The organism is Enterobacter sp. K510, from assembly GCF_055804875.1.
On the sequence record NZ_JBNRLQ010000009.1, the window covers coordinates 57672 to 115197 of the forward strand.

Here is a 57526-nt window from a genome sequence, read left to right on the forward strand (position 1 = left end):
CGTGATCTCTGCCACCGGCATCCGTAGCTGGATCCTGCGCAATCTGCCGCAGGGCGTGGCGCATGGCACCGGCATCGGTATCGGTCTGTTCCTGCTGCTCATTGCCGCGAACGGCGTGGGTCTGGTGGTGAAAAACCCCATCGACGGGTTGCCGGTAGCGCTGGGCCATTTCGCCAGCTTCCCGGTGATCATGTCGCTGATTGGCCTCGCTGTGATTATCGGTCTGGAAAAACTGAAAGTGCCGGGCGGGATTCTGCTGACCATTATCGGCGTGTCTGTTGTCGGGCTGATTTTTGATCCGGCGGTGCACTTCTCCGGCATTTTTGCCATGCCGTCCCTGAGCGATGAACACGGCAATTCACTGATCGGCAGCCTGGATATTATGGGCGCGCTGAACCCGATCGTGCTGCCGAGCGTACTGGCGCTGGTGATGACCGCCGTGTTTGATGCGACAGGCACCATTCGTGCGGTGGCCGGTCAGGCTAACCTGCTGGATAACGACGGTCAGATTATCGATGGCGGCAAAGCGCTGACCACCGACTCCCTGAGCAGCGTCTTCTCAGGCCTGGTGGGCGCAGCACCGGCGGCGGTGTATATCGAATCGGCGGCGGGTACGGCAGCAGGCGGTAAAACCGGTCTGACGGCGATCACCGTTGGCGTGCTGTTCCTGCTGATCCTGTTCCTCTCTCCGCTCTCCTATCTGGTTCCGGCCTACGCCACCGCCCCTGCGCTGATGTACGTTGGCCTGCTGATGCTGAGCAACGTGTCGAAAATCGATTTTGCCGATTTCGTGGATGCGATGGCGGGCCTTATCACCGCCGTATTCATCGTGCTGACCTGCAACATCGTTACCGGCATCATGATCGGCTTCGCCTCGCTGGTGATTGGCCGTGTAGTCTCGGGTGAATGGCGTCGTCTGAACATCGGTACCGTGGTGATCGCGGTGGCGCTGGTGGCCTTCTACGCGGGCGGCTGGGCGATTTAATTTTCCGATCCGGCTCGAAAAAAGGGTGGCGATTGCCGCCCTTTTTACTTTTTAAGGCACATCCTGTTTCCATTGCGTTAAGCTGCATGTTCTATTATGAAAGGCATGATGCCTCGTCATCGATTATAAAAAATCATCGCAAACAGGGAACGCATGGAAATTTTCTTCACCATACTCATCATGACCCTTGTGGTCTCACTCTCGGGTGTCGTCACCCGTGTCCTGCCCTTCCAGATCCCCCTGCCGCTGATGCAGATTGCCATCGGCGCTATGCTGGCCTTACCCACTTTTGGTCTGCATGTGGAGTTCGATCCGGAACTCTTTCTGGTGCTGTTTATCCCGCCGCTGCTGTTCGCGGATGGCTGGAAAACCCCAACGCGCGAGTTTCTGGAGCACGGGCGTGAAATATTTGGCCTTGCGCTGGCGCTGGTGCTGGTCACCGTGGTCGGCATCGGCTATCTGATTTACTGGGTGGTGCCCGGTATTCCGCTGATCCCGGCGTTCGCGCTGGCGGCGGTGCTGTCGCCGACCGATGCCGTGGCGCTGTCCGGCATTGTTGGCGAAGGGCGCATCCCGAAAAAAATTATGGGCATCCTGCAGGGCGAGGCGCTGATGAACGACGCCTCAGGCCTGGTGGCCCTGAAGTTTGCCGTCGCGGTGGCGATGGGCACCATGGTCTTCACTGTCGGCGGCGCGACCGTGGAATTCCTCAAGGTGGCGATTGGCGGTCTGCTCGCCGGATTCGTGGTCAGCTGGCTGTATGGCCGCTCGCTGCGTTTTCTCAGCCGCTGGGGCGGGGATGAACCTGCCACGCAAATCGTGCTGCTGTTCCTGCTGCCGTTCGCCTCTTATCTGATCGCGGAACACATCGGCGTGTCCGGCATTCTGGCGGCGGTGGCGGCGGGGATGACCATCACCCGTTCCGGCGTGATGCGATCTGCGCCTCTGGCGATGCGTCTGCGCGCCAACAGTACCTGGTCGATGCTGGAATTCGTCTTTAACGGCATGGTGTTCCTGCTGCTGGGTTTGCAACTGCCGGGCATTCTGGAAACCTCGCTGGTGGCGGCGGAAGCCGATCCTAACGTCGAAACCTGGATGCTGTTTACCGACATCATTCTGATTTATGCCGCGCTGATGCTGATGCGTTTCGGCTGGCTGTGGACGATGCAGAAATTCAGCCAGCGCTTCCTCACCAAAAGCCCGATGGAATTTGGGATGTGGAGCACGCGCGAACTGCTGATCTCCACTTTTGCGGGCGTGCGCGGGGCGATCACCCTCGCCGGTGTACTCTCTATTCCATTGTTGTTACCGGGCGGGGAACACTTCCCGGCGCGTTATGAACTGGTCTTCCTGGCTGCCGGGGTGATCCTCTTCTCGCTGTTTGTCGCCGTGGTGGTTTTACCTATGCTGCTGCAACATATGGAGATCGCCGACCACGCTCAACAGGCGAAAGAAGAGCGGCTGGCGCGGGCGAAAACCGCTGACGTGGCCATTGTCGCCATTCAGAAAATGGAAGAGCGCCTGGCGGCCAACGCCGAGGAGAACATTGACGATCAGCTGCTGACAGAAGTCAGTTCGCGGGTGATCGGTAATCTGCGTCGCCGCGCTGACGGGCGTAATAACGTCGAAAGCTCCATGCAGGAAGAAAATCTCGAACGCCGCTTCCGCCTTGCGGCGCTGCGTTCCGAGCGGGCAGAGCTGTATCATCTGCGCGCCACGCGGCAGATCAGCAACGAAACGCTGCAAAAACTGCTGCACGATCTGGACCTGCTGGAAGCGCTGCTGATTGAGAATAAGTAGCGTATGTCCCCTCATCCTGTGGGTGAGGGGGCTAAAGCACTACTTTTTCAGGCGTGACACCAGTTCAAACTCTTTAAAATTCACCGGGCGTTGTTGCTGCATGGAGATATTCCCGGCGATACCGGTGAGGATCGACATCGCCCCGGCGCGGTGATCGGCGGCGCGCTGCAGCGGATCGTGCGTGGCAGGCCCGAACAAATCCGCCAGCATGGCGTTATCTCCGCCGCCGTGTCCGCCTTCACCGATGGCGAATTCAGCTTTCCAGGGTGCGGCAAACATCGGGAACACCGTGATGTCGCAGCCTTCGAGGCTCCCTTCGCTGGCGCGATCGCCACCGGCGTTGACGTAAGATTTCTCCACCAGCTTCATTTCCAGACGGCCTTCACTGCCGTTAAAGACTACGTTCAGTCCTTCCCATGGCAGATAGGCGTTCAGCGAATAGGTCAGCTGCACCTGGTTCTGGTATTTCACCAGCACTGACATGGTGTCTTCAATGGTGATGCCGTCGCTGAACACGCTCTGATCGCGGAAATAGTTATCTTCGTGCTCGGCATCCAGATACAGCGCTTTCAGCTGGGGATTGTCCTCCATGTGCAGGGCAAAGGGATCCTCTTTAGCGGCGGCGTAGCCGTGGGCGCGGGGATAAAACTGCGTGATGCCGCGTCGCTCGGCGTTCTCTTTACCGTAAAAGCGCAGGCTGCCTTCGGCATAGACACGCTGCGGATAGCTACCCAGCCAGAAGTTCATCAGGTCAAAATGGTGGGTGGATTTGTGCACCAGCAGGCCGCCGCTGTTGCGCTTTTCCCGGTGCCAGCGACGAAAATAATCCGCGCCATGTTCGGTGTTCAGCAGCCATTCAAAGTGTACCGAGTTCACCTCGCCAATGGTGCCGTTCATCAGCAGTTCGCGCACTTTGCTGTGATGCGGCGCATAGCGGTAGTTAAAGGTCACGCGAACCTGGCGGCCCGTCTCTTCAATGGCGTCGAGGATGCGCAGCGCCCGCTGTTCGTCGATGGTCATCGGTTTTTCGGTGATCACATCGCACCCGGCGTACAGGGCGCGCACAATATAATCATCATGAGTGCGATCCACGGTGGTGACGATAATCACGTCCGGGCGCGTCTCGCGGATCATCTCCTCAAACTGTGACGCGTGCCAGGTGGACGCTGGGGCAGCCCCTTCGTTTTTCAGCAACTGATTGGCGTAGTGCATACGCGTGTGGTTGGTATCGCAGAAGGCGACCAGGGTGGCCGTCTCTTTCCACTGACCGCCGATGGCCGCAATGTACATCCCGGCACGCCCGCCCGTGCCGACAAGGGCATATTTTTTCATACCATCCTCGATTAATTACTTAATGAAATTATTGGCTTAACGCGTAAGCCAGGGCTTCCATCAGCATAAAAAGCGGGAAGGGCATTGTCGTGACGGCGCAGAGTACAAAACAGGATCAGGGGCATGGAGTCGCGCAAAGTGTGACGGGAGTTACAAAACGCGCCGGGATACTGTGACGCGGATCGACTTTTGTCGCACGCAGGACGTGATGTTGCTCACGATGAAACACAACCCCGGCCCGCAGGCCGGGGATAAAACAGATTAATGCGCGCGGCCCTGATCGATGCCGATACCGGTTTGCGAACGGATAAACTGGGCGCGGAACTTCTCGCGTTCCAGTTTCCCTTCCGCGGTATTGTCGGTTGCCGAGAACACCCAGATACCGATAAAGGCCACCGCAATGGAGAACAGCGCCGGGTACTCATACGGGAAGATGGCGCTGGCGTGGCCGAGGATCTGCACCCAGATAGTCGGGCCAAGCACCATCAGCACCACGGCGGTAATCAGCCCCAGCCAGCCGCCGATCATCGCGCCACGGGTGGTCAGCTTCGACCAGTACATCGACAGCAGAATAATCGGGAAGTTACAGCTTGCCGCAATCGAGAACGCCAGGCCCACCATGAAGGCAATATTCTGATTCTCAAACAGAATGCCCAGCAGGATGGCGATCACGCCCAGTACCAGCACGGTGATTTTTGACACCCGCAGCTCGTCGCGCTCGGTGGCTCCTTTACGGAACACGTTGGCGTACAGATCGTGCGATACCGCCGATGCGCCCGCCAGGGTTAAGCCCGCCACCACCGCGAGGATGGTTGCGAAGGCCACCGCCGAGATAAAGCCGAGGAACAGGTTGCCGCCCACCGCGTTGGCAAGATGCACCGCCGCCATGTTATTGCCGCCAATCAGCGCGCCGGTGGCATCTTTAAACGCCGGATTTGCGCCCACCAGCATGATCGCGCCGAAGCCGATAATAAAGGTCAGGATGTAAAAGTAACCCATAAAGCCGGTGGCGTAGAACACGCTTTTCCGCGCTTCACGGGCATCGCTGACAGTAAAGAAGCGCATCAGAATATGCGGCAGACCGGCGGTACCAAACATCAGCCCCAGCCCCAGCGACAGCGCAGAGATTGGATCTTTCACCAGCCCGCCCGGACTCATGATCGCTGTGCCTTTCGGGTGCACCGCCATGGCTTCGGTAAACAGGTTATTGAAGCTGAAACCGACGTGACGCATCACCATAAAGGCCATAAAGCTGGCGCCGAACAGCAGCAGCACGGCTTTGATGATCTGCACCCAGGTGGTGGCCAGCATGCCGCCGAACAGCACGTACATCACCATCAGCACGCCCACCAGCACCACGGCGATGTGATAGTTCAGGCCAAACAGCAGCTGGATCAGTTTGCCCGCGCCCACCATCTGCGCGATCAGATAGAGCGCCACCACCACCAGCGAGCCGCAGGCGGAGAGAATACGGATCGGACCCTGTTTCAGACGATACGACGCCACATCGGCAAAGGTGTAGCGCCCGAGGTTACGCAGACGCTCGGCGATCAAAAACAGAATGATCGGCCAGCCCACCAGGAAGCCCAGCGAGTAAATCAGGCCATCGTAGCCGGAGGTGAACACCAGCGCGGAAATCCCCAGAAAGGACGCCGCCGACATGTAATCCCCGGCGATCGCCAGGCCGTTTTGCAGACCGGTAATATTACCGCCCGCCGTGTAGTAATCGCTGCGGGTGCGGGTACGTTTTGACGCCCAGTACGTGATGCCAAGCGTAAAGGCCACGAACACCACGAACATGATGATCGCCTGCCAGTTGGTCGGCTGGCGCTGCACCGCACCGGTCAGGGCATCTGCCGCGTTCGCGGAGAAAGGGAGTATGGCGGCAGCCGCCGTCAGTAATCTCTTCATGGTGCGTTTACCTCGCGGATCACGGCATTGTTCAGACGGTCAAACTCACCGTTCGCCCGCCAGACGTAAACGCCGGTTAACACGAACGAAACCAGGATCACGCCGACGCCAACAGGAATGCCGCGCGTGACGCTGGTGCCGGGATAGAGCGGCGTACCCAGCCAGCCAGGCGCGAAGGCGATAAGCAGAATAAAGCAGACATAAATCGCCAGCACGATCAGCGACAAAATGATGGCAAACCGTTGCCTTTTTTCGACCAGCTCCCTGAAATGCGCGTTATGTTCTATCCGTTGATAAATGAGTTCATTCATCACGAAATCTCCAGAGGGTAGGGTAAGGGTTATTGTTGTAGGTTTTTCCCTCTCCCTAAGGGAGAGGGCGGGGTGAGGGGATTATGACGGCATCGTAATGCCTTGTTTTTCTTCCAGCAGTTTTTCCACTACGCCAGGATCGGCGAGGGTTGAGGTATCTCCCAGGTTACTGGTGTCACCGGCGGCGATTTTGCGCAGAATGCGGCGCATAATTTTGCCGGATCGGGTTTTGGGCAGCGAATCGGTCCAGTGCAGAATATCCGGCGTCGCCAGCGGGCCGATCTCTTTCCGCACCCAGTTGCGCACCTCGGTATACAGCTCCGGCGACGGCTCTTCGCCGTGGTTCAGCGTGACATAGGCATAAATCGCCTGGCCTTTAATATTGTGCGGAATGCCCACCACCGCCGCTTCGGCGATTTTCGGGTGCGACACCAGCGCCGATTCGATTTCTGCCGTGCCCAGACGGTGGCCGGAGACGTTCAGCACATCGTCCACGCGCCCGGTGATCCAGTAGTAACCGTCTTCGTCACGACGCGCGCCGTCGCCGCTGAAATACATATTTTTGAAGGTGGAGAAGTAGGTCTGCTCGAAGCGCTCATGATCGCCAAACAGCGTGCGCGCCTGGCCTGGCCATGAATCAACAATCGCCAGATTGCCCTCGGTGGCTCCCTCCAGCGGATTGCCTTCGTTATCCACCAGCGCAGGCTGTACGCCGAAGAACGGCAGGCTGGCGGAACCGGCTTTCAGTTCGATAGCGCCAGGCATCGGGGTGATCATAAAACCGCCGGTTTCCGTCTGCCACCAGGTGTCCATCACCGGGCAGTTTTCGTTGCCGATTTTTTTCCAGTACCACTCCCAGGCTTCCGGGTTAATGGGTTCGCCCACCGATCCCAGAATCCGCAGCGAGGCGCGGCTGGTGCCGTCAATCGCCTTATCGCCTTCCGCCATCAGGGCGCGGATCGCCGTCGGCGCGGTATAGAGAATATTGACCTGATGCTTGTCCACCACCTGCGCCATACGCGCTGGCGTCGGCCAGTTCGGTACGCCTTCAAACATCAGGGTGGTCGCGCCGCAGGCCAGCGGGCCGTACAGCAGATAGCTGTGGCCAGTCACCCAGCCCACGTCGGCGGTACACCAGTAGATGTCGCCGGGATGGTAATCGAAGACGTATTTGAAGGTGGTCGCGGCATAGACCAGATAACCGCCAGTGGTGTGCAGCACGCCTTTCGGTTTACCGGTGGAGCCGGAGGTATAAAGGATAAACAGCGGATCTTCGGCATTCATCGCTTCCGGCTGGTGGTCGCTGCTGGCGGTCGCCATCACATCGTGCCACCACAGATCGCGGCCTTCCTGCCAGTCGATAGTGCCGCCGGTGCGTTTAAACACCACGACGTTTTCAATCGTTGTCACCGCCGGATTTTTTAACGCGTCGTCGACGTTCTTCTTCAGCGGAATACTGCGCCCGGCACGTACGCCTTCGTCGGCAGTGATCACCAGCCGTGAGCTGGAGTCCACAATACGCCCGGCGACCGCTTCCGGCGAGAAACCGCCAAAAATAACCGAATGCACCGCGCCAATGCGCGCGCAGGCCAGCATCGCCACCGCCGCTTCCGGCACCATCGGCATATAGATAGCTACCACGTCGCCTTTCTTAATGCCCAGCGTCAGCAGGACATTGGCAAAGCGGCACACTTCGCCGTGCAGATCGCGGTAAGAGATATGTTTGCTCTGGCTGGCGTCGTCGCCTTCCCAGATGATTGCCGTTTGATCGCCACACTCAGCCAGGTGCCTGTCCAGGCAGTTAGCCGCCAGGTTGAGCTGTCCATCTTCATACCATTTAATCGAAACATTACCAGGCGCAAAGGAGGTGTTTTTCACCTTCTGATAAGGCGTGATCCAGTCGAGAATTTTGCCTTCCTCACCCCAGAAAGCGTCAGGATCGGTGATAGATTGCTGGTATTTCGCCTGGTACTGTTCGGCATTAATCAGGCATTTTTCCGCGATCTGGGCGGGAATAGGGTGTTTGTGGATTTGGCTCATGGCTTTTGTTCTCCTTGTAGGATGTTAATAATATGTCACACAAACGTTAATTGTAGGGGCTTTGGTAGCTTTGTTTACTTTTTGGGCGACAGATCACGCAATGCTTGAGTGTATGAAAATGCAGCAGATGATGCTTAGAAGGAAAATAATTTACGCTAACAACTATTGCTTTTATGGCAATTAAAAATTCATCTATAACAAATAGTTATGCATGGTAAATGCTATAAAATGCGCTTTTTAAGGAAGAAATCAGTGAAAGTCCCTGAACTTAAAGGGTTGCACGGGATACCACGCAAATGGTACTGATAATGCGCGTTAAAAACCCCCGCTTTTGTAAGAAACGCTAACCATCCCCCTTGCTGGCAGTCTTCATGCACAGCAGGGAATAGCGCTTCACTAAGGATGTCACTCGTTATGAAAAATGTGAAAGTCAGCCTGGCCTGGCAAATTTTGCTGGCTCTGGTGCTGGGTATTCTTCTGGGTAGTTACCTGCATTACCAAAGCGACAGCCGCGAATGGCTGATTGCGAATCTCCTGTCTCCGGCAGGCGATATCTTTATTCATCTGATCAAAATGATCGTTGTCCCTATTGTAATTTCCACCCTGATTGTGGGAATTGCCGGCGTTGGCGATGCGAAACAGCTGGGCCGCATCGGCGCGAAAACCATTCTTTATTTCGAAGTGATCACTACAGTGGCCATTATTCTTGGCATCACACTGGCGAATGTATTCCAGCCGGGCGCGGGCATTGATATGTCGCAGCTGGCAACGGTGGATATTTCGAAATACCAGAGTACAACGGCAGAAGTGCAGAGCCATGCCCATGGCCTGATGGGTACCATACTGTCGCTGGTGCCGACCAATATCGTGTCGTCGATGGCGAAGGGCGATATGCTGCCGATCATCTTCTTCTCTGTGCTGTTTGGCCTTGGGCTGTCATCGCTGCCTTCCGCGCACCGTGAGCCGCTGGTGACGGTCTTCCGCTCCATTTCCGAAACCATGTTTAAAGTCACCCATATGGTGATGCGTTATGCGCCGGTGGGCGTGTTCGCGCTGATCTCGGTAACGGTGGCGAACTTTGGTTTTGCCTCCCTGTGGCCGCTCGCCAAGCTGGTGATCCTGGTGTATGCCGCGATTGTCTTCTTTGCGCTGGTGGTGCTGGGCGCGGTGGCGCGTCTGTGCAAGCTGAGCATCTGGACGCTGATCCGCATCCTGAAAGAGGAATTGATCCTCGCCTATTCCACCGCCAGCTCCGAAAGCGTGCTGCCGCGCATTATCGAGAAGATGGAGGCCTATGGCGCACCGGCATCGATCACCAGCTTCGTCGTGCCGACCGGTTACTCCTTCAATCTTGATGGTTCGACGCTATATCAGAGCATTGCGGCGATTTTCATCGCACAGCTGTACGGCATTGAGCTGTCGCTGGGGCAGGAGATCATTCTGGTGCTGACGCTGATGGTCACCTCCAAAGGTATCGCTGGCGTGCCGGGCGTCTCCTTTGTGGTGCTGCTGGCGACGCTGGGCAGCGTGGGGATCCCGCTGGAAGGTCTGGCGTTTATCGCCGGTGTTGACCGTATCCTCGACATGGCGCGTACGGCGCTGAACGTGGTGGGAAATGCGCTGGCGGTGCTGGTGATCGCCAAGTGGGAACACAAATTTGACCGTAAAAAAGCGCTGGCTTACGAGCGCGAGGTGCTGGGCAAATTTGATAAAACTGCAAATTCATAAGCGGCATTAAAAAATGCCCGGTGGCGCTTCGCTTACCGGGCCTACAGATTACGCCGTAGGCCCGGCAAGCTTGCGCCGCCGGGCATTCTTACCCTAAACTCCACTCAACCCATCGCGCTTTCGCGCAGATTGGCTTTTAACTTATCGTACTCGGCGATCACATACTGTTCCGCGGCACGCTGGTCGGCAATCCGCTCAACGTTGACGGCGCAGTACTTGTACTCCGGCGTTTTGGTTATCGGGCTTAAGTTCTCCGTCACCAGCTCGTTACAGGCGCCAATCCACCACTGGTAGGTCATATAAATCGCCCCTTTGTTCGGGCGATCGCTGACCTGCGCGCGGGTGATGATGCGGCCTTTGCGGGAGTTCACCCAGATCAGCGCTTCATCTTCAATGCCCAGACGCGCCGCGTCAGCGGTGTTGATCTGCGCATAGCCCGGCTCATCCGCCAGCGCCGCCAGCGCCGCACAGTTACCGGTCATCGAACGACAGGAGTAGTGGCCCACTTCCCGCACCGTCGACAGCACCAGCGGGTACTCGTCGGTCAGTTTGTCGATGGGCGGCACCCAGTCGCAGGTGTAGAACTTCGCCAGCCCGGTATCGGTTTCAAACTTCTCTTTGAACAGGTATGAGGTCCCCTGATCCGCGTCCGACGTATCGCGGCATGGCCACTGGATATAACCCAGCTCGCCCATTTTTTCATAGGTGGCGCCATAGAAGTCCGGGCACAGATGACGCAGCTCATCCCAGATCTCCTGGGTGTTGTTGTAGTGCATCGGATAACCCATGCGGGTGGCGATCTCACTGATGATCTGCCAGTCCGTTTTCAGGTCCCACTGCGGCTCCACGGCTTTGAAGAAGCGCTGGAAGCCACGGTCAGCCGCGGAATACACCCCTTCATGTTCCCCCCACGACGTTGACGGCAGAATGACATCTGCCGCCGCTGCGGTTTTGGTCATAAAGATGTCCTGGACGATCACCAGCTCCAGATCTTCAAAGCCTTTACGCACCGCCGACAGCTCGGCGTCGGTTTGCAGCGGATCTTCCCCCATGATGTAGGCCGCGCGCACTTCGCCATGAGCCGCCCGGTGCGGCAGCTCGCTGATGCGATAGCCAGTGTGCGCCGGCAGACTGGCCACGCCCCAGGCTTTGGCAAATTTCTCGCGGTTTTCCGGCACGTGCACATATTGATAGCCAGGATACGTGTCCGGCAGCGCGCCCATATCGCACGCGCCCTGCACGTTATTCTGCCCGCGCACCGGGTTAACGCCCGCGTGTGGCTTGCCGAGGTTACCGGTCAGCATCGCCAGGCTGGTCAGGGAGCGCACGGTTTCCACGCCCTGATAGAACTGGGTGACGCCCATGCCCCACAGGATCGCCGCGCTTTTCGCCCCCGCATACAGACGCGCGCAGGTGCGGATCTCTTCGGCGCTGACGCCGGTGATCGCTTCCACTGACTCCGGCGGATAGCCTGCAACAATCTTTTTATACTCGTCAAAATCCTGCGTACGCGCGGCCACAAAGGCATGGTCGTAGAGATCTTCGCTGATAATGACGTGCCCGATGGCGTTAAGCAGCGCGATATTCGAGCCGTTTTTCAGTGCAATATGCATATCCGCAATGCGCGCGGTTTCAATTTTGCGCGGATCGCAGACGATAATTTTCGCCCCGTTCTTTTTCGCGCGGATCACATGATTGGCGACGATAGGGTGGGAATCCGCCGGGTTATAGCCAAAAATAAAGACCAAATCCGTGTTATCAATTTCTGTGATGGCATTGCTCATTGCGCCATTACCGACCGACTGGTGCAGACCTGCAACCGATGGGCCGTGTCAGACACGTGCGCAGCAATCAACGTTATTGGTGCCAATAACGGCGCGCGCGAATTTTTGCATCACATAGTTGGTTTCATTGCCGGTGCCGCGTGACGAACCTGTGGTCTGGATGGCATCCGGGCCGTACTTCTCTTTGATGGCGGAAAGTCGGCTGGCGACGTAGTCCAGCGCTTCACTCCAGGATACCGCTTCCAGTTTGCCGCCGCGCTGGCGACGGATCATCGGGGTTTTCAGGCGCGGGGTCAGGATCCGGGTATCGTTGATAAAATCCCAGCCGTAATAGCCTTTAAGACACAGGGTTCCCTGATTGGTTTTCCCCTGTGCCGCTTCCGCCCGGACGATTTTCCCGTTATCAACCACCAGGTTGATTTTGCAACCCGAGGCGCAATAGGGGCATACCGTGACGACTTTTTTCATCGGTCTCACTCCAGTTTTCAATTCGCGCATACGCGCACTTGCCCCCGTTATGCAGATTGCATGCCATATTCTTTATGCGGGTATTTCTGCGGGATGCGGAGCAGGAAGGGAGTGAAAACCCTGACGAAAAGCGCGCTGTCGTCAGATTTGACGTGTCGAACGTCGGGGAAGAGCTGTAGGCCGGGTAAGCGCAGCGCCACCCGGCGCAATCGCCCCTCACTTGCGCCACATCAACATTTCAGTGTGATCAATTCTTATAATCATCATACTTTTCCTGCACAGGTTCCCTGTCGTGTTCACACTCCGCTCGATCATCACTGGCGTACTGCTCTGTTTTTCCGCTGTCGCCTTCTCTCAGACTGACCCGACGACGCTCACCACCGCCTGGCCGGTCAACGTTGGCCCGCTCAACCCGCATCTTTACACCCCCAACCAGATGTTTGCGCAGAGCATGGTGTATGAACCGCTGGTGAAATACGCGGCGGGCGGCAGGGTGGAGCCGTGGCTGGCTACCGGCTGGACGCACTCCGCCGACGGGAAAACCTGGGTCTTCACCCTGCGCGAAAAGGTCACTTTTTCCAATGGCGAACCTTTCAACGCCGACGCCGCCGTCGCGAATTTCCGCGCCGTGCTGGCTAACCGCGCCCGCCACAGCTGGCTGGAACTGGTGAACCAAATCACCGATGTCAAAGCGCTCGGTCCGCAAAAGCTGCAAATTACGCTGAAAAGCGCCTACTACCCGTTTTTACAGGAGCTGGCGCTGCCGCGACCGTTCCGCTTTATCGCCCCGTCGCAGTTTGTCGATGGCGGCACGAAAAACGGCATTAAAGCGCCGGTCGGCACCGGGCCGTGGATGCTGCACTCGTCGCGGCTGAATCAGGATGATGTCTTCGTGCGCAACCCGCATTACTGGGGAAAACAACCGGCGATCGGCAGGGTGAGGGTTAATGTGATCCCCGATCCCACCAGCCGCGCCATTGCCTTTGAAACCGGGGAGGTGGATCTGCTGTACGGCAGCGAAGGGCTGCTACCCCTCGATACCTTCGCGCGCTTTAGCCAGAACCCGGCGTACCACACGCAACTTTCCGCGCCGGTGGAAACGGTGATGCTGGCGCTCAATACCCGGCTTGCCCCCACGAATGATCTGGCGGTGCGCGAAGCCCTTAATTATGCGGTGGATAAAAAAACCATGATCGCCACTGCGCTCTACGGCACACAGCAGGCGGCGGACACGCTGTTCGCCCCGTCGGTGCCCTATGCGAATATCGGGCTTAAACCGCGCGGCTACGATCCGGCGCAGGCCCGCGCCCTGCTTGAAAAAGCTGGCTGGACGCTGCCTGCCGGTAACGCTATCCGCGAGAAAAACGGCCAGCCGCTGCGCATTGAACTGGCCTTTACCGGTACCGATGCCGAAAGCAAGGCGATGGCGGAGATTATTCAGGCAGATTTGCGCAAAATCGGCGTCGATATTCAGCTTATCGGCGAAGAAGAGAGCAGTATCTACGCCCGCCAGCGGGACGGTCGCTTCGGCATGATTTTCAACCGCACCTGGGGCGCGCCTTACGATCCCCATGCGTTTATCAGTTCCATGCGCGTGCCATCCCATGCGGATTACCAGGCGCAGCTGGGGTTGCCTGATAAGGCGCTCATCGACCAGGAAATCGGCCAGGTGCTGACGCAGCAGGATGAAACCGCCCGCCAGGCCTTATATAAAGACATCCTCACCCGGCTGCATCAGGAAGCGGTCTATCTGCCGCTCAGCTATGTCTCGGTGATGGCGGTATCGCGGCCTGAACTGGGAGCCATCCCCTTCGCGCCGATGGCGTCAGAGATCCCCTTCGAACAGCTCAGTCCGGTGGCGCAGCCATGATGCTGAACTGGGCGCTACGTCGTTTGCTGCTGCTGATCCCGATCCTGCTCGCCGCCTCGCTGCTGGTGTTTCTGATGCTGCATCTGGGCGTCGGCGATCCGGCGATGGACTATTTACGCCTTTCCGGCGTGCCGCCGACGGCGGAGGTGCTGGCCGCCACGCGGGAGATGCTCGGGCTTAACGCGCCGCTGCCGGTGCAGTACTGGCACTGGCTGATGCGCGCCGCGCGGCTGGATTTCGGCGTCTCTTATGCCACAGGGCGTCCGGTGCTCGACGATCTGCTGCATTTTCTGCCCGCCACCCTGCAACTGGCGGGACTGGCGCTGGTGCTGATCCTGGCGATCTCCGTGCCGCTCGGCGTCTGGGCGGCGCGTTATCCCAACCGCCTGCCGGATCATATCGTGCGCGTGATCGCTTTCCTCGGCGTCTCAATGCCTAATTTCTGGCTGGCGTTTCTGCTGGTGATGCTCTTTTCCGTGAAGCTGAACTGGCTGCCGGCGATGGGCTACGGCGGCTGGCGCTACGTGATCCTGCCGGCGGTTTCCATTGCCTTTATGTCCCTTTCGATCAACGCCCGTCTGCTGCGCACCAGTATGCTGGAAGTGGCAGGGCAGCGGCATGTGACCTGGGCGCGGCTGCGGGGCTTAACGGCGGCGCAAACCGAGCGCCACCATGTGCTGAAAAACGCCGCCGTTCCGCTGGTCACCGCGCTGGGAATGCACATCGGCGAGCTGATCGGCGGCACGCTGATCGTCGAAAGTATTTTTGCCTGGCCAGGCGTCGGCCGTTACGCCGTCTCCGCCATTTTTAACCGCGACTATCCGGTGATCCAGTGCTTTACCCTGCTGATGGTGACCGTCTTTGTGATCGGCAATCTGCTGGTGGATATGATCAACGCCGCGCTGGATCCGCGCGTGCGCAGCCACGAGGGACAGCACGCATGAACACGGTTTTTCTTGCCCGCTGGCCGGTGCGCATGGCGCTTTTGATCATCGCTCTGCTGTTTATGGTGGCGCTGACCAGCCAGTGGTGGCTGCCATTCGATCCGCTGGCCATTAACCTGCCGGAGCGCCTGTCAGCGCCGGACAGCCAGCACTGGCTGGGCACCGATCACCTGGGACGCGATATCTTCAGCCGTCTGCTGGCGGCCACGCGTATCTCCCTTGGCGCAGTGCTGCTCTGCCTGCTGCTGGTGCTGACGATCGGCATGATCGCGGGCGGCGCGGCGGGGTTGCTCGGCGGGCGCACCGATCAGCTGGTCATGCGCGTCGCCGATCTCTTTATGACCTTTCCCACCTCGATCCTGTCATTTTTCCTCGTGGCGATCCTCGGCACCGGCATCACCAACGTGATCATCGCCATCGCCCTGTCGCACTGGGCCTGGTACGCGCGCATGGTGCGCAGCATGGTGCTGTCGCTGCGCCAGCGGGAGTTTGTGCTGGCCGCGCGTCTCGCCGGGGCCAGCCGGGTGCGGATTTTTATTGAGCACATCAGCGGCGCGGTGCTGCCGTCGCTGCTGATCCTCGCCACGCTGGATACCGGCCACATGATGCTGCACATCGCAGGGATGTCTTTTCTCGGGCTGGGCGTCACCGCCCCGACGCCGGAGTGGGGGATCATGATCAACGACGCGCGACAGTATATCTGGACGCAGCCGCTGCAAATGTTCTGGCCGGGGCTGGCGCTGTTTATCAGCGTGATGAGTTTTAACCTGGTGGGCGACGCGCTGCGCGACCACCTCGATCCCGGCAGGGCTTTGCAGGAGAGCCATTCATGAACACGCTGACCCTCGACGGGTTTTCCTTTTATGCCGCCGGTACGTGCCTGGTGGATAACGTCTCGCTGACCCTGCGCCGGGGGCGCGTACTGGCGCTGGTGGGTAACAGCGGCTGCGGCAAATCGCTGACCTGCAACGGCGCGCTGGGCGAACTGCCCCCGGGCGTACGGCGCACCGGCGGGCAGGTGCTGCTCGACGGCAGAGTGGCGGCGGCCCATGAACTGCGCGGCAGGCGGGTGTCCTGCGTGATGCAAAACCCGCGCAGCGCCTTTAATCCGCTGCGCACCATCCGCGATCACGCCAGGGAAACCTGTCAGGCGCTGGGTAAAAACGGCAGCGATGCCCTGCTGCTGGCACGGCTGGCGGATGTCGGGCTGGAGCAGGCCGCGCGCGTACTGTCACTTTATCCCTTTGAGATGAGCGGCGGCATGTTGCAGCGGGTGATGATTGCGCTGGCGCTGCTCGGCGATGCGCCCTTTATGTTTGCCGATGAGCCGACCACCGATCTCGATGCGGTGGCGCAGGCGCGTATCCTTGATGTGCTGGCGGATGTCATGAAAACCCGCGCGCCGGGGATGCTGCTGGTGACGCACGATATGGGCGTGGTGGCGCGGCTGGCCGATGAGGTGGCGGTGATGGAACAGGGGCGGATTGTGGAGCAGGGCACGGTGGACGATCTCTTTTATCGCCCGCAGCATCCGCTTTCACGGCGGCTGGTGAGCGCGCATCTGGCGCTGTATGGTGAGGCGTTGCCGCAATGACGCTGATCGCCATCCACCAGGTTTCCCACGGCTACACCTCGTCAGGGTTGTTCCGGCGCGGGCAGCAAAAAGCCGTGCTGGAAGACATTTCTTTTGACATCCGCGCGGGCGAAACCCTGGCGCTGCTCGGACGCAGCGGCTGCGGTAAAAGCACGCTGGCGCGGCTGATCGCCGGGCTGGAAAAACCGCAGCGCGGCGAGGTGCGCTATCAGGGGCAGAATATTCACCGCCTGGCGCGCGCCGAGGCCCGGCGCTTTCGCCAGGATGTGCAGATGGTGTTCCAGGACGCGCTGAGCGCGGTGAATCCACGTAAAACCGTGGCGGAAATTATTGCCGAACCGCTGCGCCACCTGACCAGCCTGTCGGCAGCGGAACAGCAGGAGCGTATTCTGAGTACGCTCGCCAGCGTGGAACTGGACGATACGTTCATGAGCAAACTACCGTCGCAGCTCAGCGGCGGACAATTACAGCGCGTATGCCTGGCGCGCGCGCTGGCGGTACGGCCGAAATTACTGGTGCTGGACGAGGCGGTGTCCAACCTCGATCTGGTACTCCAGGCGCACATCGTGGCGCTGCTGAAGCAGCTCCAGGCGCAGCTGAATATCGGCTTTCTGTTTATTACCCACGATCTGCGGCTGGTGAAGCGCTTCTGTCAGCGGGTGATGGTGATGGACAACGGCCACATTATCGAAACCCGCCCGGTGGATGCGCAGCTGTGCTTTGCAACGCCTGCCGGGATCGCCTTACAGCAGGCGGTATTGCCCGCTTTTCCGGTACGCTAACAGAAGGGAATTGTATGCAGCGCATCACCATCACCATTGATGATGATTTACTGGCAACGCTCGATCGTCTGAGCGATAAACGCGGCTACCAGAGCCGTTCAGAAGCCCTGCGGGATATTGTGCGGCAATCGCTGGCGGAAGAGGCGGCGACAGAGGCCGATCAGCACGGCTATGCGGTGCTGAGCTATGTCTATGAGCATGAAACCCGCGAGCTGTCATCGCGGCTGGTGGCGGCCCAGCATCAGCACCACGATCTGTCGGTGTCGACGCTGCACGTTCACGTCAGCCATGACGACTGTCTGGAAGTGGCGATCCTCAAAGGCAATCTGCACGATATTCAGCACTACGCCGACGAAATCATCTCCCAGCGCGGCGTGCATCACGGCCATTTGCAGTGCATTCCTGACTGATCAATACATCTCAATATGCGTATCACGCGGCAGCGCCAGCAGACGTTCGCCGTGGGTGAGCAGCAGATCAATGCCCAGCGGGAAGGCGTGCAGGCGGTCGGCAAGAGCATGAACGATGCAGTGCGGCAGTTGCGGCGCGATCATGCGCTCCTCATGAATGCCAGGCCCGGTCAGGCGCAGCATACGACCGCCGCTTAAGCCGGAAACCTGCACGATCAGCGTGACAGGGTCGGGCTGCGCGGCGGCGGCAGCGAAAAGGGCGTCCAGTTCGGCGGCGCTGAGCGTATCATCGGCCAGCGCAAGGGTGGCGAAATGTGGCTCATTCACCAGCGCCGCGCGGGTGTGCAGGCGCAGATTCTGGATCACAAAATCGTTATGCAGCGGATTCGACAGCCACACCGGCATGTCTTTATCGGCCAGTGTCAGCAGTACGCTGGAGGTCGCCAGATTGAGTGGCTGCCAGCCGTGTTTTAACTGGTGCAGGGCAACAATTACCCCCGGCTCGCTCATGGCTTTTAACAGACGACGAAAACTGTGCTGCGCGTCCTGCACGTTATTATTCATGGTGGTCATGGAATGCATGGAGGGCTCCATAGTGAAGATGAGAGCCAGAGTGGCAAGGAAGTATGACGTTTGCGTTAAGCAGAGATGACGGAATAGTGAAGCTGGCAGGGGAAAGGCAGGGGCGGGAACGTTATCTGCCCGCCCGAACGATCAGTTCTTTTTCACAAATTCGGATTTCAGCTTCATCGGGCCAAAGCCGTCGATTTTGCAGTCGATATTATGATCGCCTTCCACCAGGCGGATATTCTTCACTTTGGTGCCGATTTTCAGCATTGAAGAGCTGCCTTTCACTTTCAGATCTTTAACGACCGTCACGCTGTCGCCGTCGGCCAGCAGATTGCCATTGGCATCTTTGACGATCAGCGTGTCGCTGTCGTCCGACGCGCTGGCGTCGTTCCACTCGTTCGCGCATTCCGGGCAGATATACATGCCGTTGTCTTCGTAAGTGTATTCAGAATTGCATTTCGGGCAGTGGGGGAGTTGCATAATCATTCCTCAATAAAAGGCTAATGGGGGTGGAAGTCCGTCCACCGAAAAATGGCAGGCTGCCAAAAAGGTCGAAGATTGTACACCAAATCCTTACTGTTGTCGGTGCTATTCTTTTTTCACTAAAAGTGATCGACGTGACACACCCTGTCAGGCAGTTAAGCCATGCTTAACAGGTGAGGTATTCTGATGCATGAATGAGCGCTAATTTTCAATATTTTTCGGTGGAAATTGCCACTCTGAACCAATTCATATATGGTGAGATCACGCATCCAGTGTTATTAAAAAGCAGCTCTCGGCACCAGCTCTGTCTCCTGCCGAAGTCGGCGACTTACCTCTCAATTTGGGTGGGTAAATAAATGAAGATATATCCTGGTAACTCTTAAAATTAGTCTACGCGCCGTTGCTTTTGTTTCTGACATGAGCAAAGTAACTCGCTGAACTGCATCATAATTTAGAATTTTTTATTGAGTCACGTCAGGTAGTTATCTTTTTTCAGATATTTTTCCACGCGTAATTAAAAAAGCCGACACTACATTAAACAAACCGCTCGGCTAAATAAAAGTTATAAAAATTTGCGTTAAGGAAAGACTTTTATCATGCACACACAGACAATATTTGAATTGAGCCAGGAAGCCGAAAGGTTGTTGCAGCTTTCCCTGCATAATCTTCATTCATTACAAACGATGCCGGTAGCAAAGCTTGATGATGCGTTGATTACCGATATAAACAACGCCTCCAATGTTCATCCTTTGCATTTCAGCGCGCGTGGAATTGACGCTCAGCAGGCGACGCTGAGTAACGAACTGCGCAAAATTACCCGTCTGGAGATGGTGCTCGCTATCGTCGGTACCATGAAGGCGGGGAAATCCACCACCATTAACGCCATCGTCGGCACGGAAGTGCTGCCTAACCGCAACCGTCCGATGACCGCGCTGCCAACCCTGATCCGCCATACGCCGGGGCAAAAAGAGCCGGTGCTGCATTTTTCCCACGTCGGGCCTATTGATACCCTGACCCAACAGTTGCAGATGCGACTGTTTGGCTTCGATCGCGAGAAACTGGCGCAGAAGCTGGAAATTGATAAGGACATGCAGACGCTGCTGGATCGTATTCGTCAGGGCGATGCTTTTGATAAGCACTATCTGGGCGCGCAGCCGATCTTTCACTGCCTGAAAAGCCTCAACGATCTGGTGCGCCTGTCGAAAGCGCTGGACGTCGATTTCCCGTTTTCTTCCTATACGGCGCTGGAGCATATTCCGGTTATTGAGGTGGAGTTTGTGCATCTCGCCGGGCTGGAAAAAAACATGGGGCAGTTGACGCTGCTTGATACCCCCGGGCCGAATGAAGCCGGTCAGCCGCATTTGCAGCAGATGCTGAAAGAGCAGCTGGCGCGCGCCTCGGCGGTACTGGCAGTGATGGATTACACCCAACTCAAGTCGATTTCCGATGAAGAAGTCCGCGAGGCGATTGCCGCCGTCGGCAAGTCGGTGCCGCTGTTTGCGCTGGTGAATAAGTTCGACCAGAAGGATCGCAACAGTGACGATGCCGATCAGGTGCGCACGCTGATCGCCGGTACTTTAATGAAAGGGCATATCACGCCGACGCAGATTTTCCCGGTCTCCTCCATGTGGGGTTATCTGGCAAACCGTGCCCGGCACGAGCTGCTGCGTAGCGGTAAACTGCCCGATCCTGAAGAACAGCGCTGGGTGCAGGACTTTGCCGAAGCCGCCCTGGGCCGCCGCTGGCGGCTGACCGATCTGGATGACAGCGCGCATATTCAGCATGCCGCCGAATTGCTGTGGGAAGACTCGCTGTTTGAGCAGCCGATCCAGAAACTGCTGCACGCCGCCCATGCCAATGCCTCGCTGTATGCGCTGCGATCTGCTTCGCACAAATTGCTCAATTATGCCCAGAGCGCCCGCGAGTATCTGGATTTTCGCTATCAGGGGCTGACGGTGGCGCTGGAAAATCTGGAGCAGAATATCGCCCGGCTGGAAGAGGATACCCGTCTGCTGCACGCCTGCCAGGAGCGGGTCAGCGACGAAGTGAATCATGAAGTGGAAGATGCGCTGGCTGCCGCCGATCGCTTTATCAATGGCGAGCAGGCGACCATTATCAGCGAGATCGACCACTATTTTACCCACAGCGAGCGACCGGAAGAGGCCACGCTTATCAACGCTGACGAGGAGTTTGGCGTCGGTAAACTGGTGCTGGAGGATGAAAGCCAGGCGCAGGTGGCGCTGAGTAAAATCCGCTCCGCCTGCGAGGTGATTTTGCTGGGCGCGCAGGATCGCATCAGCCGTGAACTGGCGCAGCGTTTTGATCAGCTGGAGTACACCCTGACCCGTTCGTTACAGGACGCGATGCGCCCGATTGAAACCCGTATAAAGGAAGAGCTGAGCCACGCCGGTTTTCGCGCGCGCATCAGCTTACCGGCGTTTCAGGCCAGCACGCTGAACTTCAATACGCGGCAACTGTTTGTGGATGCCATCGCCGCCGAAGATATCCCTGCCGGGCAGTCGCGCGTCAGCGGCGTGCGGGACAGCATGTCGCGCTGGCTGAACAATCCGGGCTGGGGCTGGAATGATTATGTCGTCACCCGTACCCGTTACGTTATCGACGTGACCTCGCTGCACCAGAACCTGATTAATCACGTTGCGCATTTTTGCGCGCAGATCCGCAAGGCGCTGGCGGCGCAGGTGGATGTGTCCGTAACGGCGGGGATGGCGACCTTTTTCGCCGAGTTTTCGCACAGTTTGTCGGGGTTACAGGAAAGCCTGCGTGACAGCCTGGCGATTCGTCAGCAGAATGAATCGACGGCGGCGGCGCTGCGTCAGCATCTCCGGCAATGCATCACCACTGCCAACTGGATCCACGAAGATGCCCGGTTGCTGCGCGATGATATTCAAACCCTGTTTGCGGCAGATCAACCATGAAAAACCGACTTCTCGACGGACCCGGGCAGACGCTGGAGTGCATCCAGCCAAAATTTATTGTCGATCTGGTGCAGGGCATCGATGCCCCCCGGCAGACGCAAATCGTGCCCCAGCAACAGGCGTTTCGCGAACGGCTGACGCAGGAGATCATGACCCAGACGCAGCTGCGTCCGTGGGCGATGTCCGGCATGTATCATGAAAATGATGCGCTGCGTCTCGGGCTGGTGGAAAAACTCGCCAGCATGTTCGATCCGGGTCAGCTGGCGCTGGCGCGTATCACGCAGCGCCTGACGATGTTGCAGCAGAACAGTGAACGTCGCCCCGGGCTGTCTGCCGCGCTGCAAAAACAGTATGACGATATGCTGGCGCATTTCAGTCTGCGCGCCGCCTCAAAAGAGAAAGCCCTGACCCAGCGCGGGCTGATGGTGCAGGCCGGACTGCACAGTGAGCAGATTTTTACCCGCTGGCGCGCCGGGAAATACGATGGCTGGTCGCTGGCCGGACGCTGTTTTATCGCGCTGGAAGAGCTGCGCTGGGGCGCGTTTGGCGATGCCTGCCGCTTAACCCGGCCGGAAGTGTCCAGCCTGTTGAAAGACAATCTGCGCATTATGGCCGCCGATTTTATGGCGCAGGGGATAGGGGCGTCACCGGCCACCCGCCATTTCTATCATCAATGGTTAACCACACCCGCCACGCCGGGCCTGATGGATAATAAAGATCTGCTGGGCTGGTTGGGGGACTGGTGCGATGTCGATCGTCATCCGGTGTGCTGGTCAGTGACGCAAAGCTGGCAAACGGTGGCACTGGGTATGCCGCGGCTCTGTTCTGCGACGCGTCTGGCGACGGCGCTGGTGGAGGAAGTCTTTAGCGAGGGCGTGTAATTCCCCTCCCGCCAGGCGAGAGGGGAAATAGTCTGTCAGTGATGCAGCGACTCTGTCGCTTTCTCTTGTTCAACCGCCGCAGGCGATTGTTGCGGGTTGCCATAGCGCTTCGCATAAAGCGCGGTAATGATGGGCACCAGAATCGCCGTCACAATCACACTGGCTGCCACCAGCGCCGTAGCTGATGCGGCTACCGGTTCGAAGGCCGGGTTAATCTGCGCGATAATCACCGGGTTTGCCACTGCCGCGCCTGCCGCCGATGACGCTGCCACGCCCGCCGTACCGTTACCACCGCCAATCCAGCGGTCCGCCAGGATCAGCGGGATACCGGTAATGATGATGACCGCCACGCCCAGGAAGATCCCCAGCAGACCGGTATTCATGATCACATTCAGGTTGATGGTATTCCCCAGCGCGAAACCGAAGAACGGGATCAGCACCGGCGTCGCTTTGCTGAAGAATGCGCGGAAATCGTGATCCAGGTTGCCCAGCGCAAAACCAATCAGGAACGGCAGGACCGCGCCGATAAAGTGATGCGGTTCGAAGGAGGCCAGACCGGCGGATCCAAGGATCACCATGGTCATCAGCGGGCCGGATTCCAGCGACATCAGAACGAAGGCGCCGGACTCTTCTTTGGTGCCGTACTGGTTCATCAGGCTGGCGTACAGGCCGCCGTTAGTCATATCCATGGCAGAGACAATAGCCAGCACCGACAGCCCGGCAAAGAAGCCCGCCTGAATTCCGGTTTCCGGAATAAAGGTGGCGGCAATCATTGCCACTATCCATGCCACGGCAATTTTAGTGATCACCAGCGTACCGGATTTACGCAGTACCGTGCCGGTAGCGCGTAAATCAATGGAGGCGCCAATACAAAAGAACCACACTGCCAGAATAGGCACCGTACCGGTGATCATCCCTTTCGTGAAGGAACCAAAATAAGCGCCGGTATCCGGTGCCAGGGTATTTAGAATTGCCCCAAGAAGCAGGGGAACCAGCATCATCCCGCCGGGGATGCGTTCGATCGTGGCCTTGATTTTCATTGAAGATCCTCACGCTTCACCGCGCCATGCGCGCGATAAAAGCTAAAAAATGTAAAATTAATAAAATCAATCAGATAGTTCGCTGATGAGTTGCGTTTATCTCATCGCGGGGATCGCGTTATATGCCGACAGGTGCCGCCAGTGCTTTCCTCTTTAAGTGTGCCTGGCGCTATGATGCAGTCATCGGAATATTGATTCAATGAAAACGAAACAGTGTTTTAGTTATCTGGATCACATATTTCACGTAAAGTTTCTTAAAGGCTCCAGATATTAAAAAGCCTGTAAATGAGTTGTAAAAATAAGGTGTTTTTGACCGGGTTAGTGATTCGTTTGAGGATCACCTTATTCCCATAAAAATGAGGGTTTTGTCAGTGGTGGGTAAATATGTGTGAAGTTGATCACGGTTTTAAACCCTGTTAGGGTAAAGAGGTCATTAACTGCCCGAACAGGCGTCAACAGGTTTGGCTGTCCAGACTTTAACCAGCTTACGTAACCAAACCTGCTACGCTTGATATTAAAGAACGCAATCACCCGGCAACCATTAACTGTGTAGTGTAATGACGAGAGTTTTTACGCTTCCGTCGGCTGTGCGTTCAGGGCAAAGTCCATGAGGATAAAGAATGTTAAAAAGGAAAAAAGTAAAGCCAATCACGCTGCGCGATGTGACCATTATTGATGATGGGAAACTTCGCAAGGCAATCACCGCCGCATCGCTCGGTAATGCGATGGAGTGGTTTGATTTCGGTGTTTATGGATTTGTTGCTTATGCGCTCGGTAAGGTCTTCTTCCCGGATGCTAACCCCAGCGTGCAGATGATCGCGGCGCTGGCGACCTTCTCTGTACCTTTCCTTATTCGTCCGTTGGGCGGACTGTTCTTCGGCATGTTAGGCGATAAGTATGGCCGTCAGAAAATACTCGCCATGACGATTGTCATCATGTCCGTCAGTACCTTCTGTATTGGTCTGATCCCCTCTTATGCCTCTATAGGCATCTGGGCGCCGATCCTGCTGTTGCTGTGTAAAATGGCGCAGGGGTTCTCGGTGGGCGGCGAATACACCGGGGCGTCAATCTTCGTGGCGGAGTACTCTCCTGACCGTAAGCGCGGCTTTATGGGCAGCTGGCTGGATTTCGGCTCCATTGCCGGTTTCGTGCTGGGCGCGGGCGTGGTGGTGCTGATTTCCACCGTCGTCGGTGAAGAGAACTTCCTTGACTGGGGCTGGCGTCTGCCGTTCTTCCTGGCGCTGCCGCTGGGTCTGATTGGTCTTTATCTGCGTCATGCGCTGGAAGAGACCCCGGCGTTCCAGCAGCATGTGGATAAGCTGGAGCAGGGCGATCGCGAAGGGTTGCAGGACGGGCCGAAAGTCTCGTTCAAAGAGATTGCCACCAAACACTGGCGCAGCCTGCTGACCTGTATTGGTCTGGTGATCTCCACCAACGTGACCTATTACATGTTGCTGACCTACATGCCAAGCTACCTGTCCCATAACCTGCACTATTCCGAAGATCATGGCGTACTGATTATCATCGCCATCATGATCGGGATGCTGTTTGTGCAGCCGGTGATGGGCCTGCTGAGCGACCGTTTTGGCCGCCGCCCGTTTATCATTCTGGGCAGCGTGGCGCTGTTCTCGCTGGCTATTCCGGCGTTCATTATGATCAACAGTAATATCATCGGCCTGATTTTTGCCGGGCTGCTGATGCTGGCGGTGATCCTGAACTGCTTCACCGGCGTGATGGCCTCGTCCTTACCGGCGATGTTCCCGACGCATATCCGCTTCAGCGCGCTGGCGAGCGCCTTTAATATCTCGGTGCTGATTGCCGGTCTGACGCCAACCCTGGCCGCCTGGCTGGTGGAAAGCTCAGAGAACCTGATGATGCCTGCCTATTACCTGATGGTGGTGGCGGTGATTGGTTTGATTACCGGTATTACCATGAAAGAGACGGCGAACCGCCCGCTGCGCGGCGCAACCCCGGCGGCGTCGGACATTCAGGAAGCCCGTGAGATCCTGCGTGAGCATCACGACAATATCGAGCAGAAAATCGAAGATATTGATCAGGAGATCGCTGAACTGCAGGAGAAGCGTACCCGTCTGGTGCAGCAGCACCCGCGTATCGACGAGTAATCTTCCCCTCACCCCGACCCTCTCCCCATGGGAGAGGGTTAACATCCCGCCGCAATAAAATCCCCGTTCGCGCTCACCGGTATTACCGTTAAAAACAGCACTGAGGCAAAAAGTATTATCGCCATCCCCCCGGCGATTTTCAGCGCCGGAACAATCCATGTCTGGCGCTGCCCGCCAAACAGCGCCGCCGTACGGTTGCGGGCATAGCGTACCGCCAGCGACAGGCCGATGATCGAAAGACCGGTGCCGAGCGACATGGTCATCACCGCTGCCATGCCCCAGCTGACCATGCCCAGCGCATTCGAAAACAGCAAAATCATGATCGCCCCGCTGCACGGGCGCGCGCCGATAGAGAGCATCACGCCCGCGCGCGTTTTCCAGTCGCCGCTGGTGGCTAAGCCCACGCCATGATGATGACCACAGCCGCAGTCCGGCGCGTGTCCTGTGTGAAGCGGTTTCATGCGATGGATACGCAGTCCGCGCGTGGGGAGGCTTCTGGCGGCCTGATAGATCACATAGCAGCCGAAGCCGCCGATCAGCAGCGCGCTGATTTTTTCGACGTACCAGCGGCTTTGGCTCAGATCCCCCGACGCCAGGTTAAAGCCAACGGCGAGGATAAAGACAAAGGCAATGGCGCTGACGCCCTGCAACAGGCTGCCGAAAAACGGGATCAGCCGCGCCGCCAGCGGGCTTTCCTGATTAGTGCCGAGCCAGGTGGTAACGATAAATTTGCCGTGCCCTGGCCCGATAGCGTGCAGCACGCCGTAAAAGAACGCGCCGACCAGCAGCCACAGGCCGCCGCTCAGCTGATGGTTATTGAGTTGCAGCAGATACATCACCAGATAACGGTGCAGCGTGATCTGCGTGCTCAGGCACCACTGCAAAAAAGCGCCCCAGTGGTGGTGCAACAGCAGAAGAGCCGCCAGCGCGATAAGGGTGCAGGTTATCGCGCCGGGGAGCCGCCATGAGCGGGTCAGTGCTGGAGTCATCATAAATGCCCGTCGGGAAATGATGACCAGAGTATAGAGGTTAGGCCGCGTTAAGGTAACGGGATAACTGCCGCTGATGGTAACGCGCCAGCAGCAGCACCGTGGTCAGCGCACCCAGCAGCGCGCAGAACATGTCTGACTGGGTATCCCAGGGATCGCCCTGGGTGCCGAGGAAATCGTCTGCGCCCTGGCCCATCGCCAGTGCCGCCCACCACTCGATCAGCTCATACATGGCGCTGATCGCCAGCGCAATACAGCACACCACAAAGCCGAGCATTTTCCGCCCGCGCACAAAGGCACCGCGCACCAGGATCTCCCGCGCTGCCAGCGCCGGCACCAGCCCCTGGAAAAAGTGACCGAGTTTGTCATAGGGGTTGCGGTCAAGCCCCAGCCACGCCTGCACATCAAAGCCAATCGGCACTTTCGCGTAGGTGTACATGCCGCCGACCATCAGAATAATGGCGTGGAAAAAAATCAGCGTATACAGCAAGGGGGTGAGGGGATAGCGCGCGTGGGTGGCCCACAGCAGGGGAACGAGGATCAGCACCGGCGTGACTTCCATCAGCCAGGTAATTTTATCGCCAGCGTAAATACCGGTGTAGACAACAATCAGCGCCAGCAGCAGGGCTGCGACTTTTAACAGAGAGGATGGCATGGGTTTTCATCCGGATGAAAACCTTAACTATTGACCGGAACGGCGGCGGAGACAACCTGAAAATAACAGGGGCCGTTACCGGCCCCGTGGAATTAAATCAGAACGATTTGTTTAAACGCAGGCTGAAGGTGTGCGCCTGGTAAGTATCGCTGGCCTGAACATCGTAACGGGCGTCGATGGTCAAATCATTGGCGCTGTACAGCGTGGTGCCCACTGCCAGTCCCGCCATATCTTTCACCGGCGACGCGCCTTTGGTGGTGAATTGGGTTTCGCCCAGGGTATCGGCCACGTAGGACGCATTATTGCTCATGCGACGGTTATCGTACTGGTGGATCCAGGAGATCTGCGCAAACGGCGTCAGCGCGCCCAGCGGGGTATCCACGGTTTTCTGTACACGGACGCCGATATCGCTGATCACGGACTGGGAGTGTGAGGCATCCACGTCCAGCGCCATGCCGTTGCCACCGCTTTCCTTATAGCCATCAACATGCTGATAGCTGTAAGCCAGTGCGGCCAGCGGCGTGACCACGACCTGCGCAGGCAGCGTCAGCGGATAACCGAATTCGCTTTGCAGGGTGACGGACTGGCCGTTGAACTTGCCCTTCGCCGTGCCGGAGAAGCCGGTGAAATCAGCACGACGCACCGAGTCATAGTTCTGACGGTTCACTGCCGCAGACAGATTCAGGAACCACGGATTGCCGGTGTAAGCCGCATAACCAATCACGCCGTAGTTGTCAGCGGTTGAGGTGTTGCCGCTCAGGTTGTCTTTGCCGTGCACCGAGGTGTTGCTGTAGTTCATCGCCGCACCCACGCGCCAGTCGTCGCCCAGCGCGCGATCGGCACCGAGGATCAGGCCGCCGAATTTCGCGCTGTAGCCGCTGACGTCGTCGGTGGTGTCCTGACGGGCATAACCGCCGAACGGCTGGCCCCAGACGATCCAGTTGCTGTAGTCATCACCGGTGGATACCCCGCTGGCGCCCGCCGTCTGCGGATTACGCACGGTATCCATATGATTGCCCACCACCGACATCGCCGTGGAGTTCGCCACGCCGGTTGCCGCGCTGGCGCTGATGCTCTGCCCGGTGGACAGACGTTCGCCGACGCGGTTCGCTTCCTGCTCGCCGTCAATGGCCAGCGAGGCGTTGTAAAGCTCAAGCAGCTGCGGAGAGATACCGGAGTAATTCGCCAGACCACCCAGCGACGCCGTGGCGTTAGGCGTGGTTGCCCGTACTGGCTCAGCAGGCTGCGGTTCAGCAGGAGCAGTCACCGGCGGAGTCACCACCACAGGCGGCAACACCGGCGTAGTGACGACCGGGGTGGTCACTTCCGGCACGGTAACGACCGGCGGTTTTTCGGCGGGTGTCGTGACAACAGGTGTTGTTTCCACCGGGGTGATGACCACAGGCGGCGTGACCACCACCGGCGTCTCGACAGGCACGCTTACTTCAGGCGGTGTGACCACGACCGGTGGTTTTTCCAGGGTTACCACCAGCGCACTGTTCGTATTATCGGTGACGGTGGAACCTGTCACGAGGCCGTCATAGCCTGCGGCTTTATAGTTCAGTGTCCCGGCGTTGTAGTTTGTGTTAGCGCTGTTCGCGTCGATCACCACATAACGCTGACCCGCCGCAAACTGATAGGTGTTGCCGGTACGCGCGAGGGAGACGCTGGAGCCTGCATCAACGGTAGCCGCGCCGCTGACAACCAGACGGCCATAGCTGCTGTCGGCTGCTTTATCGCCGGTCGCGACCGCATTATCAGCCACGCCAAGGATCAGCGCGCCAGTGGCATGCTGATGGTAATTACCAGTGATATTCAGCGGAGTGTTCACCTGCAGGCTGGCCGCGTCGTTCACCACAGTGCCTGGCGTGTTGATGTTATCATTCAGCAGCAGCGAGCCGGAGCGGAAGAAGACATCGCTGGCGCTCAGGATCTTACCGATACCGTTGGTGCCGGTCAGTACGCCAACGTTATTATTGCTACCGCCGATAATATCCAGCGATGCGCCGTTATCGGAGCGTAACGTGCCTTTGATCGTGCCGCTGTTGGCCAGCACCATGGCGGAGCCATTATTACCGGAGGCATGAATTGCATAGGTTGTGCCGGTAATAGTGCCGTTGTTTACCAGATTCAGGGTGCTGGTGTTATTCAGATAATTATAACTGTAGATCCCATAGGCACCGCTGATCAGACCGTTGTTAATGATCACGCTGCCTGCGTTATTATTACTGGCGGCATTATTCCGGTTATATAACCCGACAAGGGAACCGCTAATTTTACTGTTATTAGTCAGCGTGTTAATAAGGCCGTCATTGCGGATCCCTATATAGGCACTCTTAATTGTACCCTCGTTATTAAAGGTACCGATCTCACCCGTATTGTAGACCGCAGCATTATTACCAGCGTTATTATTACCTGTATAGGTAATGGTGCCGGTGTTATTCAGGGTGCCGATAGTGCCTTCATTCCAGATACCGTTAGACTGCGTATACATATTCGCATTATCAGCGCTGATGCTACCGTCGTTATTCAGCGTATTAACGGATATACCCTGCATGACATGAAGCGCGGAGCCGCTGGGGGGAGCGGTGGCAGAACCCTGATCGGTAATAATGACCCGATCGTAAGCGTTGGCGATCTGCACATCGGACTGTGGGGTATTAATGGTGTAATCACTCGATATAGCGAGTGCGTGTGGTGCCAGCAGTCCTTGCGCGGAGGTTAAAGCAACCAGCAAAGATCCTTGCTGGCAGATACGTAATTTATTCATGATGTACCATTGCGATGTCGCGCTGTTTGTAAAAAGTATGTGCGGGTAGTAACACTGTTCAGACTAATCTGAATTTGTCTCCGGCGCAGAACACCCACTTAATGGCTAACAAAACAATAAGCGGTGCTTAATGATTTATCGGCGGAATTAAGGCTTACTTTAATATTTAACTTAAACCTCTCTCGCGTGGAGCCAGGAAATGGTAATAAATCGTGGGTATTTTAAAGCTGTGTTATTGATTAGCTTCGTTTTATTGTTAAGCGGCTGTACTACTTCGGATCCCCGCGAGACTGCTAGCACACTTGCGAAAAAACGCCAGCTGAAGGCGCGAGAATTCGTCACGGACTGGATTACTGTGCGCGGCTGGCAGCGCATCACGCCGCCGGTTACGCGTCTGCGGGTATATATCGAAGGGGATGGTTTTGCCTGGGTCAGCCGCACGCGCCCGTCTGACGATCCGACGCCGCGTAACCCGGTGGGCCTGCAACTGGCGGCGGCGGATCCGTCGGCGAACGTGCTGTATCTGGCACGCCCTTGTCAGTTTATCGGCCCGCCGCTGCCCGCCGCCTGTCAGCCGCGGGTATGGACGGATCAGCGTTTTTCCGCCGCGGTCGTGGCGGCGATGAACGCGGCGTTAAGCCAGGTGAAGGCGCAATATCCGCAGGTGGAGTTTGAGCTGATGGGCTATTCCGGCGGCGGCAATATCGCCGCGCTGCTGGCGGCCCGCAGGCAGGACGTCATCGCGCTGCGCACGGTGGCGGGCAATCTGGATGTGGCTTATGTGAATGCACTGCATCATGTGACCCCAATGCCGGACGCGCAGAGCGCTATTGATGTCGCCCCGGCCCTGAAAAACCTGCCGCAGATCCATTACAGCGGCGCGGATGACAGTACCGTACCGCCCGCCGTGGCCGGACGTTTCCGTCAGGCGACCGGCCCGCGCTGTACGCAGGTGGCGGTGATCCCCGGAATGGATCACGGTGGAAACTGGGCGGCGCTGTGGCCGGAACTGCTGGGGAGAAAGGTGGGGTGCGGGTGAGCGGCTTAATCTGCTTCGACGAGGGTGGAGAATCTGAGCAGAACATCGTTAACAACGGCTTCGTCCAGGACTTCAACAAACCGGGCGTCGCGGGCGTTGAGATCAATCATCCGGGCCTGATTGAGAAGAACCACCCCCTGCGTTTTACTGCCAGAGCCGGAAAGCGAAACGGTAAACCCGGCATGACGGGCATAATTACCGCCCTGAGTAACCGGTGCGACGAACGCCATGCCCAAATCGTTAAACAGTTTTTTCGTAAGAATCAATGCCGGACGTGGTTCCCGCTGTTCGCTGCCAACAGCAGGATTAAAATCAACCATGACTATATCGCCGCGCTGCCATCCCTGCTTACGCTTTACCATATTTCATTCCCCACTGGCGCATCCTTACCCCATATTTCTTCTTCGCTGGTTGCTGGTGCGCTGGCATCGCACTGTGCGACCAGTTCTTCAAGCGTATAGCGTTGACGTACTGGCGTCAGAATAAGCGCGCCGTCCCGGACTTCTGCATCCAGAGACTGACCAGCGCTGACACCCAGTTGCCTGAGAAGCAGGGCGGGAAGGATAACGCCATTACTGTTTCCCCATTTTTTGATTGCAATGCTCATCGCGAACTCCCCATTTGTTTATACAAAGTATAACTTTCGGGCATGAGGTGTTCAACATACTCGCAGATAAACTGTCACCAGTAACGCCAGCAGAGTGCGCAGAAGGCATTGTTAACATCGCCGAAAGGGTACGACAGTTTTTGGACCGTCTTTGCGAGGCGCGCCGCAAATCGCGCTACTGTTTCCGCTTGCCGTTAATCGCGTCTGGCAGTAGCATCTTCCCGCACCTGCAAAATCAGGTGCCGGGATTGGTCTCCTGATGTTAACTCGTTGGCGACATTGATTTTTATGTCGTGCGTTCTGCTACATCTCAATGGTGGGCTGAACGGGGGCGCCGCAAGGTGCGCCGGTAGCCAACGAGACCGGTAAGACCAACTCCGTTCAGTCCCACCACCCATAAGATTGGTCTCTTACGTGGTGGGTTATAAAACCTCGTTGGAGTCTACCCTTATGGCTACCTATATAGAGCAGTCCAATAACTTACTTACCGTTCCCTTCACCGCAGATACAGATTTCACCGTGCTGGCGGATCACTGCGAGCACTTCGCCGAAGCGCTGATTGAAAGCGATGATACGGCGCTGCGCCTCGCCATGTGCGGGCGACTCAATGCCTGTCTGACGCTGCTGCAACCCACGCTCAATGATGCCATCCCGCCGCATCTTATTCCGGCGCTCACGGTTGATACCCCGCCTGCGGAACCGCCGCGTTTCGAACCGGAATCCGACCTGCTTTGTGAATACTGCCTGACCTTAACGCGCGTACTGAACAGCCAGTCGCTGCCGCCGGATATGGAGAAAACTCTTACAGGATTGCTGTGTGAACTGGTGTGGTATTTCGCCGACATGATGAAAGCGCCGCGCTGGGTAAAAGGTGTGTAAGCGTAGCCTGCTGTAAAAGCTTGCCGGGATCATGTAGGCCCGGCAAGCCTGCGCCGCCGGGCGCGAGCTAGTGAAAGTCGCAGGAAACAACCGGACGGATGGTGTTTTTTTTACTACTACGAACTAAACAGAAGTCATCTGAACAGATGCCCAAAAGCAAAAAACCCGCCATAGGCGGGTTTTTCTGAATAGTGGTGCCCGGACTCGGAATCGAACCAAGGACACGGGGATTTTCAATCCCCTGCTCTACCGACTGAGCTATCCGGGCAACGGGGCGCATTAAACCTTAATCGCTTTACGGCGTCAACTGTATTTGGGGAAATCGCGTTTAGTTGCTTAACTTTACGGCAGTTTGCTGCAATCTCAGCCATTTTTCGCCTGGCTGCACAAATCTTCCAGACATTCCTCACGCGGCTGTGAATGCTACACTCGGAGATCCGGGAGGACATATGGCACAAGACTGGCTGGAGCTGCGGCAGCACGACGAAACCGGCATAGAAACGATCCGCGCGCACTTTGAAGGGCACGCCTACGATCCGCACTGGCATGACAGCTATCTGGTGGGAATGACGCTGACCGGCACGCAGCAGTTTCACTGCCGCCGCGAACGGCATCGCAGCACGCCGGGGGATGCGTTCTTGCTGGAGCCTGGCGAAATCCACGACGGCGACGCGCCGGTAGCGGGCGGCTTTACCTATCTGACTTTTTATCTGGATGAACGCTGGCTCGCCGATACCCTGCGCGGGCTGTATGAGGCCGTGCCTTCGAGTTATTCGCTGCATTTTACCCGCACCATCGCCCGTGAACCGGCGCTCGTGCGGGCCATCGCGCAGACGTTTACCGCGCTGCACAGCGATGAGATGCGCATTCTGCAACACAGCGCCATGGACAATCTGTTAAGCCAGCTGACGCAGCACTGCCAGTGGCGCAAACGGCTGCCGGAGCAGGTGCAGAGCGGGGCCATAGCCCATCGTGCGCGGGATTATCTGTATGCTTTTGTCGGGGAGAATATCGGCCTTGACGATCTGGCGCGGGAAACCGGCACCGATCGCTTCACGCTGACGCGCTGTTTTAAACGGGAGTTTCATCTGTCGCCCCACGCCTGGCTGATCCAGCTGCGGCTGGCGAAGGCGCGGGCGATGCTGGCGCAGGGGGAGCAGCCCGCCAGCGTGGCGGCGGCGCTCGGTTTTGCCGATCAGAGCCATCTCGGGCGCTGGTTCCAGCGTGCCTACCGGCTGTCACCGGCGCATTACCGCAGGCTGTGCACAAATCTTCCAGACCCGCGCGAAAAATAACGCCACAGTCAGGGCATCACCAATAAGGAGCCCTGCCTGTGAATCTGTTGTCTGCGTATCTGCCGTTTATGCTGTTTGCCTTTGTGGCGTCCATCACGCCCGGCCCGACCAATATCCTCATTCTGGCCAGCAGCCAGCGGTTTGGCGTTAAAGCCACGCTGCCTGCCGTGGCGGGGGCCTGTCTGGCGGCGAGCCTGATTGTCTTTGTCTCCGGCGCGGGCGCGGGGGAGGTGCTGCGGGATTATCCGCTGGTGCGTACGGTGATGAGCTGGATGGGGGCGCTATGGCTAAGCTGGATGAGCTGGCAACTGTTCCGCGCCCCGGCGGCGCAGTTTGATGAGGCGCAGCGGCCCTTCAGCGCCAGATCGGCGGCGCTGTTACAGTTGATCAATCCCAAGACCTGGATGATGGCGCTGGCGGTAGTGAGCCTGTTTGCGCCGCACGGGGCGCATCCGCTGCGGGACATCACCCTGTTATCGCTGCTGTTTTTGCTGATTTCGGTGATCTGCCTGAGCGCCTGGGCGCTGTCCGGCAATGCCGTTAACCGGATTTTCCGCACCCCGGCGGCGCTGCGCGGCTTTCAGCGGGCGATGGCGCTCTGTCTGTTGCTGTCAGCCTGGGCGGGTTTGCTGCACTGAGATCAGGTCAGCGCGCCGCCCTGACGGCACTGGGCGAAACGCAGAATATCTTCGGCCAGGCGCTGGGCGGTGTCGACATCCGTCTGGCTGCGGTTAACCAGCATCCGGCTGAGGCAGCCTTCCAGCACCAGCTCCATTTGTTTGGCGACCATAGGCGCATCTTCAATGCCGATCTTTCGCAGCAGATCGTGCGAGAACTCATAGGCCGCGCTTTTTTGCTGCGCCGCCAGCTGATGTATCGGGTGCGCCGGATCCGGGTAAAAGGTACAGGCGGCGATAAACAGGCAGCCGGGATAGCGGTGATTCGCGACGCATTCGCTCAGCGCGCCATAGCGGGCCAGCAATTTTTGCTCAAGGCTGAGGTCGTCGTTCAGCAGCAGTTGCCTGCGCCAGGTATCGACCTGCGTGCTCAGATAACGCAGCGCATCATAAATCAGCGCGTCTTTATCGGGCCAGAAGCGTAAAAATTCATCCAGCGGATAATTGATACGCTCGGCGATCATCTCTGGCGTGGTGTCAGCAATCCCTTTAAGTTCAAGTAATTGCAGAGTGTTCCCCAAAACATCTTCGCGTTGCACGGTGTCCTCCTGCGTTATTGAACCGTTTTTCCCATTCTCAGTGTCGTTTACGGCTGGCGATTGCGCAAATGCGCGGCGAAGGCCGCCGCGTCCATAAAACCGGCCACCCGTAAGGCGGATTGTTCGTTGCCCTGCGCATCAAAGAACAGGATCGTGGGCAGACCGGGAACATGCAGCGACTTTAATAAAGCAGCATCTGCCGCGGTGTTCGCCGTCACGTTGGCCTGCAACAATACGGTATCTTTCAGCGCCGCCTGAACGTGCGGATCGCTGAAGGTGTACTTCTCAAACTCTTTACAGGCCACGCACCAGTCGGCGTACAGATCGAGCATCACCGGTTTGCCCTTCGCCTGCGCCAGCGCCTGATGCAGCGCATCCAGATCCGCCACTGGCGTAAAGTTAAGGTGCGGCAGGTTCTGCGCGGCGCTTACGCCAAAGGCCCAGTCCTGCAACGGCTTCGCGCAGACCAGCGCGCCGCCCAGCAGAACAACCTGCACGATGCGCACCCACGCCGCTTTTGCCGTAAGGCTGGTGATAAACGCCCAGCAGAAAAAGGCGACGCCCAGCATCGACCACAGCCGCAGCCCCCAGGTATCGCCCAGGACACGCTCCAGCAAAAACACCGGCAGAGCGAGGATCACAAAGCCAAAGGCGATTTTGACCTGCTCCATCCATGGCCCGCTTTTCGGTAGCAGGCGGTTGCCAAAGACGGTGATCAGTATCAGCGGCAGGCCCATGCCGAGCGCGTACAGATAGAGCGTGCCGCCGCCGAGCCAGAGGTTGCCGCTCTGGGCGATGTACAGCAGGATGGCGCTGAGCGGCGCGGTGGTGCAGGGGGAGCAAATCAGCCCGGCAATGGCCCCCATCACAAAGACGCCGCCGGGGGAGCCGCCCTGCTGACGATTGCTCCACAGCGTTAAGCGGGTTTGCAGCGCGGAAGGCAGCTGTAAGGAGAACAGGCCGAACATCGACAGCGCCAGCAGGGTGAACAAAACCGCCAGTCCGATCAGCACGTAAGGATGTTGCAGCGCCGCCTGAAACTGCAGCCCGGCGGCAGCCACGACCAGGCCCAGCGCGGTGTAGGTCAGCGCCATGCCCTGCACATAAATGAACGCCAGCAGCAGGGCGCGGCCTGTGCGAAGGCGCTGTTTGCCTCCGAGCACGATGCCGGAAATCAGCGGGTACATGGGCAGTACGCAGGGGGTAAAGGCGATGCCGATGCCGACCAACAGTGCCCAGAGGGCGGAGAAGGGCAGTTCACCGGTGGCGGCAGGCTGGCTCGCTGGGGGCGGCGATGCAGGCGTTGCGGCAGCTATTTCCGTCAACGGCACCGTTTTGGTTTCCGGCGGATAGCACAGCCCGGCTTCGGCACAGCCCTGGTAAGTGACGGTCAGCGTGGCGTTTTTACCGGCAGCATTCACCGTCACAGGTATATCCAGGCGCTGGCGATACACCTCGCTTTTGCCAAAAAATTCGTCTTCGTGCATTTCGCCCGCAGGCAGTTGCGGCGGCGTGATTTCCGCACCGGCAGGGGTGATTTTGATCTGCTGGCGATAGAGGTAGTAGCCCTCTTTTACCTGCCAGTGCAGCGTCAGGTCGTGCTGGTTTTGCTGAAAATCAAAGGCAAAAGCCTGGTCAGCAGGCACAAAAGTGGAACGGCCCGGGGCGTCAAACAGCCCGGCGAAGGCCGATGTGCTGCACAGCAGCAGGATCAGCGTAAGGAAGCGTTGAGCCATGAGAGGTAATCACTATCTCCGTGTGTAACCGGTAAAACCAGTAATTCAGGGGTCTGATAAGGGTGGTGCGATTTCAGGCAGGCGAGCAGCGCCTCCTGATGGGCGAGATCGCTTTTCAGCAGCATCTGCACTTCATATTCCTGCTCCAGTTTCCCTTCCCAGTAATAGAGTGAGGTCGCGCCCGGCAACAGGGTGACACAGGCGGCGAGTTTATCCGCCAGGACTTTGGCTGCCAGATCCTGGGCAGTGGCTTCATCCGGGGCGGTACAGAGTACAACAACAGCGTCAGGCGTGTTCATCGTCAATCTCGACTCGGCGAAAACAGGCACTATAGCAGGTGACGGGCGGGGATTCATGCAACGGGCCGCGGGACGGCCCGTTTTTAACGAGATTTACAACAGGATGCCGCCGACGATAAAGCCGAGGATCACGCACAGCGTGATGGCAATAACGCCGGGGATCAAAAAGGCATGATTAAAGACATATTTGCCGATACGGGTGGAGCCGGTGTCGTCCATTTCCACCGCTGCCAGCAGCGTTGGATAGGTGGGCAGCACAAAGAGCGCCGATACCGCCGCGAAAGATGCAATGGCGGTCAGCGGGCTGACGCCCAGCAGCAGGGCGGCAGGCATCAGCGCTTTGGTGGTCGCCGCCTGGGAGTAGAGCAGCGTGGCGGCAAAGAACAGCACCACCGCCAGCATCCACGGGTAGTTATGCAGCAGATCGCCCGCCACCGTCTGAATATCTTCAATATGATGCTTCACGAAAGTGTCGCCCAGCCAGGCCACGCCCAGTACGCAGACGCAGGCGCTCATGCCGGATTTAAAGGTGCTGGCGTTGAGGATCTCGCCGGTATCAATTTTACAGGTCAGGCAGATGAGCGTGGCGATGGTCAGCATAAACACCACAATGGCTTCGTTACGCGGCAGCACCGGGTTGGCGATAAGCCCTACCGTCGGGCTGATGGCGGTGGCGTAAACCATAACCGCGACGATGCCGATTAAAAACAGCATCAGTGAGCGCTTCGCATGAGGTTTGATGTTAAACACCTGGCTGCCGCGCAGGCTGACTTCGCCTTTCGCCAGTCGCTCCTGATACACCGGATCGTCTTTCAGCTCGCTGCCGAGGAAATTACACACCACTGCGGTAAGCATTACGGCAACCAGCGTGGTGGGAATACAAATTGCCAGCAGGGTCAGATAGCTGACGCCCAGCGGTTCAAGGATGCCGGCAAAGAACACCACGGCGGCGGAAATCGGCGAGGCGGTGATGGCGATCTGCGAGGCGACCACGGCGATGGATAATGGGCGGGACGGGCGGATGCCCTGTTCTTTCGCCACTTCGGTGATCACCGGCAGCGTGGAGAAGGCCGTGTGCCCGGTGCCCGCCAGAATGGTCATAAACCAGGTGACCAGCGGCGCTAAAAAGGTGATGTATTTGGGATGCCGACGCAGCATTTTTTCGGCGAGGCTGACCAGATAATCCATGCCGCCTGCGACCTGCATCGCGGCGATGGCGGCGATAACCGCCATGATGATTTCGATAACGTCAAAGGGGATCGCGCCAGGCGGGATTTGAAAAAAGAGCGTCAATACGAGTACGCCCAATCCTCCGGCCAGCCCAATGCCGATCCCGCCAAGTCTTGCCCCTAAATAAATCGCCAGAAGGACGATAACAAGTTCTGCACCAAACATAGTTGCCTGCCTTGTTTATTAACAAGTTGATATTAGATTGTTGTATTTTAGTAACTCTTAAAAAGCAAAAAGGCACGTCATCTGACGTGCCTTTGTTTGCGTGGCGAACAATTACTGCTCGCTTTCATCGGTGTAGCGTTTGGCCTTATAGACCGGATGCATCAGGTTATGCGGCGAGAAGATGTCATCCAGTTCTGCTTCAGTCAGCAGACCGCGCTCCAGCACCACTTCCCGTACGCTCTTACCGGTCTCCGCACAGATCTTACCAACAATATCACCATTGTGGTGGCCGATAAACGGATTGAGATAAGTGACGATGCCGATGGAGTTGTAAACGTAGCTTTCGCAGACGGCGCGGTTAGCGGTAATGCCGTTGATGCATTTTTCCAGAAGGTTGTAACAGGCGTTGGTCAGGATGTGGATGGATTCAAACATCGCCTGGCCAATCACCGGCTCCATCACGTTCAGCTGCAACTGACCCGCTTCGGAAGCCATGGTCACGGTGGTGTCGTTACCGATCACCTTGAAGCACACCTGGTTTACCACTTCCGGCACCACCGGGTTCACTTTGGCTGGCATGATCGAGGAGCCTGCCTGCAGCTCCGGCAGGTTGATCTCGTTCAGACCCGCACGCGGCCCGGAGGAGAGCAGACGCAGGTCATTACAGATTTTGGAGAGTTTCACCGCCAGACGTTTCAGCGAGCTGTGCACCATTACGTAAGCGCCGCAGTCGGAGGTGGCTTCGATGAGATCTTCCGCCGGGACGACCGGCAGGTTACTGACTTCCGCCAGCTTCTGCACCGCCAGCTGCTGATAGCCGTCCGGGGTGTTCAGACGGGTGCCGATGGCGGTTGCGCCGAGGTTCACTTCCAGCAGCAGTTCCGCAGTACGACGCAGGTTTTTGGTCTCTTCGTTCAGCAGCACGTTAAAGGCATGGAACTCCTGGCCCAGCGTCATCGGCACCGCGTCCTGCAACTGGGTGCGGCCCATTTTCAGTACGTCCTGGAACTCAACGGCTTTATTCTGGAAGCCTTCGCCGAGCTGGTGGATGGCGTCGATCAGTTTTTCGATCGAGGCGTATACCGCGATACGGAAGCCGGTCGGATAGGCGTCGTTGGTGGACTGGCATTTGTTAACGTGATCGTTCGGGTTGAGGTACTGGTACTCACCTTTCTGGTGGCCCATCAGCTCAAGGCCGATATTCGCCAGCACTTCGTTGGTGTTCATGTTGACGGAAGTGCCCGCGCCGCCCTGGTAAACGTCAACCGGGAACTGATCCATGCATTTGCCGTTATTCAGGACTTCATCACATGCGGCGATAATGACATTAGCCACGTTTTTCGGGATGGTCTGCAACTCCTTGTTGGCCATTGCTGCCGCTTTCTTAACCATCACCATGCCGCGCACAAATTCAGGGATGTCACTGATTTTGCTGTTACTAATGTAAAAGTTTTCAATCGCTCTCAGAGTGTGGACGCCATAATAGGCATCCGCTGGTACTTCCCTTGTGCCCAACAAATCTTCTTCGATACGAATGTTGTTTAACATGTGAACCTTCTTAAATTAAAGCTACGAATGAATGCACCAAACACACAGGAGATCTGTGGTTATGTGTGATTACTGACCGACGATTATTTCCTTAATCAGCCACGTAACCGGGATCATATGCTGATCATAGCGAATTGCCGTAACCTGGATCACTTATTATCTTAGCTGATACGGTACTTTTATTGATTTGTGAAATACATCACCGGATCAATCATTGCCAAAAAATAGTCGCGCATTCCGATTGAATTCTGGCATGAAGCCTCCATTACAGGATCATGCGTGTCGCAAAATTACACTGACCGTGGCGCGAGAGCCGCGGTTTACACAGGAGAAGCCAGTGCGCTGGATACCGTTAATTGCCGTATTTTTATATGTTTACATTGAGATTTCGATTTTCATTCAGGTCGCCCAGGTCTTAGGCGTCCTGTTAACCCTGGTGCTGGTGATCTTCAGTTCCGTGGTCGGGATGTCGCTGGTGCGTAACCAGGGCTTCAAGAATTTACTGCTGATGCAGCAGAAAATGGCGGCGGGTGAAAGTCCGGCAGCAGAAATGATCAAGAGCGTGTCGCTGATTATCGCCGGGCTGTTGTTGCTGTTACCGGGCTTCTTTACCGATTTCCTCGGCCTGTTGCTGCTGTTGCCGCCGGTACAGAAACTGCTGACCCTGCGCCTGATGCCGCATCTGCGTTTTTCCCGCATGCCGGGGGGCGGTTTCAGCGCCGGTACCCAGGGCGGGCAGACCTTTGATGGTGAGTACCAGCGTAAAGACGATCAGCGTGACCGTATCGAACATAAAGACGATCAATAATTACTTTTGCCCGGTGGCGCTGCGCTTACCGGGCCTACAAATTACCCGTTCCAGCAATTGTAGGCCGGGCAAGCGTCGCGTCGCCCGGCATGTTTAATCCACGCGCCGTTTGGGTAAAAACAGCCACAGCGCCGCCAGCATGATGATGGCGTAAAGGCTCTTCCAGCCGACCATCGCCAGCAGCAGTAAACAGAGCACCCCGCCAAGCGCCGCCAGCGCACGATAACGCCCGGTCAGCAGCCGACATCCCGCCAGCATACACAGCAGATAGATCATGATGAAAATGCCGTTGGCATAGACAATCAGCGCATCCAGATTGATATCCAGCAGATAGATACCCAGCGTGCTCAGCATGCAGCAGCCGATCACGGCATTCAGCGCGTTACGCGGAATATGGTTTTTCGAAAGGCGCGCCAGATAGCTGTCCGGCAGGTGCTGCGCCTGCGACCACACCAGCCGCGCGAAGCTCTGGATATAAATGTTCAGGCTGGCAAAGCAGGCCAGATAACCAATCACGCAGGCGATCCACAGGGCTTTCACGCCAAAAAGCTGCACGACGATGCCCGGCAATGAAGTCGCGGCGGCGCGATCGGCGCTGTAGGCATTAAAATGCAGCACCAGCACGGTACAGGCCCAGTACACGGTTCCCGCCAGCAGCAGGCCAATCATCAGCGCGCGGGGAAAATCGCGCTCCGGCTGTTTGAATTCTGACGCCAGATGCGCAAAAGCCTCAAGCCCGACGAAGCACCAGAACATCACCGATAACGCGGCGAACAGCTGCGGGGTATCCACCTCCGGCAGCGCCGGGAAGGGAATGGCCGCGAGGGTAATATCGCCATAGATCCAGATCGCTACAACCAGGGCGACGATCAAAATCGCCACCAGGGTTTGCAGGTTGGCGCTGGAGCGCGCGCCCCGGGAGCCAATCCACCAGATGATGGCGAGGGTGCCCAGCTCCGCCAGCAATAATCGGCTGTCGTGCCAGCCGAACAGCGACTGCCCAAAACCGGTGGCGATGTGCAGCGCGGCGGGTAATCCCACCGGGATCACCGACAAAAATAGCCAGCCGGTGACGCGCGCCAGCCGGGGGCCAAAGGCCAGGGCGACAAAATGCGCCACGCCGCCTGCGCTGGGAAAATGTCGGCCAAGCAGGGCAAAAACAATGGCGATGGGAAACACCAGCACGATCAGCGCAGGCCAGGCCCACAGGCTATTATCGCCTGCTACCAGCGCCGCCAGCGCAGGAACGGCAAACACGCCGGTGCCTAATAATGAAGTAGAGAGTAAGCCCACCCCTTGCGCTAATCCCAGTTCCTGTTTTAATCCGCTCATTACCCTGTCCTGCCGCCATCAAAGAGCGGCGATAGTAGCATAAGCAGGCCTTATCAGCGCCGCGCGTTCCCTCCCCACTTCTGGCAGGACGTTGTTTCAGACAACTTTTTATCGCCCTTAAGAAAATTTTTTTCTTTTTGCCCCTTGAAGGCTTGATCAAGCACCCCCATCTCTGACGTCACCAGCCGGGAACCACCTTTAGGCCGGCGTCATCCATAACCGATACTGACTTTCTCAAAGGAGAGCTATCAATGAGTATTCGTCCGTTGCATGACCGTGTCATCGTCAAGCGTAAAGAAGTTGAGTCCAAGTCTGCGGGCGGCATCGTACTGACCGGCAGCGCTGCTGGTAAATCGACTCGTGGCGAAATCATCGCTGTCGGTAAAGGCCGCATCCTGGAAAACGGTAGCGTGCAGCCACTGGACGTTAAAGTTGGTGACATCGTCATTTTCAACGATGGCTACGGTGTGAAATCTGAAAAGATTGACGATCAAGAAGTGCTGATCATGTCCGAAAGCGACATTCTGGCAATTGTTGAAGCGTAACCCACCCGCGAACTGAACCTACGAATTTAAGGGAAAGAAGAAAATGGCAGCTAAAGACGTAAAATTCGGTAACGACGCTCGTGTGAAAATGCTGCGCGGCGTAAACGTACTGGCAGACGCAGTGAAAGTTACCCTTGGCCCGAAAGGCCGTAACGTTGTTCTGGATAAATCTTTCGGTGCACCGACCATTACTAAAGATGGTGTTTCTGTAGCACGTGAAATCGAGCTGGAAGACAAGTTCGAAAACATGGGCGCGCAGATGGTGAAAGAAGTTGCCTCTAAAGCGAACGACGCGGCAGGCGACGGTACCACCACTGCAACCGTACTGGCACAGTCCATCATCACCGAAGGCCTGAAAGCTGTAGCGGCTGGCATGAACCCGATGGATCTGAAACGCGGCATCGACAAAGCGGTTATCGCTGCGGTTGAAGAACTGAAAGCCCTGTCTGTACCTTGCTCCGATTCCCGTGCCATTGCTCAGGTTGGTACCATCTCCGCTAACTCCGATGAAACCGTGGGTAAACTGATCGCGGAAGCCATGGAGAAAGTGGGTAAAGAAGGCGTTATCACCGTTGAAGAAGGCACCGGCCTGCAGGACGAGTTGGACGTGGTAGAAGGTATGCAGTTCGACCGTGGCTACCTGTCCCCGTATTTCATCAACAAGCCGGAAACTGGCTCCATTGAACTGGAAAGCCCGTTCATCCTGCTGGCTGATAAAAAAATCTCCAACATCCGCGAAATGCTGCCAGTACTGGAAGCCGTTGCGAAAGCCGGTAAACCACTGCTGATCATCGCTGAAGATGTGGAAGGCGAAGCGCTGGCAACCCTGGTGGTTAACACCATGCGCGGCATCGTGAAAGTGGCTGCGGTGAAAGCACCGGGCTTCGGCGACCGTCGTAAAGCTATGCTGCAGGATATCGCTATCCTGACCGGCGGTACCGTGATCTCTGAAGAAATCGGTATGGAGCTGGAAAAAGCGACCCTGGAAGACCTGGGTCAGGCTAAACGCGTTGTGATCAACAAAGACACCACCACCATCATCGATGGCGTGGGTGAAGAAGCGAGCATTCAGGGCCGTGTTTCTCAGATCCGTCAGCAGATCGAAGAAGCGACCTCTGACTACGATCGTGAAAAACTGCAGGAGCGCGTAGCTAAACTGGCTGGCGGCGTTGCGGTAATCAAAGTCGGTGCTGCTACCGAAGTTGAAATGAAAGAGAAGAAAGCCCGCGTAGAAGATGCCCTGCACGCAACCCGTGCTGCGGTTGAAGAAGGTGTGGTTGCAGGCGGCGGCGTTGCGCTGATCCGTGTTGCTTCTAAACTGAGCGAACTGCGTGGCCAGAACGAAGATCAGAACGTCGGTATTAAAGTTGCGCTGCGCGCAATGGAAGCACCGCTGCGTCAGATCGTGCTGAACTGCGGCGAAGAGCCGTCTGTTGTGGCTAACACCGTTAAAGGCGGCGACGGTAACTACGGTTACAACGCAGCGACCGAAGAATACGGCAACATGATCGACATGGGTATCCTGGATCCGACTAAAGTGACCCGTTCTGCTCTGCAGTACGCGGCCTCTGTTGCTGGTCTGATGATCACCACCGAGTGCATGGTGACCGACCTGCCGAAAGCTGATGGCCCTGATTTAGGTGCTGCTGGCGGTATGGGCGGCATGGGTGGTATGGGCGGCATGATGTAATCATGTTGTTCTGCATCCCGCAGAAATAAGAAAAACCCCCGGGCAGCAATGTCCGGGGGTTTTTCTTTGCGCGGCCCGTTACTTTTCACAATATATATCATTATTATAATATTGGTTTTATGATTATTAATGGATGAACCCATAATCCCAGGAACATATTTTGACAAACACAGAAATGCCAACAAAATGAATATGCTAACTCATTATTTTAAGGATGTTCTTAAATTAAAGTGAGTGCTACGGTAAATTCATATATTATGAAATGATTCATATTGTCTATAACATTTTATGTTAATACACGCATCCTTCATGCTAATAACCTTTTGCAGCTAATAATATGCGTTTGCTTATTTATACCACTCGCAAATATATTCAGGAGAAGGGATGCAATGAAAACGAATTATCTCGCCATGTGCGTCGCGCTGGCGTTGGGCGGCACGGCGCACGCGAATGCGCTTTACGATTATACCAGCGGTAATAACGGCAACATTTATGAATATTACAATGGTGGCGGATCGGCTGAAATGAAAATTTCAGGGAGTGTGACTTATGATAGTCGCGTCGACACCGACGTCGACAATAACAATATAGGTATCTATTTCGGCCGGAACGTTCCCGATTCCGAAGAACCCGGAATACTTATTATGAATGTTGACTCGGCGAATATTGAATTAGCTGAAACCCAAATAGGTATCTACACTGGGGGCGACGATGGCGGTGGCGCTATAGTGAATGTTAACGATAGCGTAATGAATATTACCAGTGATAACGATTATGCGGCAGGTATTGACATCGCTGATGATAAAATTGCGGAGTTACACATTGATAATACTGCTTCTGATATTACGCTGACGGGTACTGGTAGCATCGGTATTACTGCCTACGGCTATCAGTCTTTGACGGTAGATATTGACTCTCCGGATTTATTCATTAATGTTGGCGACGCGTCTGCGGGCAATAGTATTGGCATAAAAGCCGAGGCATTAGGGGCATTCGCTTCAGAGCCAGCTAACACAAATATAGCTTTGGATGTGCTGGCCAACATCAATGTGCAGGGCTTTAATGCAATCGGTATGTCCGCTTATGCAGCGGAAGGTCAAAATAATAATGTGGCAATTAACAGTTCAGGGGTAATTACTGCCCAGGGAACGGGGGCAAAAGGTATTCAGGCCCAAGTCTATAACGATGTTCTCAACGACGGTAATAGCGGTATTACCATTGACACCTTAGATCTGCAATTAACCGCTTCCGGGGAAGGGGCGCAGGGTATTAACGCATTCAGTGAAAATAGCGGCGATATTGTTATTAATCTTGGGGGCAATACCCAGACCAGCGGCGGTTGGGGAGCGGATGCCACGGGCGTCAGCGCCACTAGCCAGAAAACCGTGACGATGAGCATAGAGGATACCGCCACGCTCGGCGCGATGAATGACAGCGCGATGGTCATTACCGCGCCGACGGTGACGGTCACCAACAAGGGCACGCTCACTGGTAATCTGACCCTCAGCGGCGATGACGTCACCCTGAATAACAGCGGCACTCTGCATTTACGCAACTGGCAGGATACTGACGGCGACGGTACACGCGATACCAAAGCCGTGGCAGTGTCCAGTTTTGGCGGTAACGGCACCTTTAATAATACCGGCACGATCGTGCTCGACAGCGTGGCGAACAGCGACGTCACCAGCACCAACACCTCAAACGAATATGCCACGGGTTACAGCGCCAACAGCACCAGCAACGACGGCATTATGCAGGCGCAACTGCTGGGCCTCAGCACCTTTTCCAACAGCGGCACCATTGATATGAGCGCTAATGGTAAAGCGGGGGATACGCTCGTTATCAGCAGCAGCACTGACGCCAGCGTCGCCGGCTACGGCACCTATGTGTCCAATGGCGGCACCATCGCCATGGATGTGATGCTCAATGACGGCGGGGCCAATTCGCAGAGCGATATGCTGATCGTGGATAACGTCGAAATGGGCAGCGCGAAAACCGATCTGCTGTTTACCAATACCGGCAGCGACAGCGATGCGGCGTTGACCACCGGCGACGGTATTAAAGTGGTGGATGTGCGCGGCAGCACGTCGGAAGATGCCTTTGAACTGGCGGGGCAAACTCACACCATGAGCGCCGGGCAGTATATTTATCGTCTGGAGCAGAATACCGCCGATACCGACTGGTATCTGGTAAGCGATGAGGCAAATCCTGAACCAGCGCCGGATCCTGAGCCGACGCCGGAGCCCGAACCCACGCCCGAGCCCGAGCCAGCACCCAATCCTGATCCCACCCCCGATCCGAAACCAGATCCGACACCAGATCCGGATCCCGCCCCGTCACCAGACAATGGTGATGATAACGGGTCGATGATCCGCCCTGAAGTAGCTGGCTATCTGGCGAACCAGACCGCCGCCGTAGAGATGATGATCCAGACGTACCACGATCGTTACGACGGCCAACAGCCGGGCGGTGAAGGCGCGCCTGCGCTCTGGGGACGCATTACCGGCGGCCAGTCCAGCCACAACAGCGCTGGCGGCCAGTTCGATGTCGATCAGGAAAGCGTTCGCGTCCAGCTGGGCGGCGATCTCTTACGCCTGACCAGCAATGGCAGCGATGATATACGTTTTGGCGTGATGGGCAGCTGGCAGCGCAGCGATGCAGACAGTGATAAATATTATCGCGTCAGCGATGGCGCAGGAAAAACGCGCTTTAACATGGATGCGAGCGTGGAAGGCTACAGCGTCGGTCTCTACGGCACCTGGCTGAGTGACGTGAAACAGCCGGAGCACTTTTATGTCGACAGCTGGCTGCAGTACGGCTGGTACGATAACAGCGTCAGCAGCAGGCAGTCCGGCGTTGGTGATGATGAGTACGACTCCAGCGTCTGGAGCGGTTCGCTGGAAGCGGGTTATGGCGTTGTGCTGTCGGAAAATGCCGCGCAGCAAAGCCAGGTGATCCTGCAACCACAGGCGCAGATCATTTACAGCGCCTACGATGCTGACAGCCACAGCGACGGCGCGGGTATGTCCGTCAGCGGCTACGATGCCGACGGCGTAACCAGTCGCCTTGGGGTGCGTCTGTGGCGGCAAAGCCCGCAGCAGGTGGTGCAGCCCTTTATGGAAATCAACTGGTGGCACGGCACGGCGGATAACAGCCTGGAAATTGATAACACCCGCTATGACGATGATACGCCAGCTGACCGCTATGAAATGAAGATGGGCCTGTCCGGCAATATTACGCCGGGACTGAAGGCGTGGGGCAGCCTGGCAATGGCTACCGGCGATAACAGCTATGACAGCTACGGCGGCATGATTGGCGTAAAATACAGCTTCTGACGTGATATGACCGACAAACCCCCGGACAGAAATGCCTGGGGGTTTTTCTTTTGGTCATCTTTTTAGTATAAGGTTCAGACACGGACAACGTTGTCCAGCTATTACACGAGGAATAACATGCGCGTTTACGTCGGTGCAGGGATTGTCGGTGCAGCGTTGCTGCTGGCGGGTTGTAGCGCCAGCAACGATCTGACCGCTGGTGGGCAAAGCGTTCGTTTTGTTGAAGAAAAACCGAGTGAGCAGTGTCGTTTACTGGGCACCGCAACCGGTACGCAAAGCAACTGGTTGTCGGGTCAGCATGGCGAAGAGGGTGGCTCAATGCGCGGCGCGGCAAATGCCCTGCGTAACGAAGCGGCAAAAATGGGCGGCAACGTGATTTTCAACGTCAGCAGCCCGACCCAGGGATTTATGTCGAGCTTCGTGCCGACCGCCAGCGAAATGAGCGGTCAGGTGTATAAGTGCCCGAACTGATCGCCGGCATCTTCTAAGATGAACCCCGCTCCGGGGTTCACTGTTTTCAGGCCGCCGATTTCTCCACATGTAACCGCAGATTATGCACCGCATGCAGGCACTGCGCCTGTGTCAGCGTGACCTTATTTCCCGCCGCCAGTGTTCTGACAAATACCTTGCAGGGTGTGTGATCCAGCTTGCGCAGGCGATTGCTGAAGCGCAGCAGACGTTTCACGATGCCCTGGGTTTCTTGTGACGGGGAAGGGTATCGCGTTTTAATGACCGAGCCGCTGGTATGTAATTCTCCTGCGGTATTTTTATACTGATAGATCACCACCAGATGATGGGTGAACAGGCGGTATTTCCACTCAGGATGCTGATAAGCGTCGTATTCCAGCTGTGCGTTATCCCGGCTGTCCACGTCATACAGCGGCAGGAAATCCAGCACAGAAGACACGCTTTCCACCAGCGCTCGTAGCCCGGCATTGTTCATTGCATGAATAATCAGTTTCACCAGCGCCGGGATTTGCGTATCCGCAATATTCAGGGTCAGCGTCTCGCCCGTATTCAGGGTGAAGGCTATCGTCAGGCTGTTGCCTGTATCATCAAGTAGCGTAACGCCTTCCACCCGCAGGCGCACATCCGCATTTCTCAGTTCATCTTCGACCAGCGCCGGCGCGTTGCTGTGCAGCGTGCTGCCAGCGTCATCGGGTACGCTTTTCACGGGAAGATGATATTCAAGACACAGCAGCAGATCTTTCAGGGGTAACAGCGGAAGAAACAGCAGGCTGTCATTATTCGCCTCGTGTTTAATTTTCAGGGCCAGCGCAGCAAAATCATTGTCATGACGAATAACGCCAGCGTTCAGTCCATGAATAGTTAAGGGCATTTATATTCTCCATGAGGGGCGGCAATATACCGGATGAAGGGCACAGATTTGGCAAGAAAACGCGGGGCAGTATAAGGGGAGATGAGGGGTAAAAAGAGTCCGAATGCGGACTCTTGAAGAAGGCTTATTGCTGGCGCAATTGCAGATCCAGCGGCGTTTTACTCGGCTCGCCGCCGATTTCACGCGCCAGGCGCGGCACCATATAGCCGGATACCAGGGTCAGCAATTCACGCACGATCTGACGCGCGTCCTCGTCGCTCACCATAAAATGCGCCGCGCCCTGGACTTTATCCAGTACGTGCAGGTAATAGGGCATCACACCCGCATCAAACAGGGCATTGCTGAGATCCGCCAGCGTCTGCGCGTTGTCGTTCACGCCGCGCAGCAGCACGCTCTGATTGAGCAGCGTGACGCCCGCCTGCCGCAGCTGCGTCATGGCCGCGCGGAAAGCGTCGTCAATTTCCCGGGCATGGTTGATATGGTTCACCAGCAGGATCTGCAATGAGGATCGCGCCAGGCGGGCCGCCAGCGTATCGGTAATGCGCGCCGGGATCACTACCGGCAGGCGGCTGTGAATGCGCAGACGCTTAATATGCGGGATCGCCTCCAGCTCGCCGATCAGCCAGTCCAGCTCATGATCTTTCGCCATCAGCGGATCGCCGCCGGAGAAAATGATCTCATCCAGCTCCGGATGCAGCGCAATATAATCGAGCGCGGCCTGCCAGTTACGCTTATTGCCCTGATTATCGGCGTACGGGAAGTGACGGCGGAAGCAATAGCGGCAATTTACCGCGCAGCCGCCCTTCACCAGCAGCAGCGCCCGGTTACGGTATTTATGCAGCAATCCCGGCACTACGCTGTGCTGTTCTTCGAGCGGATCGGTGGTAAAGCCGGGGGCGGCGATAAACTCTTCCTGCGCGGTAAGTACCTGACGCAACAGCGGATCGTTCGGGTTGCCTTTTTCCATGCGCGCCGCAAATGCGCGGGGGACGCGCAGGGCGAACAGCCGACGGGCATCGCGTCCCGCGAGCAGCTCTGCGCTGGCGTCTATATTTAAAAGCTGCAGAAGTTCATCAGGATCGGTTATTACATCGGCAAGTTGCAATAACCATTCTTCTCTGGAAGGGGTGTTTAGGGTTACAATGTGTGCCATTTTTTGGCTAATACCAGTTAACAATATTTCAGAGGGCCTTATGGCGACTTACTATAGCAACGATTTTCGTGCCGGTCTTAAAATCATGTTCGAAGGCGAACCTTACGCGGTTGAATCCAGTGAATTCGTTAAGCCGGGTAAAGGTCAGGCGTTCGCACGCGTTAAGCTGCGCCGTCTGCTGACCGGTACTCGCGTTGAGAAAACCTTCAAATCCACCGATTCCGCTGAAGGCGCTGACGTTATCGATATGAACCTGACTTACCTGTACAACGACGGTGAGTTCTGGCACTTCATGAACAACGAAACCTTCGAACAGCTGTCTGCGGACGCTAAAGCCATCGGCGACAGCGCCAAATGGCTGCTGGATCAGGCTGAATGCATCGTAACCCTGTGGAACGGCCAGCCGATCGCCGTGACCCCGCCGAACTTCGTTGAACTGGAAATCGTGGAAACCGATCCAGGCCTGAAAGGCGATACCGCCGGTACCGGTGGTAAACCTGCCAAACTGAGCACGGGCGCCGTGGTTAAAGTACCGCTGTTCGTACAGACCGGCGAAGTCATCAAAGTGGACACCCGCTCTGGCGAATACGTTTCCCGCGTTAAGTAATTCCTGCCTTATCTTCAGCGGCGTGGCGCAATGCCAGGCCGCTGACTTCAAATCTTCCTAAAATATCGCCTTTTTCTCCATAGCCCGGAATTTTGTCTATGCTTAACAGGCTATACACAAATAACACTGGCTATAAAAGGAATATATTATGGTTAAGAAAACAATTGCTGCGATCTTTTCGGTACTGGTTCTTTCTTCTGTGTTGACCGCGTGTAACACCACGCGTGGCGTAGGCGAAGATATTTCTGATGGCGGCAGCGCGATCTCTGGTGCAGCCACTAAAGCTCAGCAGTAACAGCAGCGTACGGTACGGCCTCTGCCGTACCGTTGCTTCCGCTTTCCGGCAGTGACAAAAACGGCGTAAAACGATTCCCCATGCCCAGCTTCATGCGGATATTTCGTTTATAGGTATAAACCGTTTTGCCATTAATACCGAGCCGGTGAGCGATACAATGGTTATTAGTGCCGTCCATCCACAGTGATAATACTTTCTCTTCCTGCCGCGTCAGCAGCGGTGTCACCGTCTGATTCACATCTTCTGTTGGTCGTGAGCACAGCGCCCCGTTAATGCTACGGGCAAGCGCGTCAAGCGGTACAGACTTATCTAATCGACCCCAGAGCGGGAACTGCTGGCAATAGCTTTCCATCTGCGCATCATGCCCGGAGGATAATAACAGCAGCGGGCTTTGGCTACAGATGTGTAATAACGAGGCTAATTGCTGCACGTGATGTAATTCACTCGCAAAACCATAGAGATCGGCAATCACCAGATCCGGCTGCCATTGGGCGGCATGTTCTTTGGCGAGCATTAAATTGTTCAGCCCGGTTACCAGCACCGGCCCCGGAAATATCCCACTTTGATTGAGCCAGCTCTCAAGCCCGAAGCGGGCGAAGCAACAACGGTCAATCAATAAAATTTTGAACATGTTTGGTTTCGCAGTCAGAATGGGTGACGGCTTTCATTTATCTGAAAGTACACCATCATAGTGGGAAGACAAAAAAGGTAAATGACGGAACTCCGCTGCGAACTGCACCTATTTCTTGCTTTAAGCCGTTAAAATTTTGGATAAATAAAAAAGTTGAAATAGTAATGCCTGACGGTAAGAATACGCTTCTACATAAGCCTTGCAGGACGACCTGTAAGCGCCATCTTCAACGGGGACGGCCCCATCTCAGGAGCCAACTATGTCCTGGTTCGTTTTACTTATTGCGGGTTTACTTGAAGTTGTCTGGGCTATCGGCCTGAAATACACCCATGGTTTCACCCGTCTCACGCCCAGTATCATCACCGTCAGCGCCATGATCGTCAGTATTGTTATGCTGTCGTGGGCGATGAAAACGCTGCCGGTCGGCACCGCGTATGCGATCTGGACGGGAATTGGCGCGGTCGGCGCGTCCATTACCGGCATGATATTGCTGGGTGAATCCACAAGCCCGGCGCGCATCATCAGCCTGGTGCTGATTGTCGCCGGGATCATCGGGTTAAAACTCAGCACCCATTAACGGTTTTGCGCCACCCAGATGAGTTTCTCCACCGCAAAGCCCTGTTGTTTTGCGGTGTTCACCAGATCCTGTTTCACGTTATCCGGAATAGTGCGGGTGCGGGACAGGATCCACAGGTAATCGCGGTCCGGTCCGCAGACCAGCGCGTGGCGATAATCTTTATCCAGCGCAATGACGTTATAGCCGCCGTAAAAGGGGCCAAAAAACGATACCTTCAGCGCCGCACGGTTTTTAGATCCCGTAAAGTAAGCCCTGCCATCCGTGGATTGCCACATACCCCGCGACGGGTTATAGCCTTTGTTAATGACGTTCAGCCCGCCGTCTTCCCGCAGGCTGTAGGTGGCGGTGACGTTATCCAGCCCGCGCTCAAAACGGTGATCCAGACGGGCGATTTCATACCAGGTACCGAGATAGCGTGTGGTATTAAAATTTTCCACGACGGTGACGCCGGGAGGGGGAGTGGGAGACTGGCAGGCCACCATCAGAAGCGCGGCGGAAACGACGGCAACGACAGGCAATATACGCATGGTATTTTCCTTCCAGGATTTACAGATAAGTGTAAAGTGTCACCGGAAGTTTGCCCGCTTTGCCGTTGCGAAGCGTGACCGGGTCTGCAACATCAGACCCGGCGCTGCACTTAAAGGAAAATCACCCCGACCAGCGTTACCACGCTCAGGATGGCGGCAAGGCCGTAAAACACCCATTTACCGTTGGGTACGTGGATCTTCAGGTCATGCATCAGGTGATGGATGCGGTGCAGGCCGCACCACAGCGGCAGCACAATCATCAGGAAGATAAAGGCGCGTCCGATCAGGCTCTGGGCAAAGACCAGCACCCGCTCAAAGCCGAGCGCGTCGCCGGGATACAGCCCCAGCGGCAGCAGCACGCCAACCAGCAGCACGATGACCGGCGCAAAGAACGCGCCCCACATGCCGCCTGCGCCAAACAGCCCCCAGAAAACAGGTTCGTCAGAGCGTTGTGGATTTGGATTAATCATTCTTGCCTCCTTACCAGTACAGGGCGACAAACAGCACCACCAGCGTCACCAGCGCCGTGACAACCCACAGCCCTTTGATGATCGGCTGCGGTCCCATTTTCTCGTCTTTGACGATGATATTCGCGGCTTTCGGTGCCAACTCAAACCAGGTTTTGGTGTGCAGCAACGCCCCCGCCAGCGTGATGAGGTTAAGGATCACCACCACCGGGTTTTGCAGGAAGCCCACAAATCCCGCCCAACTTTCTGCGCCATGCTTCAGCGCAAAAAGGCCATAAATCAGCACGATGCTGAACCACACGGTAGTGATCGCCGTGCCTTCGCGCAGCATATAAAAGCGATAAAACGGCAGGTTTTTCCACCAGTTTGACGGCACCGGCCGCACGTAAGGTTTACGTTTCGTTGTCATCATGCGCTCCTTAGCGTGGTTTCAGGGTAGCGATAAGAAAGTCTTTCGAACTTTCCACTTTCCCCTGCTGAATGGCCGCCGCCGGATCGACGTGCTTCGGACAAACGACAGAGCAGTAGCCCACAAACGTACAGCTCCAGACGCCGTTCTGGCTGTTGAGCTGCGCCATACGATCTTTCTTGCCGCGATCGCGGCTGTCTTCGTTATACCGGTGCGCCAGGGTGATCGCTGCCGGGCCGATAAATTCCGGGTTCAGTCCAAACTGCGGACAAGCGGCGTAGCACAGACCGCAGTTGATGCAGCCGGAGAACTGATGGTATTTCGCCATCTGCGCCGGCGTCTGTGTGTTCGGCCCCTGATCCGGCGTGCGCGGATTGCCGATAATGTAGGGTTTAATGGCTTCCAGGCTCTCGATAAAGTGCGTCATATCGACCACCAGATCGCGTTCAATCGGGAAGTTCGCCAGCGCCTCCACCTTCATGCCTTGTTCGTATTCGCGCAGGAAGGTTTTACAGGCCAGCTTTGGCACCTTGTTGACCATCATGCCGCAGGAGCCGCAAATCGCCATGCGGCACGACCAGCGGTAGCTGAGATCCGGCGCGAGGTTATCCTTGATATAGCCCAGCGCGTCCAGCAGCGAGGTTTGCTCATCAAAGGGCACCTCGTAAAACGCGCTGTGCGGGGCGCTGTCCACTTCCGGGTTATAGCGCACCACCTCGATTTTCAGGGTTTGTAGCTCAGCCATTCGCCTTCTCCTTCTTCTCGGCTGCTTCCGCTTCGCCGCCGTACATGCGTTTCGCCGGCGGCAGCGTGGTGATCTTCACGTCGCTGTATTCCAGACGCGTCGTGCCGTCAGCATCGCGATAAGCGAGCGTATGTTTGAGGAAGTTGACGTCATCGCGTTCGGTGCAGCCTTCGTCCAGACGCTGATGCGCGCCGCGCGACTCTTTACGCGCCATCGCCGAGTGCGCCATACACTCCGCCACGTTCAGGCCATGCTTCAGCTCAAGGGTATACAGCAGATCGGTATTGAACACACTGGAGGTGTCGGTGATGCGCACGCGTTTGAAGCGCTCCTGCAACTCCGCCAGCTTATCGATGGTTTTCTGCATCAGTTCCGGCGTACGGTAGATGCCGCAGCCTTCTTCCATCGCCATGCCCATTTCGTCGCGCAGATGCGCCCAGTTTTCACTGCCTTCCTGGTTAACGAGATCTTTCAGGCGCTGTTCCACATCACCGGCCTGGGCGTTCAGCGCCTTATCGTCAGGCTGATGTGCGCCCATGGCATGTTCCATGGCTTTTTCACCGGCGAGGCGGCCAAAGACCACCAGTTCGGCCAGCGAGTTCGAGCCAAGACGGTTCGCGCCGTGCAGCCCGACAGAGGAGCATTCGCCCACCGCGAACAGGCCTTTGATGCGGGTTTCGCAGTTTTGATCGGTTTCGATGCCGCCCATGGTGTAGTGCGCGGTCGGGCGTACCGGGATCGGATCTTTCACCGGATCGACGCCGACATACGCTTTGGCAAGCTCACAGATAAACGGCAGACGTTCGAGCAGCTTTTTCTCACCCAGATGGCGGAGATCCAGATGGACCACGTCGCCGCGTGGCGTTGAAATGGTGTTGCCTTTGCGCCACTCATGCCAGAAGGCCTGGGAGACTTTATCGCGCGGCCCCAGCTCCATATATTTGTTTTTCGGCTCGCCGAGGGGCGTTTCCGGACCCATGCCGTAATCCTGGAGATAACGGTAACCATCTTTATTCACCAGGATACCGCCTTCGCCACGGCAGCCTTCGGTCATCAGAATGCCGGAACCCGGCAGGCCGGTCGGGTGGTACTGTACAAACTCCATGTCGCGCAGCGCTACGCCATGGTTCAGCGCAATGCCCATGCCATCGCCGGTGACAATGCCGCCGTTGGTGTTGAAGCGGTACACGCGCCCGGCGCCGCCGGTGGCCATGATCACCGCATTGGCGCGGATCTGCACCAGCGACCCTTCCATCATATTCATGGCGACAAGGCCGCGCACCGCGCCGTCATCCACCAGCACGTCGAGGACAAAATGCTCGTCAAAGCGCTGGATCTGCGGAAACTGCAACGAGGTCTGGAAGAGGGTGTGTAGCATGTGGAAGCCGGTTTTGTCGGCGGCAAACCAGGTGCGCTCAATCTTCATGCCGCCGAAGCGACGCACGTTGACGGAACCATCCGGGCGGCGGCTCCACGGGCAACCCCACTGTTCCAGTTGGATCATTTCGGTCGGGCAATGGTGCACGAAATAATCCACCACATCCTGCTCGCAAAGCCAGTCTCCACCGGCGACGGTATCGTGAAAATGGTAATCGAAGCTGTCATGATCCTGCGCGACGGCGGCAGATCCCCCTTCCGCGGCCACGGTATGGCTGCGCATGGGGTAGACTTTTGAGATCAGGGCGATTTTAGCGTTGGGATTCGCTTGCGCCGCGGCTATTGCGGCGCGTAATCCGGCACCACCTGCGCCAATTACGGCAAGATCGGCTTGAAAGGTTTGCACGACATTCCTCCAGGTTTTAGTTATTCCGCTTCGCGTTTAACGGGCGTCGCGAAAGCATGTCCACTGCTCCATTATGGGGAGGCAGTATAACCTTGCGGGAGGAAGGGAAATTTGATGCGTTCGATTTTTTTGCCGATCTTCCGCGTGATTTATCACTCTGTTTGATGGATCCGGCCCTTTGTCTTATTTGTCCGCCGCGGGCAATAAATTACTGTGCAAAATTTGTCTCTCTGGCGGGTTACGGGTAGACTTCGTGCCCTTATCAGCATACGGAGAATTACCATGAGCGAGACGGCAACCTGGCAGCCGAGCGCGTCCATCCCCAATTTACTGAAACGCGCCGCGAAGATTGCGGAGATCCGTCGTTTCTTTGCCGACCGCGGTGTACTGGAGGTGGAAACGCCCTGCATGAGTCAGGCGACGGTGACGGATATTCATCTGTTCCCGTTCGAAACCCGTTTTGTAGGCCCCGGCCATTCTCAGGGGATGAACCTCTATCTGATGACCAGCCCGGAATACCATATGAAGCGTCTGCTGGTGGCGGGCTGCGGTCCGGTGTTCCAGCTGTGTCGCAGCTTCCGCAATGAAGAGATGGGGCGTCACCACAATCCGGAATTCACCATGCTGGAATGGTATCGTCCGCATTACGACATGTACCGCCTGATGAATGAAGTGGACGATCTGCTGCAACAGGTGCTTGAGTGCCCGGCAGCAGAATCCCTGTCTTATCAGCAGGCTTTCCAGCGCCATCTGGAAATCGATCCGCTCTCTGCCGATAAGCAACAGCTGCGCGACGCGGCGGCGAAGCTGGATCTGAGCAATATTGCCGACACGGAAGACGATCGCGACACGCTGCTGCAATT

General features: G+C 56.7%; 52 protein-coding genes and 1 tRNA gene (2 of these 53 only partly in view). 25 read left to right on the forward strand and 28 right to left on the reverse strand.

Annotated features, from left to right (window positions below; all coding sequences use genetic code 11):
* A protein-coding gene (gene ghxP / locus ACQUTD_RS16150; protein WP_473276868.1) for a guanine/hypoxanthine transporter GhxP crosses the window boundary here: on the forward strand, positions 1-985 show its 3' portion. Its footprint begins 365 nt before the window's first position; 985 of the gene's 1350 nt are visible here — the last part of the coding sequence; its start codon lies off the left edge, out of view; its stop codon occupies positions 983-985.
* Positions 986-1138: 153 nt separating this feature from the next.
* Positions 1139-2785, forward strand: coding sequence for a Na+/H+ antiporter (locus ACQUTD_RS16155; RefSeq protein ID WP_473276867.1), 1647 nt, complete (start codon positions 1139-1141; stop codon positions 2783-2785).
* Positions 2786-2824: 39 nt separating this feature from the next.
* Here the strand turns inward: ACQUTD_RS16155 and ACQUTD_RS16160 are convergent, their stop codons facing one another.
* The 4 genes from ACQUTD_RS16160 to acs all read right to left on the reverse strand — a co-directional run bounded on the left by ACQUTD_RS16160 (position 2825) and on the right by acs (position 8379).
* Positions 2825-4117 (reverse strand): Gfo/Idh/MocA family oxidoreductase, encoded by a 1293-nt coding sequence (locus tag ACQUTD_RS16160; RefSeq protein WP_473276866.1) that lies wholly within the window; start codon positions 4115-4117, stop codon positions 2825-2827.
* A 261-nt stretch (positions 4118-4378) separates the two neighbouring features.
* Positions 4379-6028: a cation/acetate symporter ActP gene (actP, locus tag ACQUTD_RS16165; protein ID WP_072570210.1), complete on the reverse strand. Its 1650-nt coding sequence runs from the start codon at positions 6026-6028 to the stop codon at positions 4379-4381.
* Entirely contained in the window at positions 6025-6339 is a 315-nt protein-coding gene (locus ACQUTD_RS16170) for a DUF485 domain-containing protein (RefSeq protein ID WP_072570211.1), read from the reverse strand. Before ACQUTD_RS16170 ends, actP begins: the two co-directional genes overlap by 4 nt.
* 81 nt (positions 6340-6420) lie before the next feature.
* The gene (gene acs, locus ACQUTD_RS16175) at positions 6421-8379 is read right to left on the reverse strand and encodes an acetate--CoA ligase (protein ID WP_473276864.1); all 1959 of its coding nucleotides are present in this window, start codon (positions 8377-8379) and stop codon (positions 6421-6423) included.
* Between the two features lie 414 nt (positions 8380-8793).
* Here acs and gltP point away from each other — a divergent pair, with 414 nt between their 5' ends.
* Positions 8794-10107, forward strand: a complete 1314-nt coding sequence (gene gltP / locus ACQUTD_RS16180) for a glutamate/aspartate:proton symporter GltP (RefSeq protein WP_072570213.1) — start codon at positions 8794-8796, stop codon at positions 10105-10107.
* A 104-nt stretch (positions 10108-10211) separates the two neighbouring features.
* Here gltP and fdhF read toward each other — a convergent pair whose 3' ends face one another.
* The gene (fdhF, locus tag ACQUTD_RS16185; RefSeq protein WP_473276862.1) at positions 10212-12359 is read right to left on the reverse strand and encodes a formate dehydrogenase subunit alpha; all 2148 of its coding nucleotides are present in this window, start codon (positions 12357-12359) and stop codon (positions 10212-10214) included.
* Positions 12360-12651: 292 nt separating this feature from the next.
* Here fdhF and nikA point away from each other — a divergent pair, with 292 nt between their 5' ends.
* Genes nikA through nikR form a run of 6 tightly spaced genes read left to right on the forward strand, consistent with a single transcriptional unit; the run spans position 12652 to position 17959 of the window.
* Positions 12652-14229, forward strand: coding sequence for a nickel ABC transporter substrate-binding protein (nikA, locus tag ACQUTD_RS16190; RefSeq protein ID WP_473276861.1), 1578 nt, complete (start codon positions 12652-12654; stop codon positions 14227-14229).
* Positions 14229-15173 carry a nickel ABC transporter permease subunit NikB gene (gene nikB / locus ACQUTD_RS16195; RefSeq protein WP_473276891.1) on the forward strand — a complete coding sequence of 315 codons (945 nt, stop codon included), beginning with the start codon at positions 14229-14231 and terminating at the stop codon, positions 15171-15173. The genes nikA and nikB overlap by 1 nt, the downstream gene beginning before the upstream one ends.
* Positions 15170-16006, forward strand: a complete 837-nt coding sequence (gene nikC / locus ACQUTD_RS16200) for a nickel ABC transporter permease subunit NikC (RefSeq protein WP_473276860.1) — start codon at positions 15170-15172, stop codon at positions 16004-16006. Before nikB ends, nikC begins: the two co-directional genes overlap by 4 nt.
* Positions 16003-16767, forward strand: a complete 765-nt coding sequence (nikD, locus tag ACQUTD_RS16205; protein ID WP_072570217.1) for a nickel import ATP-binding protein NikD — start codon at positions 16003-16005, stop codon at positions 16765-16767. Before nikC ends, nikD begins: the two co-directional genes overlap by 4 nt.
* On the forward strand, positions 16764-17549 hold the full coding sequence (gene nikE / locus ACQUTD_RS16210) for a nickel import ATP-binding protein NikE (RefSeq protein WP_473276858.1): 786 nt from the start codon (positions 16764-16766) through the stop codon (positions 17547-17549). Before nikD ends, nikE begins: the two co-directional genes overlap by 4 nt.
* Positions 17550-17563: 14 nt before the next feature.
* Positions 17564-17959 carry a nickel-responsive transcriptional regulator NikR gene (gene nikR / locus ACQUTD_RS16215; RefSeq protein ID WP_072570219.1) on the forward strand — a complete coding sequence of 132 codons (396 nt, stop codon included), beginning with the start codon at positions 17564-17566 and terminating at the stop codon, positions 17957-17959.
* Here nikR and phnH read toward each other — a convergent pair whose 3' ends face one another.
* The gene (phnH, locus tag ACQUTD_RS16220; protein WP_473276856.1) at positions 17960-18541 is read right to left on the reverse strand and encodes a phosphonate C-P lyase system protein PhnH; all 582 of its coding nucleotides are present in this window, start codon (positions 18539-18541) and stop codon (positions 17960-17962) included. It abuts the gene before it with no gap.
* Positions 18542-18673: 132 nt separating this feature from the next.
* On the reverse strand, positions 18674-19009 hold the full coding sequence (locus tag ACQUTD_RS16225) for a zinc ribbon domain-containing protein YjdM (protein WP_218336978.1): 336 nt from the start codon (positions 19007-19009) through the stop codon (positions 18674-18676).
* A 599-nt stretch (positions 19010-19608) separates the two neighbouring features.
* Here ACQUTD_RS16225 and crfC point away from each other — a divergent pair.
* Together crfC and ACQUTD_RS16235 are read left to right on the forward strand one after the other, a co-directional pair.
* Complete coding sequence (gene crfC / locus ACQUTD_RS16230; RefSeq protein WP_072570222.1) at positions 19609-21948, forward strand: clamp-binding protein CrfC; 2340 nt, start codon at positions 19609-19611, stop codon at positions 21946-21948.
* Positions 21945-22829, forward strand: coding sequence for a diguanylate cyclase regulator RdcB family protein (locus ACQUTD_RS16235; protein ID WP_072570223.1), 885 nt, complete (start codon positions 21945-21947; stop codon positions 22827-22829). The genes crfC and ACQUTD_RS16235 overlap by 4 nt, the downstream gene beginning before the upstream one ends.
* A 35-nt stretch (positions 22830-22864) precedes the next feature.
* Here ACQUTD_RS16235 and kdgT read toward each other — a convergent pair whose 3' ends face one another.
* The gene (gene kdgT, locus ACQUTD_RS16240; protein ID WP_318372917.1) at positions 22865-23869 is read right to left on the reverse strand and encodes a 2-keto-3-deoxygluconate transporter; all 1005 of its coding nucleotides are present in this window, start codon (positions 23867-23869) and stop codon (positions 22865-22867) included.
* 620 nt (positions 23870-24489) lie between these two features.
* Here kdgT and proP point away from each other — a divergent pair.
* Positions 24490-25992 (forward strand): glycine betaine/L-proline transporter ProP, encoded by a 1503-nt coding sequence (gene proP / locus ACQUTD_RS16245; protein WP_072570225.1) that lies wholly within the window; start codon positions 24490-24492, stop codon positions 25990-25992.
* 38 nt (positions 25993-26030) lie between these two features.
* Here the strand turns inward: proP and ACQUTD_RS16250 are convergent, their stop codons facing one another.
* The 3 genes from ACQUTD_RS16250 to ACQUTD_RS16260 all read right to left on the reverse strand — a co-directional run bounded on the left by ACQUTD_RS16250 (position 26031) and on the right by ACQUTD_RS16260 (position 30406).
* Positions 26031-26984 carry a HoxN/HupN/NixA family nickel/cobalt transporter gene (locus ACQUTD_RS16250; RefSeq protein WP_473276853.1) on the reverse strand — a complete coding sequence of 318 codons (954 nt, stop codon included), beginning with the start codon at positions 26982-26984 and terminating at the stop codon, positions 26031-26033.
* 37 nt (positions 26985-27021) lie between these two features.
* On the reverse strand, positions 27022-27636 hold the full coding sequence (locus tag ACQUTD_RS16255) for a DUF2238 domain-containing protein (protein ID WP_318375671.1): 615 nt from the start codon (positions 27634-27636) through the stop codon (positions 27022-27024).
* A 97-nt stretch (positions 27637-27733) separates the two neighbouring features.
* Positions 27734-30406, reverse strand: coding sequence for an autotransporter domain-containing protein (locus ACQUTD_RS16260; RefSeq protein WP_473276851.1), 2673 nt, complete (start codon positions 30404-30406; stop codon positions 27734-27736).
* A gap of 199 nt (positions 30407-30605) precedes the next feature.
* Between ACQUTD_RS16260 and ACQUTD_RS16265 the strand changes: the two genes are divergently transcribed.
* On the forward strand, positions 30606-31445 hold the full coding sequence (locus ACQUTD_RS16265; protein ID WP_473276850.1) for an alpha/beta hydrolase family protein: 840 nt from the start codon (positions 30606-30608) through the stop codon (positions 31443-31445).
* A gap of 5 nt (positions 31446-31450) precedes the next feature.
* Here the strand turns inward: ACQUTD_RS16265 and ACQUTD_RS16270 are convergent, their stop codons facing one another.
* The gene (locus ACQUTD_RS16270; RefSeq protein WP_072570230.1) at positions 31451-31807 is read right to left on the reverse strand and encodes a type II toxin-antitoxin system ChpB family toxin; all 357 of its coding nucleotides are present in this window, start codon (positions 31805-31807) and stop codon (positions 31451-31453) included.
* Positions 31801-32052 carry an AbrB/MazE/SpoVT family DNA-binding domain-containing protein gene (locus ACQUTD_RS16275; RefSeq protein WP_072570231.1) on the reverse strand — a complete coding sequence of 84 codons (252 nt, stop codon included), beginning with the start codon at positions 32050-32052 and terminating at the stop codon, positions 31801-31803. Before ACQUTD_RS16275 ends, ACQUTD_RS16270 begins: the two co-directional genes overlap by 7 nt.
* Positions 32053-32502: 450 nt before the next feature.
* On the opposite strand from ACQUTD_RS16275, the gene ACQUTD_RS16280 reads away from it, so the two are divergent.
* The gene (locus tag ACQUTD_RS16280; RefSeq protein WP_072570232.1) at positions 32503-32931 is read left to right on the forward strand and encodes a hypothetical protein; all 429 of its coding nucleotides are present in this window, start codon (positions 32503-32505) and stop codon (positions 32929-32931) included.
* 192 nt (positions 32932-33123) lie between these two features.
* Here ACQUTD_RS16280 and ACQUTD_RS16285 read toward each other — a convergent pair.
* A tRNA-Phe gene (locus ACQUTD_RS16285) sits at positions 33124-33199 on the reverse strand.
* Between the two features lie 181 nt (positions 33200-33380).
* Here ACQUTD_RS16285 and ACQUTD_RS16290 point away from each other — a divergent pair.
* Positions 33381-34226, forward strand: a complete 846-nt coding sequence (locus ACQUTD_RS16290; RefSeq protein ID WP_473276847.1) for an AraC family ligand binding domain-containing protein — start codon at positions 33381-33383, stop codon at positions 34224-34226.
* Between the two features lie 38 nt (positions 34227-34264).
* On the forward strand, positions 34265-34864 hold the full coding sequence (locus ACQUTD_RS16295; RefSeq protein ID WP_473276845.1) for a LysE family transporter: 600 nt from the start codon (positions 34265-34267) through the stop codon (positions 34862-34864).
* A 2-nt stretch (positions 34865-34866) separates the two neighbouring features.
* Here ACQUTD_RS16295 and ACQUTD_RS16300 read toward each other — a convergent pair whose 3' ends face one another.
* From ACQUTD_RS16300 to aspA, 5 genes are all read right to left on the reverse strand, one after another.
* The gene (locus tag ACQUTD_RS16300) at positions 34867-35442 is read right to left on the reverse strand and encodes a transcriptional regulator (protein ID WP_072570236.1); all 576 of its coding nucleotides are present in this window, start codon (positions 35440-35442) and stop codon (positions 34867-34869) included.
* A 47-nt stretch (positions 35443-35489) separates the two neighbouring features.
* Complete coding sequence (locus ACQUTD_RS16305) at positions 35490-37178, reverse strand: protein-disulfide reductase DsbD (protein WP_473276843.1); 1689 nt, start codon at positions 37176-37178, stop codon at positions 35490-35492.
* A complete protein-coding gene (gene cutA, locus ACQUTD_RS16310; protein WP_072570238.1) occupies positions 37154-37477 on the reverse strand; it encodes a divalent cation tolerance protein CutA in 324 nt (107 codons plus the stop codon). Before cutA ends, ACQUTD_RS16305 begins: the two co-directional genes overlap by 25 nt.
* Positions 37478-37570: 93 nt before the next feature.
* Entirely contained in the window at positions 37571-38872 is a 1302-nt protein-coding gene (locus ACQUTD_RS16315) for an anaerobic C4-dicarboxylate transporter (RefSeq protein WP_072570239.1), read from the reverse strand.
* Between the two features lie 111 nt (positions 38873-38983).
* Positions 38984-40420, reverse strand: a complete 1437-nt coding sequence (gene aspA / locus ACQUTD_RS16320; protein WP_072570240.1) for an aspartate ammonia-lyase — start codon at positions 40418-40420, stop codon at positions 38984-38986.
* 337 nt (positions 40421-40757) lie between these two features.
* Between aspA and ACQUTD_RS16325 the strand changes: the two genes are divergently transcribed.
* A complete protein-coding gene (locus ACQUTD_RS16325; protein WP_318375659.1) occupies positions 40758-41228 on the forward strand; it encodes an FxsA family protein in 471 nt (156 codons plus the stop codon).
* A 93-nt stretch (positions 41229-41321) separates the two neighbouring features.
* Here the strand turns inward: ACQUTD_RS16325 and yjeH are convergent, their stop codons facing one another.
* Entirely contained in the window at positions 41322-42560 is a 1239-nt protein-coding gene (gene yjeH / locus ACQUTD_RS16330; protein ID WP_473276842.1) for an L-methionine/branched-chain amino acid transporter, read from the reverse strand.
* 251 nt (positions 42561-42811) lie between these two features.
* Here yjeH and ACQUTD_RS16335 point away from each other — a divergent pair, with 251 nt between their 5' ends.
* The 4 genes from ACQUTD_RS16335 to ACQUTD_RS16350 all read left to right on the forward strand — a co-directional run bounded on the left by ACQUTD_RS16335 (position 42812) and on the right by ACQUTD_RS16350 (position 48601).
* On the forward strand, positions 42812-43105 hold the full coding sequence (locus ACQUTD_RS16335; protein WP_072570243.1) for a co-chaperone GroES: 294 nt from the start codon (positions 42812-42814) through the stop codon (positions 43103-43105).
* A 43-nt stretch (positions 43106-43148) separates the two neighbouring features.
* The gene (gene groL / locus ACQUTD_RS16340) at positions 43149-44795 is read left to right on the forward strand and encodes a chaperonin GroEL (RefSeq protein ID WP_072570244.1); all 1647 of its coding nucleotides are present in this window, start codon (positions 43149-43151) and stop codon (positions 44793-44795) included.
* Between the two features lie 389 nt (positions 44796-45184).
* A complete protein-coding gene (locus ACQUTD_RS16345) occupies positions 45185-48130 on the forward strand; it encodes an autotransporter outer membrane beta-barrel domain-containing protein (RefSeq protein WP_473276840.1) in 2946 nt (981 codons plus the stop codon).
* Positions 48131-48247: 117 nt separating this feature from the next.
* Positions 48248-48601 (forward strand): DUF4156 domain-containing protein, encoded by a 354-nt coding sequence (locus tag ACQUTD_RS16350; protein WP_072570246.1) that lies wholly within the window; start codon positions 48248-48250, stop codon positions 48599-48601.
* A gap of 46 nt (positions 48602-48647) precedes the next feature.
* Here the strand turns inward: ACQUTD_RS16350 and yjeJ are convergent, their stop codons facing one another.
* Together yjeJ and epmB are read right to left on the reverse strand one after the other, a co-directional pair.
* Positions 48648-49469 (reverse strand): YjeJ family protein, encoded by an 822-nt coding sequence (gene yjeJ, locus ACQUTD_RS16355; protein ID WP_473276839.1) that lies wholly within the window; start codon positions 49467-49469, stop codon positions 48648-48650.
* 124 nt (positions 49470-49593) lie between these two features.
* Complete coding sequence (gene epmB / locus ACQUTD_RS16360) at positions 49594-50622, reverse strand: EF-P beta-lysylation protein EpmB (protein WP_318377046.1); 1029 nt, start codon at positions 50620-50622, stop codon at positions 49594-49596.
* A 40-nt stretch (positions 50623-50662) separates the two neighbouring features.
* On the opposite strand from epmB, the gene efp reads away from it, so the two are divergent.
* On the forward strand, positions 50663-51229 hold the full coding sequence (gene efp, locus ACQUTD_RS16365) for an elongation factor P (RefSeq protein ID WP_072570249.1): 567 nt from the start codon (positions 50663-50665) through the stop codon (positions 51227-51229).
* A gap of 148 nt (positions 51230-51377) precedes the next feature.
* Positions 51378-51524, forward strand: a complete 147-nt coding sequence (gene ecnB / locus ACQUTD_RS16370; RefSeq protein ID WP_039055654.1) for a lipoprotein toxin entericidin B — start codon at positions 51378-51380, stop codon at positions 51522-51524.
* On the opposite strand, the gene ACQUTD_RS16375 is transcribed toward ecnB, so the two are convergent.
* Positions 51508-52155 carry a LuxR C-terminal-related transcriptional regulator gene (locus ACQUTD_RS16375; protein ID WP_473276837.1) on the reverse strand — a complete coding sequence of 216 codons (648 nt, stop codon included), beginning with the start codon at positions 52153-52155 and terminating at the stop codon, positions 51508-51510. The two genes, ecnB and ACQUTD_RS16375, sit on opposite strands and share 17 nt — an antisense overlap.
* Positions 52156-52414: 259 nt before the next feature.
* Between ACQUTD_RS16375 and sugE the strand changes: the two genes are divergently transcribed.
* Positions 52415-52732, forward strand: coding sequence for a quaternary ammonium compound efflux SMR transporter SugE (gene sugE, locus ACQUTD_RS16380; protein WP_072570251.1), 318 nt, complete (start codon positions 52415-52417; stop codon positions 52730-52732).
* On the opposite strand, the gene ACQUTD_RS16385 is transcribed toward sugE, so the two are convergent.
* From ACQUTD_RS16385 to frdA, 5 genes are all read right to left on the reverse strand, one after another.
* Complete coding sequence (locus ACQUTD_RS16385) at positions 52729-53259, reverse strand: lipocalin family protein (RefSeq protein WP_072570252.1); 531 nt, start codon at positions 53257-53259, stop codon at positions 52729-52731. The genes sugE and ACQUTD_RS16385 overlap by 4 nt on opposite strands.
* Before the next feature lie 110 nt (positions 53260-53369).
* Positions 53370-53729, reverse strand: a complete 360-nt coding sequence (frdD, locus tag ACQUTD_RS16390; RefSeq protein WP_318364125.1) for a fumarate reductase subunit FrdD — start codon at positions 53727-53729, stop codon at positions 53370-53372.
* Between the two features lie 10 nt (positions 53730-53739).
* The gene (gene frdC, locus ACQUTD_RS16395) at positions 53740-54135 is read right to left on the reverse strand and encodes a fumarate reductase subunit FrdC (RefSeq protein ID WP_072570254.1); all 396 of its coding nucleotides are present in this window, start codon (positions 54133-54135) and stop codon (positions 53740-53742) included.
* A gap of 10 nt (positions 54136-54145) precedes the next feature.
* Entirely contained in the window at positions 54146-54880 is a 735-nt protein-coding gene (locus ACQUTD_RS16400) for a succinate dehydrogenase/fumarate reductase iron-sulfur subunit (RefSeq protein WP_473276836.1), read from the reverse strand.
* Complete coding sequence (frdA, locus tag ACQUTD_RS16405) at positions 54873-56663, reverse strand: fumarate reductase (quinol) flavoprotein subunit (protein ID WP_318364123.1); 1791 nt, start codon at positions 56661-56663, stop codon at positions 54873-54875. Before frdA ends, ACQUTD_RS16400 begins: the two co-directional genes overlap by 8 nt.
* A 282-nt stretch (positions 56664-56945) precedes the next feature.
* Here frdA and epmA point away from each other — a divergent pair, with 282 nt between their 5' ends.
* Positions 56946-57526 carry the 5' portion of an elongation factor P--(R)-beta-lysine ligase gene (gene epmA, locus ACQUTD_RS16410; RefSeq protein WP_072570257.1) on the forward strand. 397 nt of this gene lie beyond the right edge of the window, so the window shows 581 of its 978 coding nt (coding positions 1-581); its start codon is at positions 56946-56948; the stop codon falls past the right edge of the window.

What these genes read in the sequence shown, in the direction of transcription:
- ACQUTD_RS16155 (WP_473276867.1), top strand. Translation starts at nt 1,139, where the DNA reads ATGGAAATTTTCTTCACCATACTCATCATGACCCTTGTGGTCTCACTC.
- ACQUTD_RS16160 (WP_473276866.1), bottom strand. Translation starts at nt 4,117, where the DNA reads ATGAAAAAATATGCCCTTGTCGGCACGGGCGGGCGTGCCGGGATGTAC.
- actP (WP_072570210.1), bottom strand. Translation starts at nt 6,028, where the DNA reads ATGAAGAGATTACTGACGGCGGCTGCCGCCATACTCCCTTTCTCCGCG.
- ACQUTD_RS16170 (WP_072570211.1), bottom strand. Translation starts at nt 6,339, where the DNA reads ATGAATGAACTCATTTATCAACGGATAGAACATAACGCGCATTTCAGG.
- acs (WP_473276864.1), bottom strand. Translation starts at nt 8,379, where the DNA reads ATGAGCCAAATCCACAAACACCCTATTCCCGCCCAGATCGCGGAAAAA.
- gltP (WP_072570213.1), top strand. Translation starts at nt 8,794, where the DNA reads ATGAAAAATGTGAAAGTCAGCCTGGCCTGGCAAATTTTGCTGGCTCTG.
- nikB (WP_473276891.1), top strand. Translation starts at nt 14,229, where the DNA reads ATGCTGAACTGGGCGCTACGTCGTTTGCTGCTGCTGATCCCGATCCTG.
- nikC (WP_473276860.1), top strand. Translation starts at nt 15,170, where the DNA reads ATGAACACGGTTTTTCTTGCCCGCTGGCCGGTGCGCATGGCGCTTTTG.
- nikD (WP_072570217.1), top strand. Translation starts at nt 16,003, where the DNA reads ATGAACACGCTGACCCTCGACGGGTTTTCCTTTTATGCCGCCGGTACG.
- nikE (WP_473276858.1), top strand. Translation starts at nt 16,764, where the DNA reads ATGACGCTGATCGCCATCCACCAGGTTTCCCACGGCTACACCTCGTCA.
- nikR (WP_072570219.1), top strand. Translation starts at nt 17,564, where the DNA reads ATGCAGCGCATCACCATCACCATTGATGATGATTTACTGGCAACGCTC.
- phnH (WP_473276856.1), bottom strand. Translation starts at nt 18,541, where the DNA reads ATGCATTCCATGACCACCATGAATAATAACGTGCAGGACGCGCAGCAC.
- ACQUTD_RS16225 (WP_218336978.1), bottom strand. Translation starts at nt 19,009, where the DNA reads ATGCAACTCCCCCACTGCCCGAAATGCAATTCTGAATACACTTACGAA.
- crfC (WP_072570222.1), top strand. Translation starts at nt 19,609, where the DNA reads ATGCACACACAGACAATATTTGAATTGAGCCAGGAAGCCGAAAGGTTG.
- ACQUTD_RS16235 (WP_072570223.1), top strand. Translation starts at nt 21,945, where the DNA reads ATGAAAAACCGACTTCTCGACGGACCCGGGCAGACGCTGGAGTGCATC.
- kdgT (WP_318372917.1), bottom strand. Translation starts at nt 23,869, where the DNA reads ATGAAAATCAAGGCCACGATCGAACGCATCCCCGGCGGGATGATGCTG.
- proP (WP_072570225.1), top strand. Translation starts at nt 24,490, where the DNA reads ATGTTAAAAAGGAAAAAAGTAAAGCCAATCACGCTGCGCGATGTGACC.
- ACQUTD_RS16250 (WP_473276853.1), bottom strand. Translation starts at nt 26,984, where the DNA reads ATGATGACTCCAGCACTGACCCGCTCATGGCGGCTCCCCGGCGCGATA.
- ACQUTD_RS16255 (WP_318375671.1), bottom strand. Translation starts at nt 27,636, where the DNA reads ATGCCATCCTCTCTGTTAAAAGTCGCAGCCCTGCTGCTGGCGCTGATT.
- ACQUTD_RS16260 (WP_473276851.1), bottom strand. Translation starts at nt 30,406, where the DNA reads ATGAATAAATTACGTATCTGCCAGCAAGGATCTTTGCTGGTTGCTTTA.
- ACQUTD_RS16265 (WP_473276850.1), top strand. Translation starts at nt 30,606, where the DNA reads ATGGTAATAAATCGTGGGTATTTTAAAGCTGTGTTATTGATTAGCTTC.
- ACQUTD_RS16270 (WP_072570230.1), bottom strand. Translation starts at nt 31,807, where the DNA reads ATGGTAAAGCGTAAGCAGGGATGGCAGCGCGGCGATATAGTCATGGTT.
- ACQUTD_RS16275 (WP_072570231.1), bottom strand. Translation starts at nt 32,052, where the DNA reads ATGAGCATTGCAATCAAAAAATGGGGAAACAGTAATGGCGTTATCCTT.
- ACQUTD_RS16280 (WP_072570232.1), top strand. Translation starts at nt 32,503, where the DNA reads ATGGCTACCTATATAGAGCAGTCCAATAACTTACTTACCGTTCCCTTC.
- ACQUTD_RS16290 (WP_473276847.1), top strand. Translation starts at nt 33,381, where the DNA reads ATGGCACAAGACTGGCTGGAGCTGCGGCAGCACGACGAAACCGGCATA.
- ACQUTD_RS16305 (WP_473276843.1), bottom strand. Translation starts at nt 37,178, where the DNA reads ATGGCTCAACGCTTCCTTACGCTGATCCTGCTGCTGTGCAGCACATCG.
- cutA (WP_072570238.1), bottom strand. Translation starts at nt 37,477, where the DNA reads ATGAACACGCCTGACGCTGTTGTTGTACTCTGTACCGCCCCGGATGAA.
- ACQUTD_RS16315 (WP_072570239.1), bottom strand. Translation starts at nt 38,872, where the DNA reads ATGTTTGGTGCAGAACTTGTTATCGTCCTTCTGGCGATTTATTTAGGG.
- aspA (WP_072570240.1), bottom strand. Translation starts at nt 40,420, where the DNA reads ATGTTAAACAACATTCGTATCGAAGAAGATTTGTTGGGCACAAGGGAA.
- yjeH (WP_473276842.1), bottom strand. Translation starts at nt 42,560, where the DNA reads ATGAGCGGATTAAAACAGGAACTGGGATTAGCGCAAGGGGTGGGCTTA.
- ACQUTD_RS16335 (WP_072570243.1), top strand. Translation starts at nt 42,812, where the DNA reads ATGAGTATTCGTCCGTTGCATGACCGTGTCATCGTCAAGCGTAAAGAA.
- groL (WP_072570244.1), top strand. Translation starts at nt 43,149, where the DNA reads ATGGCAGCTAAAGACGTAAAATTCGGTAACGACGCTCGTGTGAAAATG.
- ACQUTD_RS16345 (WP_473276840.1), top strand. Translation starts at nt 45,185, where the DNA reads ATGAAAACGAATTATCTCGCCATGTGCGTCGCGCTGGCGTTGGGCGGC.
- ACQUTD_RS16350 (WP_072570246.1), top strand. Translation starts at nt 48,248, where the DNA reads ATGCGCGTTTACGTCGGTGCAGGGATTGTCGGTGCAGCGTTGCTGCTG.
- yjeJ (WP_473276839.1), bottom strand. Translation starts at nt 49,469, where the DNA reads ATGCCCTTAACTATTCATGGACTGAACGCTGGCGTTATTCGTCATGAC.
- epmB (WP_318377046.1), bottom strand. Translation starts at nt 50,622, where the DNA reads ATGGCACACATTGTAACCCTAAACACCCCTTCCAGAGAAGAATGGTTA.
- efp (WP_072570249.1), top strand. Translation starts at nt 50,663, where the DNA reads ATGGCGACTTACTATAGCAACGATTTTCGTGCCGGTCTTAAAATCATG.
- ecnB (WP_039055654.1), top strand. Translation starts at nt 51,378, where the DNA reads ATGGTTAAGAAAACAATTGCTGCGATCTTTTCGGTACTGGTTCTTTCT.
- ACQUTD_RS16375 (WP_473276837.1), bottom strand. Translation starts at nt 52,155, where the DNA reads ATGTTCAAAATTTTATTGATTGACCGTTGTTGCTTCGCCCGCTTCGGG.
- sugE (WP_072570251.1), top strand. Translation starts at nt 52,415, where the DNA reads ATGTCCTGGTTCGTTTTACTTATTGCGGGTTTACTTGAAGTTGTCTGG.
- ACQUTD_RS16385 (WP_072570252.1), bottom strand. Translation starts at nt 53,259, where the DNA reads ATGCGTATATTGCCTGTCGTTGCCGTCGTTTCCGCCGCGCTTCTGATG.
- frdD (WP_318364125.1), bottom strand. Translation starts at nt 53,729, where the DNA reads ATGATTAATCCAAATCCACAACGCTCTGACGAACCTGTTTTCTGGGGG.
- frdC (WP_072570254.1), bottom strand. Translation starts at nt 54,135, where the DNA reads ATGACAACGAAACGTAAACCTTACGTGCGGCCGGTGCCGTCAAACTGG.
- ACQUTD_RS16400 (WP_473276836.1), bottom strand. Translation starts at nt 54,880, where the DNA reads ATGGCTGAGCTACAAACCCTGAAAATCGAGGTGGTGCGCTATAACCCG.